Genomic DNA, 56,334 nt, shown 5'->3' with positions numbered 1-56,334 from the left:
ACGGCTCGATCTCGATCTTCAACAACGGCAACACCAGCAGCCCGCAGGAGTCCCGGGGCGCCGTCTACCGCGTCGACGAGTCGGCCATGACGGCCACCCTGACGCAGAACCTCCGCGCCAACCCCGCCGCGTTCTCGCCGTTCATCGGCAACAACCGGCAGGTTCCCAACGGCAACCAGCTCGTGAACTACGGCACCACGGGGCGGATGGTCGAGTTCGCGGGCGGCGAGCAGGTCTTCACCGGCCAGTTCTCCTCCGGCTCGACGTCCTACCGCGCCGACCGCACCACCAACTGGGTCGGCACGCCCGCCGCCGCGCCCGAGGTCGTCGTCGGCGAGCTCGGCGAGGACGGCACCCGGACCCTGAACGTCAGCTGGAACGGCGCCACCGAGGTCGACAGCTGGCGTGTCCTCGCCGGCACCAGCGAGGAGACGCTGACCACGGTGGGCACCACGCCGAAGACCGGCTTCGAGACAGCGGCCGCGGTCACCGCGCCCGCCGACGCGGACGTCTTCCGCGTCGTCGCCCTCGACGCCGCCGGTCAGGCGCTGGACAGCCGAACGCTGTCGGTGTCCTGAGCGCCCCTCGGTGTCCTGAGCGTCCTCGGTGTTCCGAGCGTCCTCGGTGTTCCGAGCGTCCTCGGTGACCTGGACGTCATCAGTGCTCTGAGGCCACGCCTCCGGCCGGCACCCGCCGGCCGGAGGCCGCCGGCAGCGGCCTGACGGTCGCTGCCACGAAGGGGTCATCCCCGGGGGAGGTGACCCCTTCGCGCTGTCGTGCCCCGGACGGTCAGGGCAACGGCGGCCAGGCGTTGCGGAGGAGTTCGGCGAAGTGCTCGGGGAACCACTCGCCGGCCGGGGGCGCGTCCGGCAGGGCGCCGCTCGGGCGGAAGCCGCCACCCGTGCCGCCGTAGTCGGGGTCGCACATCGGCTCCCGCGCGGGGCCGGTGGGGAGCTCCAGCCCGGTGCCGTCGGACTCGCCGGGCGGCTTGGCCCACACGTAGGCGTCGATGCCGGCGGCCGGTGCGGCGGTGGGGCGCTCGCCGAGGCCGGAGCCGGCCTGGTTGCACCAGTTCTGCGCACGGTACCTGCGGTCGACGCGGCTGGTGTCCACGTAGGTGTCGGCCGTGGTCGTCAGGCCGGGGCCGGTCGGACGGTCCGGGCCTCCCCAGCCGTTGCGGGAGGTGTCGACCAGCACGCCGACGCCCGCGTCGAAGCCCACGTCGACGAGGGCCTCGCGGAGCGCCGTCACGTATGGCAGTTCCTCGACGTACCGGTTCCAGTCCACCCAGCGGGTCTGCCGGACGGGCGTGCCCACCACGACGTCGTCGATGTCGAAGTAGGGCTCCGTCAGGGCCGCGTAGTCGGCGACGTTCGAGACGAAGCCGTGCACGGCGTCGGTCGTGCTGCCGGCGGACGTGGCGGCCTGGTGGAAGACCTCCACCGCGGCGTGGAAGTTGTCGTCCCAGCCGAGCCAGGCGTAGTGGCTGACGTCGAGGTACGGGTAGACGTTCGGCAGCGCGCCCAGCCGGGACAGGGCGTAGCCGACGCCGTTGACGTGGACGCCGCTGGCGGCGGCCTGGTCACACGCGTAGGTCCCCGGCCGGGGCGACGCGTGCGTCACGAGCCGGGACAGGGAGTGCGGCTCGACGATGGCGACGACGCGCAGCTCGGCGTAGGCCGGGTCGGCGAGGGTCTCGGCGATCGGGTCGACGAACTCCTGGCGGTAACGGGGCAGGTCGTTCGGACCGAGCTCGCCCGTGGAGGTGATGCGGTCGCAGGCGCGCAGGGGCAGGTCGTAGAGGACGAGCTGGACGAGGTCGGCGCCCTGGGCGAGTGCCTCGTCGAGGTGGGCGCGCAGGCCCATTCGGCCGTTGGAGCCCTCGATGGCGGCGATCCGGTCCAGCCAGACGGCCGTGGGCTGGTCGGCGACGGCGTCGCCGCCGGGCTCGGCGGCTGCCTTCGCGGACCACTCGGGGTTCACGTAGACGCTGGCGCCGAGGTAGGGGTTGTCCACGCGCTGGGCCGCGGCGCGTTCCAGCGGGGTGGCGGTGGCGGCGACGGACGGGGTGGCGGTGGCGGCGGGCCCGTTGAGGACCCCGGTCAGGAGCGTGGCGGCGCAGAGCAGGAGGGCCGCCGTGGCGGCGCCTCCCCACCGACGTCTGCGGAAACGGGCGGGGACGGGCGTGTGGAGCGTCATCGTGGCTGGGCCTCCCGGGATGGCACGACGCGGACCAGTGAGGGAGCGCTCCCACGATCTCCTGCCCCGAGTGTCGGAGCAGCCGCAGCACGCGTCAAGACATCCGACGAACCGTCAGCGTCGTGAGGCCGCGGCTCGCCTCGCGGGCCTCGCGGCGGGCGGGAGGCGACGGGCGCCCACGGGCGGGAGGGGGCACACCCCAGCCAGGTGCGCCGTTCAACGACGCTGACCGCGTCGCGACCGCCGCGTCAGCCCTCACCCGCATCGCTCTGGCCGCGTCACCTCTCGCCGCGCCGTCCCGGCCGCGTCAGTCCTCACGGCATCGCTCTGGCGGCGTCAGCCCTTGCCGCATCCGCTCTGGCGGCGTCAGCCCTTGCCCCGCCCGCTGAGCGCGTCGCGGGCGCGGTCCACCAGTCCCGCGCCGGGGGCGAGCAGCTTGTTCAGCGGCGGCTTGTCGGGGGCCGAGGGGTGGGGCCGGGTGGGCGCCATCATCTTGGCGCGCCGGGTCTTGTCCCCCAGGTCCATCAGCTCGTCCTGGCTACAGACCCGGCGCAGGGCGGGGAAGAGGTTGTCCTCCTCGTCGCGGACGTGTTCGCGGACCTCCGCGATCAGGGCACCCATCAGCCGGTCGAAGTGCTGGTCGGTCGCCTCGCAGCCCTCCAGGTCCTTCATGATCCGCTCGACGGCGGCGTGGTCCTCGATCTCCTTGTCCGCCACCCGGGCCCCGTCCGGAACGCGCTCGCGCACGGCGGGGTAGAGGTACTCCTCCTCCGCGATGGAGTGCCTGACCAGCTCGATCGTCACCTCGTCCGCCAGTTCCTTGCGCCGCCGCTCACCGGAGGGCAGGCTCTCGATCTCCTGGAACATGCTCTCGACCTCGTCGTGGTCGGTCGTGAGCTCCTGAATGACGTCTCCACCGTGTCCCATGGACGGCTCTCCTCTTCTGCTGCGGCCTGCCTCTGCGCGGTTTCCGGTGCGACGGTCTCCGGTACGACGGTCTCCGGTGTGCCTTCTGTGGTGTCTGTGCGATGTCTCCGCGGTGGCCTCGCGGCTCGTGTGCGTCGTGCCGGCTCCCGTGCCTCGACGTGGCACACGGGTCTCCCGCGTCCCTCGTCGAGTGCGCTGTCGAGTAACCGTTCGGCGCCCGCCGAAACCGGGGCCCGGGCGGGGCGGCAGGCGAGGCGGATCTGTCTCTTCGATCACTTCCGTCCCTGTTTCCGTGTCCGGCCACCGTGGGCCGCGCTACGCTCGGCGGTCGCGCCCGCAACGCCTCCGGAGGGACGAAGCCCGTGTGCGCCGACCTGTCGCCCGTCATAGCCGCCACCGCCCGGTGGCTGCTGCGCGCCTATCCGGCCACGGGCGGACCGATGAGCGAGGCGCTCGCGGAGGTCCAGGCCCGGCAGGCGGTGACCGTGGCCGCCTGGCTGCGTTACCCGACGAACGTGGACGCCGAGCTGCTCGCGATGGCGGGCCCCGGCGGCTCCGGGCGGCTCGACTGGGCCGTCGGCGCCGACACCGTCACGCCGGGGGACGAGAGCTACGCCTGGCGCACGTGGACGGACGAGACGGTGGCGAGCTGGGCCGCCTGCCTGCTGACCTCGCCTGAGCTGGCCGAACGCGCCGTCGCGGCGGTGACCCGCGGCGAGCACGCGGGGGCGTGCCCGGTCGCCTTCCGCCGCCTGACGCGGCCCTCCGCCGACGACCGGCGGTCCGCCGCGCTGCTGCGCCACCCCGACCTCACGACGCCGGTGGCCGAGCTGCACCGCGCGGAGCTGCTCACCCGTCTCGACGAGCAGGCCCCGGTCGTGGCCGTCCCCGGGGACCTCCCCGACCAGCAGACGATCCCGCCCGCCCCCCACCTGGCCCACGACCAGAGCGACGCCACTTCCCAGACCAGCCCGCACGCCGGGCCTCATCCTGACCCGCACTAAAGGCTGCACGGCGGTCGGTGGCCGGGCGACCCGCTCCCGCGTTCCGCCGGTTCCGCCCGGGCGGTGGGGGACCGGGAAGGGCCAGCCCACCGTGCCAGCGTGTGGGGTACGGTGGGCTCACCGGGAGCACTTCGCATGCCGGCGGTCTTGCCCGCATCGTTCTCGGTCGAACGGCGACACTGGGCGGCCTCAGCCCGGAAATGGTTCACGCCATGTTCGTGACCACGGACCCGATGACGACAGCGCACGACGCGCGCCACCCTCGCGTGCCGCCGACACCACGCGCCGGCTGTACAGAGCCGGGTGCAGCGCGACGGCTGCCGCCGCGGTCACCCTGACGTCGCGCCGGGCCGCCTCGTCGGCCCCGCCGGCCTCGTTGGCCCGGCTGGTCACCACCACACCTCGCCGCGACGACGGTGGCGTCGGTCACCGGCGTCGGATCCCGCGGCACCGTCCGCGCGGCCGGGACCACGTGGCGTAGGGCGTCGCCCCCGCCCCTTCCCCCTTCCCTTTCCCCCTGGAGTCCCCATGCCGTCCGCCCTCTCCCCGCCTGCCCTCCCCGCCGCCGGCCTCGTCGAGGTCCGCGTCGTCGCCGCGTCCCCGGAAGCGGCCCGCCAGGTCGCCGAGGCACTCCGCGACCGCTTCGCCGCCACCGAACAGCGCAGCTATCCCGCCGGGCGCGAGGGCGGTGGCACGAGGCTCCACCTCACCGTCGACGTCGCCCAGGCGCCCGGTCCGCTTCAGCCGTTCCCGTCACGGGAGGTCACGAGCCATCCGCACGCAGACGAGATCCAGGTCCCCGCCGACGAGGACCCGACCGTGCCGAGCGCCGCGCCGAGCGCCGTGACGTTCGCCCTGGGTAGCGTGCAGGTGTCTCGAGGGCCCGCCTGAGCCTCCGCCCGGCAGGCCCGTCCCATCGCCGGCCGCTCCCGGTCGGTCGGAGGCATGGCCGCGCTTCGCGTCGTCTGTCTCAGGAACCGTGAAGTGGTTCAACGTCGAGAAGGCTTCGGATTCATCGCCCCGGACGACGGCAGCACTGACATCCTCGTTCACCACTCGGTGATCGAAAGCAACGGTTATCGCTCTCCGGAGGAGAACCAGCGGGTGGAGTTCACCGCCAGCCGGGGCCCCAAGGGAATGCAGGCCGACCAGGTCCGCGGCATCTGACCGACGTCGCCGCGCGCGATGCGGGCCACCTCACCGGTCCACACCGACCGCGCGGGGTCTCGTCGGCGTCCGCCCGGGCCCTGCCAGGCCCGGGTGGGCCGCCGTAGTGGCCGCGGTCGAGGGCGTCAGGCCACGGTCACCGGTGGCCTGGCTCCCGCGGACTGATCATCGGTACGTGGAGATCCCCGATCCCGCCCTCACCGACCCGGATCTGCACGCGGTGGTGTTCTGTGCGTCGTGCACGGTCACCTGTGCGGTGTGCTGAGCTGCACCGTGCTGAGGGGAATCGAACCCCCGCGCTGCTCACCACGCACCAGGAGAGGGCCGGAATGACCGCCGGCCCACGGTCTGTGCACGCCTCCGGGTAACGGCTACCTGCTCCACGTCGTGTGCCCCGCTCAGTCCAGCAGGTCCGCCTCCCAGTTCGCCCGCTGGATCCGTACGTCGATCTCGCGGATCTCGCGCGCCAGCACGTCGGCCCGCGCCCGGAGTTCACCGACCGGCAGCGCGGACAGCATCTTCAGCTCCGACCGCAGCTGACGGACCGCTCCGCGCTGGTCCCTGCCGGCGGCCGAGTCGGCCGCCGAGGTGATCAACGCGTGCCGCAGGCGCAACACGTCCCGGCGCGCGAGCGCGTCGGTGAGGGTCAGGCCCTCGTCGATCACCGTCACGGCGTTGGTCCGGTTGATGCGCCGGATCAGTGCCTCGAGTTCGTCCAGGGTCTCCTCCGCCTCGGCGAGCAGACTCCCCGCGTCCTCGGCGGGCTCCTCCCCCTCCTGGTACCGCGCGCTGCTGACCACACGGGCACGCAGCTGCTCAACCCGGCGCGCCGCGTCCGCGCGCAGGGCCAGCGCCTCGGCAAGCTTCACGACTCCCCACCTCCGTCCTGCGGGATCCCGCACGAGTATGGCGACCCAACGCTCCGCCGCGCACCGGGTTTCCCCCGCCTCCGACGGCAACAGTCGTGCGCGGGGGACGGAAACGGAAACGGAAACGGGCCGGGCTCGCCGGAGCCCGGCCCGTTCGGTCAGAGACGCTCAGACGTTGAAGCGGAACTCCACCACGTCCCCGTCCCGCATCACGTACTCCTTGCCCTCCATGCGGGCCTTGCCACGGGCGCGGGCCTCGATGACGGATCCCGCCGCGACGAGGTCGTCGAAGGAGATGACCTCGGCCTTGATGAAGCCCTTCTGGAAGTCGGTGTGGATCACCCCGGCCGCCTCGGGCGCGGTGGCGCCCTTCCTGATCGTCCAGGCGCGGGCCTCCTTGGGCCCGGCCGTCAGGTACGTCTGGAGGCCGAGGGTGTCGAAGCCGACGCGGGCGAGGGTGGCCAGGCCCGGCTCGTCCTGTCCGACCGTCTGGAGGAGTTCCATGGCCTCGTCCTCGTCCAGCTCGCCGAGGTCGGCCTCCAGCTTGGCGTTGAGGAAGATCGCCTCGGCCGGGGCGACGAGGGCGCGCTGCTCGGCCTTGAAGGCGTCGTCCGTCAGCTCCTCCTCGTCCACGTTGAAGACGTAGAGGAAGGGCTTGACGGTCAGCAGGAAGAGCTCGCGCAGCGGCTCGGCGCGCTCGGTGCCCTGGGCGATGCCGGCGGCGTAGAGGGTCTGGCCCTCCTCCAGGATGGCCTTGGCCTCCTCCACGGCGGCGAGGGCGGGCTGCTTGTCCTTCTTGACCCGCGCCTCCTTCGACAGGCGCGGCAGCACCTTCTCGATGGTCTGGAGGTCGGCCAGGATGAGCTCGGTGTTGATGGTCTCGATGTCGCTCTTCGGGGAGACCCGGCCGTCGACGTGGGTGACGTTCTCGTCCTCGAAGGCGCGGATGACCTGGCAGATCGCGTCGGACTCGCGGATGTGGGACAGGAACTTGTTGCCCAGGCCCTCACCTTCGCTGGCGCCGCGGACCAGGCCGGCGATGTCGACGAAGTCGACGTGGGCGGGAACGATCCGCTCGGAGTCGAACAGCTCGGCGAGACGGCCCAGCCGGGGGTCGGGGACCCCGACGACGCCGATGTTGGGCTCGATCGTGGCGAAGGGGTAGTTGGCCGCCAGCACGTCGTTCTTGGTGAGGGCGTTGAAGAGGGTCGACTTGCCGACGTTGGGCAGACCGACGATTCCGATCGTGAGCGACACCTGTGAGGACTTCCAGACGGGGGCGGGTACGGGAGAGCGGGTACGGAGAAGCGGGTACGGGACCGGTGCTCCAGTCTACGGGCGGGTCGCGGAGGGCGGAGCGCGGCGGGGACGGGGGGCGCTGGGCGCTTCGCGAGCCGTCGATCGTATTGACGGTTAAGCGTGTCATGTCTTGTTTGCGCTAACCCGGGCGTACCCTAACCGCGTGGAACACGGTACGCACACGATGCAGCACCTACGGCAACCATTCGGGGTGAGCGGGCGGCACGTGCCCCGCCCCGCCGGGCGTGCGGCGACGCCCCGGGCGGCGCCCCCGGCACGGGCCGGATCGCGGCCGCGTCGCCGCCCCGAGCGGCTGCGGGGCATCCGGCTCACGGGCATGGGGTGCGGCGCGTTGGCCACCCTGGCGATGGTGGGCGCGGCCTGGCTCTGCGAGCTCCTCGGCGGGGTCCCTACGCTCTACGGCGTCCTGTTCGTGGCGGCGTCCGTCGCCGCGGCGGTCTGGGTGCGGCCGGCCGACCTCATCTGCGCCCCGATCGCCGCGCCGCTGGCGTTCGCCGCCGGCCTCGTGACCACGGGCGGGCTGACGGACTCCGTGACCGAGCTGGCGCTGCGGGCGCCGTGGCTCTTCGCCGGCACGGCGGCGGCGGCACTGGTCGCCCTGGTCCGCAGGATCCTGCTGATGGTCGGCGCGCTCCTCCGACGGCGGGCGCGACGGGCGCGGGCGCGGTTCTAGGTGTGTTGTTCGGGGCCAGGGCTGTCCGAGGACTAGGACTGGACCTTGGCCGCGGCCTCGGCGCGCAGGTCGCGGCGCAGCTCCTTGGGGAGCGAGAAGCGGATGTGCTCCTCCACCGGCTGCACGATCTCGACGTCGCCGTATCCCCGGGCGGAGAGCCAGTCGAGCACCTCCTCGACGAGGACCTCGGGCACCGAGGCTCCGGAGGACAGGCCGACCGTGGTGACGCCCTCCAGCCACGCCTCGTCGATCTCCGAGGCGTTGTCCACCAGGTGGGCGTCCTCGGCGCCGGCGCCGAGCGCGACCTCGACCATGCGGGCCGAGTTCGAGGAGTTCTTCGAGCCGACGACCAGCACGAGCTCGGCGTCGGCCGCGACCTGCTTGATGGCGGTCTGGCGGTTCTGCGTGGCGTAGCAGATGTCGTCGCTGGGCGGGCTGAGGAGCTGGGGGAAGCGGCGCTTCAGGGCGTCGACCGTCTCCATCGTCTCGTCCACCGACAGCGTGGTCTGGGAGAGCCAGACGACCTTCTCCGGGTCTCGCACCTCGACCGTGTCCACGTCTCCCGGGCCGTCGACGACCGTGACGTGCTCGGGGGCCTCGCCGCTGGTGCCGATGACCTCCTCGTGCCCCTCGTGTCCGATGAGGAGGATGTCGTAGTCCTCGCCGGCGAAGCGGACGGCCTCCTTGTGCACCTTGGTGACCAGCGGGCAGGTGGCGTCGATGGTGGCCAGCCGGCCGCGCTCGGCCTCCCGGTGGACCTCGGGGGCGACGCCGTGGGCGGAGAAGATCACGATCTCGCCCTCGGGGACCTCGGAGGTCTCCTCGACGAAGACGGCCCCCTTGCGCTCCAGGGTCCTCACGACGTGCTTGTTGTGGACGATCTCGTGGCGCACGTAGATCGGCGGGCCGTACTGCCGCAGGGCCTGCTCCACGGCTATGACGGCTCGGTCGACGCCCGCGCAGTACCCACGGGGCGCGGCGAGCAGGACACGGCGTCGGGCGGCGTCGGGAACGGGCGATGCGGTGCTGTGGCCGGTCATGTGGCCATCGTACGGGGCGGTCGGGTCGCGGGTCGCGGGCGCTCGACGGCGTGACCGTGCGCCCCGGGAGTGTCAGCGGGGGGCGCTAGCGTGGCGGCATGACGGTGCGGACGACAGCGGAGACCCCCATGCCGGTGGGCGAGGTGTCCCGGCTCATCGGAGGCTGGATCGAACGGCTGGGCGCGGTCTGGGTCGAGGGCCAGATCACGCAGCTCTCGCGCCGTCCCGGCTTCGGCGTGGTCTTCATGACGCTCCGCGATCCCTCGCGCGAGGTCTCGCTGCGGGTCACGTGCTACCGCTCGGTCTTCGACCCGGTCGCGGACCTGATAAGCGAGGGCACCCGCGTGGTGGTGTACGCCAGGCCCGAGTGGTACGGCAAGCGCGGCGAGCTGTCGCTGCGGGCCGCGGAGATCCGCGCCGTGGGCGTGGGTGAGCTGCTGGTGCGGCTGGAGCGGCTGAAGCGGGCGCTGGCCGCCGAGGGGCTGTTCGCCGAGGACCGCAAGCGCCGGCCGCCGTTCCTGCCGCACTGCGTCGGGCTGGTGACGGGCCGCGCCTCCGCGGCGGAGCGGGACGTGCTGCAGAACGCCCGGCTGCGCTGGCCCGCCGTCCGCTTCGCGGTGCGGAACGTCGCGGTCCAGGGGGTGCACGCCGTTCCCCAGGTGATCGAGGCCGTGCGGGAGTTGGACGCGGACCCGGCGGTCGACGTGATCATCGTGGCGCGGGGCGGCGGCAGCGTGGAGGACCTGCTGCCGTTCTCCGACGAGGAGTTGGTGCGCGCCGTGGCCGCCTGCTCCACGGCGGTGGTCTCGGCGATCGGGCACGAGCCGGACGCGCCGCTGCTGGACCTGGTGGCCGACGTGCGGGCCTCCACCCCCACGGACGCGGCCAAGCGGATCGTGCCCGACGTGGGCGAGGAGCTGACGCGGGTGCGGCAGCTGCGGGAGCGGGCCCGGTGGGTGATGCGGTCGCTGACGGAGCGGGAGGAGCGAGGGCTCGCGGCCACGCGCAGCCGGCCGGCGCTGGCCGAGCCCCACCGGATGGTCACCGACCGCGAGGCCGAGCTCGCGGCGCTCGTGGGGCGCGGGCGGCGGTCGCTGGCCCATCTGCTGGACCGGGCGGGAAGCGAGCTGGAGCACACCAGGGCCCGGGTGGTGGCGCTCTCCCCGGCCGCCACGCTGCGGCGCGGGTACGCGGTGCTCCAGCGGGCCGACGGCGCGGCGGTGAGGGCGGTGGACGAGGTGACGGAGGGCCAGCCGCTGCGGGCCCGGGTCGCGGACGGCGCGTTCGGCGTCACCGTCACCGGGTGGGAGGAGGACGGCGGGTCGGCCGGAGCGTCCGGGACGCCCGGAGTGTCCGGGGCGGCCAGGACGGCCAGGACGGCCAGGGAGGCGTCGGAGAGATGAGCGAGCACGTGCAGCGAGCGAACATAGGGTGGCGAGCATGACGGAAGCGGACACGGACACGGCCCTCAGCTACGAGACGGCGCGGGACGAGCTCATCGAGGTGGTGCGGCGGCTGGAGGCCGGCGGGGTCACGTTGGAGGAGTCGCTGGCGCTGTGGGAGCGCGGCGAGGAGCTGGCGCGGATCTGCGGGCGCTGGCTGGAGGGCGCCCGTGCCCGGCTCGACGCGGTGCTGGAGGAGGACGAGCGGCGGGCGGCGCGCGCCGCTGACGCCGGGGCGGCCGAAGGGCGCGGGGAGGCGGCGGAGGGCGCGCTGGCGGAGGAGGGCGAGGAGGAGCTCGCGGCGCGCCTGGGCGAGCCCAGCTGAGCCGTGGACCGGGCGCGTCCGCGGACCTGTGGTCCGCCGAGATGTGGTCCGCCGAGGTGTGGTCCCCCGTCGTGGGGGCGCTTCGGTCAGGCCGCCGGGCGGAGGGCGGCGGCCAGTTCGCCGAGGGTGGAGAACGGGGCGGTGCCGAAGACGACGGTGGTGGCGTCGCCCTCCCGCAGCACCAGCGCGTCGTACTTGCTGCCCTCGTAGCGCGTCCACTCCCGGCCCCCGACGCGCTGGGTGGCGTCGGTGGCCTCGGCCTCCTGGGTGATCCGGGAGAGGAAGGGCCCGGCTTCGCCGTCGGACTGGGCGAGCGCCGCGTACTCGTCGTCGGGGTCGACGAAGCCGAGGCGCCAGGTGGCACCGTGCTCGCCCTCGGGCTCGTAGTCCACGGAGGTGGCGCGCCAGCGGTCGTTCAGTCCTTCGGGGACGAGCAGCTCGTAGGGGGCGACGCGCGCGGCCGTGGTCGCGGCCACCTCGTACTCGACCTGCAGGGGGGCGGTGTCGAGCGACTCGTCGTGCGGCACCAGGAGCCAGAAGCCGAAGGCGCCGGCCGAGATCACGGCCATGGACAGCAGCATGTCGCGGGCGGTCTTGAGCTTCGGGCGCCGGGCGGCCGGCTGGCTCGCCGCCGCCGGCTCGCGCGGTCCGCCAGGCTCCCCCGGCTCTCCGGGCTCGGCGGGCTCGGCGGGCTTCGCCGCCCCCTCGCCCGGCTCGGCCGGCCCCACGGGCCCGGCCGCCTCAGGCGTCTCGCGGGTGTCCGCCTCGCGGGTGTCCGCCTCACGGGTGTCGCGGGTCGCGCGCGTCTGGTCTGCCCCACCCGTCTCGGGACCGCCCTCGGCGGGGGTCTCGGAGCGGGTCTCGGTGTCGCTGGCCACTCCCCCATGGTGGCCCATGCAGCGCGGCGTCCCGCACCCACCCCCGACTCGCTCGTTCGAGGCGGCATGTGCTCATCTGTACGAAGCGCGATAGAGTCGAGGGCACCGAGACCACGACGCACCGCACGACGCGCGGTCAGAGAGGTGTGTTCCGATGGCCGACCATCATCTGCCGCCGTCGCTCGACGTGGCGCCGCAGGCCCCCGACCGCAACCTCGCGCTGGAGCTCGTCCGGGTCACCGAGGCCGGCGCCATGGCCTCGGGCCGCTGGGTGGGCCGGGGCGACAAGAACGGCGCGGACGGCGCGGCCGTGCGAGCCATGCGCACCCTCGTCTCGACGGTCTCGATGAACGGCGTCGTCGTCATCGGCGAGGGCGAGAAGGACGAGGCGCCGATGCTCTTCAACGGCGAGCGGGTCGGTGACGGCACCGGCCCGGAGTGCGACGTGGCGGTCGACCCGGTGGACGGCACCACGCTGACCGCCAAGGGCATGGGCAGCGCGGTGTCGGTCCTGGCGGTGGCCGAACGCGGCGCGATGTTCGACCCGAGCGCCGTCTTCTACATGAACAAGCTCGCCACCGGCCCCGAGGCCGCCGAGTTCGTCGACATCGACGCCCCTCCCTCGGTGAACGTCCGCCGCGTCGCGAAGGCCAAGGGCGGCGCGCCCGAGGACGTGACCGTGGTGATCCTGGACCGGCCGCGCCACGCGGACATCGTCCGCGAGGTGCGCGAGTCGGGCGCGCGGATCAAGTTCATCCAGGATGGGGACGTGGCCGGCGCCATCATGAGCGTGCGTGAGGGCACCGGCGTCGACCTGCTCCTGGGCATCGGGGGAACCCCCGAGGGCATCATCGCCGCCTGCGCCATCGCCTGTCTCGGGGGCACGATCCAGGGGAAGCTGTGGCCCCGCGACGAGGACGAACGCCGGGCCGCGCTCGACGCGGGCCACGACCTCGACAGGGTGCTGCACACCAGCGACCTCGTCCGTGGGGACAACGTGTTCTTCGTCGCCACCGGGATCACCGACGGCGAGCTGCTGCGCGGCGTGCGCTACCGAGCGGAAACGGCGATCACCCAGTCCCTGGTGATGCGTTCCCGCTCGGGAACGATCCGGCAGATCGACTCCACCCACCGCCTGTCCAAGCTGCGCGCCTACAGCGCGATCGACTTCGACCGCGGCCGCTGAAGGCCGTCCCCGAGGACGGTCAGGACGGCGAGCGGGCCGCGAGGACGGACGTGGGCGCGTCAGGCGACGCGACCGCCGGGCGTGGTGGCCGTGGGCGTGGCGGCCTGCCGGCGTCGTCGGCGCGACAACATCACGCGCCGCTCCGCCGCCGTGAGGCCGCCCCACACCCCGTAGGGCTCGGGCTGCACGAGGGCGTGCTCGCGACACTCCAGCAGGACGGGGCAGCGCGCGCAGACCGACTTCGCGGCCTGCTCGCGGGAGAGTCGGGCAGCCGTCGGCTCCTGGGACGGGGCGAAGAAGAGCCCTGCCTCATCCCGCCGGCAGGCGGCTTCCGAGTGCCAGGGGCCAGCCAGGCTTCTCGAGGTGTGCTGGGTGGGGGCGGCTGTGGACCACTGGGACTCCTGTGGCGGTGACGATTGCAGCACGGGTCAACTCCTGAGGACGGCTACCGGGATTGCTCCTGGCGGGCTGGCCCTCACTCGCCTGCTGCGCCGCAGTTCACCCTTCCCACCCTGCGGCCAAACGAGTGACGGTCCCCCGAGCCCTACCCGCTGTACGCGCGCTTATGCACCGAGCGACAAGTGGAACGGCCGAATTCGGTCGCGAGACCGACGTGACAGGCGTGACGCGTGCGACGAGGCAGACCCGGCCGGCCTCGTTCGCCCACCGAGCCGGTCAGATCCGGTCGTCCTCGCTCGGCCGCGATCAGTCGCTGAGGTTCTCGATGCGCTTGCCGGCCACCGGCCTGGCCTCCACCCCGCCCCAGATCGCGACACCCTGAATGACCACCACGGGCGCGTCGGGGTCCCCGGACTCCGACTCCCGCACGTCGAACCCGCCCATGATGCCCGTGCCCGCACCGCGCAGGCTGACGTTCTCCGGCACCTTGATCTCGATGCCGCCGCAGATCGCCGTCGCGTTGATCACCACGTGCTGCTGCTCGAATATCGCCTCGGTGAGGTCGACGTCGACGCCGCCGAAGACGGCCACCACGTTCATCTTCGCGCCGACCCGCAGCCGCCCCTGCCGGCTCGCGCCGCTGAACACGGCCACGACGTCCTTGCCGCCGTGCACGGTGACCCCGTGCCGGCCCGGCTCCCGTCCCCGCGCGGGCCGCGACCCCGCGGCGGGCCCGTGCGCCGGCCCGCGCGAGGCCGCGCGCCGCTGACCGGCCGGAAGATCGCTGATGAGGGGCTCCAACTCGGCGAGCGTCTTGGCCTGGAAGGCCGTCTCGACGCGTTCGGCGTGCTCCTCGGCGTCGAGCCGCCCCTCGGCCAGCGCCTCGCGCAGGATGTCCGCGACACGGTCGCGGTCCGCGTCCGAGGCGCGAACGGCCGGCGGCGCGGCCGGCTCCTGGACGGACGGCGCGACCGGGGCGGGCCGTGCGGCCTTGGTGAGCGAGATGTCGGACTTCTCCACCGACGCGGCGGCAGGGTTGTTCTCGGCAGTCACCCGAACAGCCTACCGATTCGCGATGTATCGCGACTAGTGGGTGAGCGGTCCCGACTGGGGAACGGGAGACGGCAGGGAGACCTCGAACCACACGAGCTTCCCGGTGCCCAGCCGCGTGGCGCCCCAGCGGCGGGCCAGCCGCTGCACCAGGTACAACCCGCGCCCGCCCTCGTCGGACGGGCCGGCCTGACGCAGCCGCGGCAGCAGCGGCACGTCGTCCCCGACCTCGCACCGCAGCACGTCGGTGCGGAGCAGGCGGACCGTCACCGGCCGCTCCGCGTACCGGACCGCGTTGGTGACGACCTCGGAGACCAGCAGCTCGACGGAGTCCTCCAGCTCGCCGAGTTCCCAGCGGGCCAGGCTCTCCCGCACCAGGCGGCGCGCCTCGCGCACCGACTCGGCGCGCGGCTCCAGCTGACGCAGCGCCACCAGGTCGGGGGCGATGCCGTCGAAGCGCGCGGCCAGCAGGGCGATGTCGTCGTCCCGGTCACCCTTGCCGACGATCTCCAGGATCTCGTCGCACAGCGGCTCCAGCGGCGGCGCCGCGTTCTGACGGGTCATCCGGGCGATCTCCGTCAGCTTCCGCCGCAGCTGCTCCACCCCCGTCCACACGTCGCGGGAGCGGGACTCCACCAGCCCGTCGGTGTACAGCACCAGGGTGGCGCCCACCGGCGCCTCGATCTCGGCGGCGCGGAAGTCGACCCCGCCGACGCCGATCGGGACGTTCTCCGGCAGGTCCACCCGCTCCGTGGTGGCGTCCATGCGCAGCAGCACGGGCGGTGGGTGGCCCGCGTTGGCGGCGGTGATGCGGTGAGCCACCGGGTCGTAGATGGCGTACAGGCAGGTGGCCATGCGGTCGGTCCCCAGCCGCTGCGCCTGCTCGTCGAGGTGGTGGAGCACCTCCTGCGGCGGCAGGTCGAGCCCGGCCAGCGTCTGCACGGTGGTGCGCAGCTGGCCCATGATCGCGGCGGAGGTCGTGGAGTGCCCCATGACGTCGCCGACAACGAGGGCGACGCGGCTGCCCGGCAGCGGGATCGCGTCGTACCAGTCCCCGCCGACCCGCGCCGACTGCGCTGCCGGCAGATACCGGCTGGCCAGCCGCACACCCGTGGGCTGCGGCAGCTCGTCGGGCAGCATCGTGCGCTGGAGCTCGTCCGCGATCGACGCCTCCCGCCCGTACAGCGCGGCCTTGTCCACGCCGAGGGCCGAATGCGTCGCCAGCTGCTGCGCGACCTGCAGGTCCTCCGGCTCGAACCCCATCCGGTCCGGGCGGCGCAGGAAGACCGCCACACCGATCACGCGGCGGCGGCCGCGCAGCGGGGCGAGGATCGCGCGCTGCCCCTCCGGCAGGCTCATCGCCCCGGTGAGCTCGCGCAGCGCCGCCTTCGGCACCTGGGACTCGGTGAAGACCGGCCGCACGCCTCGCAGCACCTCGGCGAGCGGCCCGTTGCCCCGGACCTCGACGAGCGGGGTGGCGCCGGTCAGCAGCGGCAGCTCGACGCCGGCGCCGGTGGGCAGGCGGGTGCGCGGGGCGCCCGGCACGCCCGGCAGCCCGTCGAGGCCGGGGAGGCCGCCGGGCAGGCGCTCGCCGACGGAGAGCTTGTCGGGGATGCGGTCGGTGCGGCGCAGCTTCAGCACCCAGGGGGTGACGGGCTGCTCGTCGCCGACGGGCAGGGGATGGCGCAGGTAGACGAGGATGGCGTCGGAGAAGGTGGGGACGGATGCGCGGCACAGGCCGAGGACGATCTCGTCCATGTCCATGCCGCGCGCGATGCGCCGCGTGGCCGAGCCCACGAACCGCAGGCGCTCGGTCTCCCGCATGCCGCCGGCCAGCGCGTCGTCGGGCTTGAGGTCCGTGCTCACCTGGGCCCCCTCATCGGTGACGGTGGCGTTCGGGGAGGCGTGGGCGGCCGCCGTGCCGTGGGGCGTCGCGGCCGCCACCTCCGACGTGACCTCGGAATCGCAACGGACCGGGGCGTGCTCCGCGGCGTCGGGACCGGTGCGGGCGTGCGGAAGCGCCGACCTCTCGGCCGGGGAGGGTGCGTCCGCTGTGCGTGCCACGGGCTGTGGTCGGGTCGGGTCCGTCACGGGGGGATGTCCATCCATCCAAGGGGGAACTGACGTGCGGGAGGGGCAGGTTGTGCTGTTGTGTGAGGCGGTCCGTGGGGGTCGATCCTACGGTTGGCTCCCCGGTACGTATCAAGAGGCAGGGCGAGGCTGGGGCGTACGCCGCGCTCCGCCCTGCCGGTCCCAGTCGGCCGGCAGCTCGGGGATCGACCACTCCGGCTCGGGCCGCCACCCGGTCCACTCCTCACAGAAGGGCCGACCCCATCTGCTGATGAGCCGAACCGCGGCCCGTCCCGCCGCGTGGACGCGGGCCGCCTGCTCGGCGTCGAGCAGACCCGCCTGCTGTGCCTGGGCGAACTCGTCCTCGTCCCGCCACTCCCACCTGCGGTCAGGGTAGACCACGATGTCGAGAAAGTGATCTTCCGAATCGACCCCGCCCGCCCATCGGCGGCGGGGCTCTTCAAGGTTGACGTACCAGTTCTTGAAGCGCCAGTGCCGGTCCCAGAAAAGCCACACCGACCATGGTTCGTCAGGACACGCCAGTTTCAGCACCCCGGCGCCGCTCCAGGACGTCCGAACGGCGGCGCGAGGCTTGGTGTAGCGGGTCACCAGCGGCTCCGAATGGATGGGGGTGCCATCGAGCAGTTCGGGCTTGACGCACTCGGTGCCGGGCGCGAGCCAGACGACGAGCCGCTCCGGTGTGTCCTCGACAACGGTGACGGGCCGGCAGATGTGGAACGCGCCCGCCGCCCGGCCGCCGGCGGCCGGCGGGCCGGCGGCCGGGTCGCCGACGACCGGCACACCGACCCCCGTGGGGTGGTGGGCCCGGTAGCGCCACAGGACGTGGTCACCGGGCCGCCAGCGGTGTGCCGGTCCGGCCCCGTTTGTTCCCGTTGTCATCTATGCATGGTATTCCGGGAAGCACCCGGCTGACGACGTGTCACCTCTCACCGTGGCGCCCGGCCGTCACGGGTGGGTCATGCGCAGCACGTCCAGCGCCTCGTCCAGCTGCTCCACCGTCAGCTCGCCGCGCTCGACGTAGCCGCCCTGGAGCACCGCCTCGCGGATCGTGATGCGCTCGGCGAGCGCCCGCTTGGCGATCCTGGCGGCCTCCTCGTACCCGATGTAGCGGTTGAGGGGCGTCACGACGGAGGGCGAGGACTCGGCGTACTCGCGGGCACGCTCCTCGTTGGCGGTGATGCCGTCGACGGTGCGGTCGGCGAGCAGGCGGGAGGCGTTCGCCAGCAGGCGGATGGACTCCAGCAGGTTCCTGGCCATGACCGGCAGCATCACGTTGAGCTCGAAGTTGCCCGAGGCGCCGGCGGTGGTGACGGTGGCGTCGTTGCCGATGACCTGGGCGGCGATCATCAGGACCGCCTCGGGGACGACGGGGTTGACCTTGCCGGGCATGATCGACGAGCCGGGCTGGAGGTCGGGCAGCGCGATCTCGGCGAGACCGGTGCGGGGGCCGGAGCCCATCCAGCGCAGGTCGTTGCAGATCTTGGTGAGCGAGACGGCGATGGTCCGCAGCTGTCCCGAGGTCTCCACCAGGCCGTCGCGGGCGCCCTGGGCCTCGAAGTGGTCGCGGGCCTCGGTCAACGGCAGGCCGGTGACGCGGGCGACCTCCGCGATCACGGCGGCGGAGAAGCCGGGCGGGGTGTTGATGCCGGTGCCGACGGCGGTGCCGCCGAGGGGCAGCTCGGCGAGCCGGGGCAACGAGGCGCGCAGCCGCTCGACGCCGTACCGGATCTGGGCGGCGTAGCCGTCGAACTCCTGGCCCAGGGTGACGGGCGTGGCGTCCATCAGGTGCGTGCGGCCGGACTTCACGACGCCCGCGAAGGCGGTGCCCTTGCGCTCCAGGGACGCGGCGAGGTGCTCCAGCGCCGGGATGAGCGTCTCGGTGACGGCGGCGGTGGCGGCGATGTGGATGGAGGAGGGGAAGACGTCGTTGGAGGACTGGCTCGCGTTGACGTGGTCGTTGGGGTGGACGGGGCTGCCGAGGCGCTCGGTGGCGAGGGTGGCCAGCACCTCGTTCATGTTCATGTTCGAGGAGGTGCCGGAGCCCGTCTGGAAGACGTCGACGGGGAAGTGCTCGTCCCACCGTCCCTCGGCGACCTCCTCGGCCGCGCTGGTGATGGCGGCCGCCATGTCCTTGTCCACGACGCCGAGCTCGGCGTTGACGGTGGCCGCGGCGGCCTTGACGCGGGCGAGCGCGGCGATGTGGGCCCGCTCCAGCCGCTGCCCGGAGAGGGGGAAGTTCTCGACCGCGCGCTGGGTCTGAGCCCGCCACTTGGCGTGGGCGGGGACCCGCACCTCCCCCATCGAGTCGTGCTCGATCCGGTACTCGTCGTGTTCAGGTGTGTGTTCGTGCGTCATCCCGCTCATGGGGACGACACTAACGCCCCCGCGCTCGGCGGGGGCGCGAGGCCGGGGGCCCGTGCGGACCCGGGGGTGAGGGGCCGCGGGAGGGGGCTTCGGCACGCCCGCCGGGCGGCGCCGGCGGCGGGCCCGGCGCGCCCGGCGGGGCCCGGGCCGGGCGGCACGCCGGATGGTTGACAAGCGTGCCGCCCGGTCACGGACCCGTGACCGCCGCCGGGCCCGTGACCGCACCCGTCGCCGCCGGGGGCGTCACTCCGTGCGCAGGCCGTCCGGGCGCATCAGGTGCCAGAGGAACGGCAGGCTCGCCATGGTGACCACGGCGATCACCCCGACGCCGACGCCGGCCATGGGCAGGAACGCGAGCCAGTCGGTGACGGACAGGTTGACCATCTCCATCAGCACCGCGCCGAGCGCCGTGCCGACGGCGGCCGCCAGCGCCAGGCCCAGCACGACCGGCAGCGCCGTCTGCCACAGGACCGAGGCGGCGAGGGTGGTGCGGCGGGTGCCGAAGGCCACCAGGACCGACAGCAGGCGTTTGCGCTCCCGCAGCTGCTCGACCATGGTGACGATCATGCTCGCGCCGATCAGCATCATCACCCCGGTGGCGCCTATGAGCAGGCCGGTCTGGATGTCGGCGAACTCGTCCGAGACCGAGTCCGAGGTGACCTGCCAGACCCCCGCGCGGTCGCCGTAGGGCCAGGCCACGTTCCTCACGTGTTCGAGGGCGTCCGGCTCGGACGGGTCGAACCGCAGCAGCAGGCGGGTGACGGGATCGCCGAGGTCGTCGCTGGAGAGCACGCTGGGGGTGGTGAAGATGCCGGAGGCCATGGAGTACCCGGTGGTGGTGTTCTCACGCGGGGCCACCTCCCGGGCGTTGGCCGGCAGGGTCCACCGCTTCTCCTCGCCGGCGGCCTCTCCCGTGGTGTCGCTGCCGAGGTTGATCTCGTCGCCGGGGCGGATCGGGTCCAGGCTCGGCTCGGGAACGACGAAGGTGTCGCCGTCCGCGCAGCTCCCGATGCTGGCCAGCTGCCGCAGCGTGTCACATTCCGCGATCACCACCTCGAACGAGACCTCGCTGTTCGTCCCCGCGGTGGTGGCCCACCCCGCCTCCATCGGCAGCATGGTGGTGACGCCCGGCTGGGCGGCCACCTCGGTGCCGAGCGTGCTCCGCTCCTCGTCGCTCAGCTCGTACGCGCTGAGCTCCGCCTGGAAGACGTCGGGGTCCCGGCCCGTCTCCGTCGTCTCCTCCGCGCGCACCCCGGCGAAGAGCATGTACAGCGCGGTGGCGCCAGCCACCGCCACGACGATGCCGCTGACCGGCCGGGCGGCGGAGCCCGCGCTGAGCTGCACGCGCCGCACGGCCAGCTGCCAGGAGACCGGGCCGCGGCGCAGGCCACCGATCAGCCGCTCGACGAGCCAGGGCAGCAGCAGCGTGACCCCGGCCAGCAGCAGGATCATGCCGGCGACGGCCTGGGCGACCGAGAGGTCGCTGTTGCTGTCGAAGGAGCTGGCCAGCGGCAGCAGCAGCGCCAGCCCGAGCAGGCCGGGCACGAGCCGCCACAGCAGCCTGCGGCGGCGTGGCACCGCCTGGCGGACGACGCCGAGCGGCTCGATGGCCACGCGGCGCAGGGCCGTGAGGGTCACGACGACGGAGGTGACCGGCACCCCGAGCACGACCAGGGCGGTCAGCGAGGCGTTCGGGACGAAGTCCCCGGGGAAGGCGCTGAAGCCGAAGACGGTGACGCTGCCCAGGTACTGACGCAGCGGCAGCAGCGCGAGGAGCCCGAGGAGCACGCCCCCCAGGGCGCCGACGAGCGTCTCACCGGCCGCGATGCGACGGGTGCTCGCCGCGTCGGCGCCGACCAGCCGCAACGCGGCCAGCCGCCGGTCACGACGCTCGCCGCCGAACCGGACGGCCGTCGCGATGAAGACGGCGACGGGCATCAGCAGCACGACGCAGATCACGGCGAGCAAGAGCAGCAGCGCCGCCGCCATCGGCGTGTCCGAGGCACGCCCGCCGAAGCTGTCGACGCGGATCGCGGCCTCCCCCGAGGCGCCGGCCTCGTCCGTGTCCGACACGACCAGCGTGTCGGAACCGGCGTAGAAGTAGAGCTCGCCGGAGCCGGTGAGCCCCTCCTCGCCGATGGTGCCGACGATCTCGTAGTCCAGGCGCTCCGCGAGCAACGCGCCGTCCTCGGACTCCAGCAGGCGGCCCAGCGCGGGGGAGACGACCATCTCGCCGGGGCCGGGGAACGCCTCCACGCCCGGCGGCGGCTCGGCGGTGGTCTCGGCCCCGGCGTCCGGCTGGAGCATCGCACCGATGATGTTCTTCTCGTGGAAGTCCGTGTACCGCCAGGTGTAGAGCAGCGTGTCGGACCGTGGCTCCGCGTCGTAACACGAGCCCCCCGCGCCCATCGAGGAGATGTCGCTCAGGCAGCCCGGCTCACGCGCGAGCTGACGGGCGTCCTGGGCGCTCAGCAGGTTCGGCACGGCCGCGGCCGTCAGCAGGACGACGACGCCGAGGCCGACACCGAGCGTGGTGAGGACAGTGCGGGCCCATCCCGACGGGCCACCGGAGACGGCGAAGCGGACCCCGAGGGCGAGGTCACGGGCCCAGGTGCGCGGTGACCTTTCGCCGCGGCTCACGCGACCCCCTGCATGTCCCGGGCGCGGCCGTCGCGGACGACGACCTCACGGTCGGAGTACGCCGCGACGCGGGACTCGTGGGTCACCAGGACGACCGCGGCGCCGGACTCGCGTGCGGCGTCGGTCAGCAGCTCCATCACACGCTCGCCGTTGAGCGAGTCCAGCGCGCCCGTGGGCTCGTCGGCGAAGAGGACGCGGGGCGAGTTCACCAGGGCGCGGGCGACGGCCACGCGCTGCCCCTGGCCGCCGGAGATCTGGCCGGGCCGGTGGTGGCGCACGTCGTCCACCTCCAGGCGGGCCAACCACGCGTGGGCGCGGGCCTCGGCCTCCTTCCTGCCCGTGCCGACGAGGCGCAGCGGGAGCGCGACGTTCTCCACGCAGCTCAGCTCGGGGACGAGCTGGCCGAACTGGAAGACGAAGCCGAAGTCGGCGCGGCGCAGCGCGCTGCGCTCGGCGTCGGACATCGACGACACCTCGCGGCCGTCGTAGGTGATGGTGCCGGCGTCGGGCGGGACGATCCCGGCCAGGCAGTGCAGCAGGGTGGACTTGCCCGAGCCGGAGGGCCCCATCACGGCGACGACCTCGCCGGAGCGGATCGCGAAGTCCGCGCCCGCCAGCGCGGGGGTGGCGCCGTACGTCTTGTGCAGGTCGGTGGCGGTCAGCAGCGCGCGCTCCTCGCTCATCGGACGACCTCCCTGGCGAGGCGGTCCAGGCGCGAGGTGGTGAGCTCCAGCCAGCGCAGGTCGGCCTCCAGGTGGAAGAGGGCGTGGTCGCAGACGAGCTGGTCGGCCAGGTCTCCCGAGCGCTTGCGCTGGGTCAGCTCGCGCATCAGCCGCAGGTGCTCGGCACGCTGTCCGTCCAGCAGCGAGGAGGCGTCCCGGCCGGTCAGGAGGGCGAGGACGACCTTGGTGTACAGGGTGGACTGGAGGTACGGCTCGGGCTTCTCCGGCGTGGTGAGCCACGTCTCGACGTCGCTCACGCCGGCGTCGGTGATGGCGTACCGCTTGCGCTCGGGTCCGACGCCCGGCTCGACGCCCTCGACCTCGACCAGGCCGTGCTTCAGCAGGCGGGACATCGTGGCGTAGACCTGTCCGTAGTGCAGGGCGCGGTCCTGCCCGAAGTGCACGTCGAACGTGCGCTTGAGGTCGTATCCGTGGCGCGGCCCCGACTCCAGAAGGCCGAGGAGCGTGTGACTGACTGACATGCCGAGGACTATACACACGATGTATAGACCGGGTCTATACACGCCGGGGACAGCGCCGTGGACAACGGAACGGCCTTCGTGGAGAACGCCTCGGCATCGTGGGCGCAACGGTTCGAAAGCGTGTCGCCACCCTGTCCGAGGTATCGCTTACGGTGAACGAGGCAGCGCGGCGCCGCGGGCGCCGCGTCGGCACACACACCAGAGGTGGACGAGGCGGAGATGGGCGAGCCACGCACGACGGACGCGTTTCGTGGGTGATCACACGGATGACCAGGCGGTGAGCGGCGAGGTGGCCGAGCCCGCGGCCGCCCGGGTCGGCACCGCGGCCCGGGAGGACGCGGAGCCCGAGGCGTCGGACCAGGCCGGGGACGGCGGCCCGGGGGCCGCCGAGGGCCGGCTGGCGGACCGGCGGCGCCGGGCGCTGGCGTTCGCCCTCGCCGTCGCGCGCAAGCCGTACTGGGACCCGCCGCACGCCTCGTACACCATCCGCCGCTGGCCGGACCTGACGGCCTGTCTGGTCGCCACCTTCTTCTTCTGGCTCTCCCTCACCCCCTCCCTCGTCCCCCGCCCCTGGTACTACCAGGGCGCCATCGGCGGCATCACCGCCGCCATCGGCTACGGCCTGGGCGCGCTGCTCAGCTGGCTGTACCGGCTGAGCACCCCGAAGCGCTGGCAGCCGAGCCCCCGCGTGCGCGCCCGCGCCTGGCTGGCGTACCTGCTGGTGCTGCCGTGGGCGATCGGCGTCATGCTCGGCCAGAGCGCGGACCTCCAGCGCGAGCTGCGCCGCCTCCAGGAGCTGCCGCCGACCCTCACCTGGCACTCGATCCTCATCGCGCTGATCTCCCTGGTCGTCCTCTCGACGCTGCTGGTCATCGCGCGCGCCGTCCGCCTGCTGACGCGGGCGGTGACGCGGCTTCTGGCCCGCGTGATGCCCTGGCCGTTCGCGGTGGCGCTCGGTCTCGCGCTCACCAGCGTCATCGTCGTCGTCGGCACCAGGGACGTGGTCTGGGACCGCGGCGTCCTCGGCGTCGCGGAGGCGTGGGCGAAGGCGAAGGACTCCAGCACCGACCCGGGCGTGATGCGGCCGTACTCACCGCTCGTCTCCGGCAGCCCCGACTCGCTCATCAGCTGGGAGGACCTGGGGAACAAGGGCCGCACCTTCACCGGGACGGCGCCCTCCGACGACGAGATCACCGGCTTCACGGGCGAGTCCGCGCTCTCCCCCATCCGGGCCTACGTGGGCCGCGCCGCGTACGAGGACTACGAGGACGGCGCGCAGCTCGCCGTCCGGGAGCTGGAGCGGACGGGCGCCTTCGACCGCGAGGTGCTGGCCGTCACGGGCACCACCGGCACCGGCTGGGTCAACCCGACGACGGTCGAGGCCCTGGAGTTCATGCACGGCGGCGACACCGCCATCGTCACCATGCAGTACTCGTACATGCCGAGCTGGGCCTCGTTCATGGTGGACAGGAACGAGGCGGGCATCGCCACCCGCGCCCTGTTCAACGCGGTGTACGCGCGCTGGGAGCAGGAGCCGGCCGACGAGCGCCCCGAGCTGCTGGTCTTCGGCGAGAGCCTGTCGGTGGCGGCCGTGGAGGCCGCGTTCGACGGCGTCGACGACATGGTCGAGCGGACCGACGGCGCCCTGCTGATCGGCCCACCGGACTACAGCCCGATCCACGCCGAGCTCACCGAGCGGCGCGACCCGGACAGCCCGGTCTGGCGTCCCGTCTACGAGAACGGGCGGCACGTGCGCTTCGCGCAGTACCCGGAGCAGGACCTGGCGCTGCCCCGGGGCGCGGTCTGGGAGGAGCCGCGCGTGGTGTACCTCCAGAACGCCTCGGACCCGGTGGTGTGGTGGTCATGGGACCTGCTGTTCGAGCGCCCCGAGTGGCTGGACGAGCCGCTGGGGCCCGACGTGACCTCGTCGATCGACTGGTTCCCCTTCGTCACCTTCTGGCAGACGACGGTCGACATGGCCGTCTCCTACGGCGCGCCGGCGCCGCACGGCCACCGGTACGGCTCGAACCCGGTCGCCGCCTGGGCCGAGATCGCGCCGCCCGCCGGCTGGACGGCGACGGACACCGAGCGGCTCAGCTTCCTGCTGGAGGTCCGTCACCCACCCCGCCACGGCTGGGCGGGCTGAGCGGCGGACCGCGCCCCGCACGCGGCCCGGCCACGGGCCGAGCCGCCGTCGTCCGTCGGGCCGCCTGCGCCGCTCAGTCCTCCGTGCTCGCCGCTCAGTTCTCCGTGTGCTGCGTGCCGCCCGCCGAGGGCGTGGACGGCGGCGGCTTCCGGGACGGCGCGGGGGTCGGCGCGATCTCCGCCACCGTGGCCCCCGACGCCGGGTCCACACCGGCCCGCCGCTGCGCCTCGTCGTGGTAGGCCCGCAGGTAGGCGATGACGGTGTTGGTCACCGCGATCAGCGGCACGGCGACGACCGCGCCCGGGATGCCGGCCAGCAGCGAGCCGCCCGCCACCCCCAGCACGACGGCCAGGGGATGCACCCGCACCATCCGCCCCAGGATGAACGGCTGGAGGATGTGTCCCTCTATCTGCTGCACCAGCAGCACCACGCCCAGGATGATCAGCGCCTCGACCACCCCGTGGGTCACGAGCGTGACCACGACGGCCAGCGCGCCGGAGGCGATGGCGCCGACCAGGGGGACGAAGGAGGAGACGAAGACGATGACGGCCAGCGGGATCGCCAGCGGCACGTCCACCAGGACGAGGCCGAGCCCGATGCCCACCGCGTCGATGAGGGCCACTATCACCGTGCCGCGCACGTAGCCCGTGAGCGTGATCCAGGCCCGCGGCCCGGCTCCGGCGACCGCGGGGCGGGCGTTGGACGGGATCAGCTTCAGGAACCACTGCCACACGCCGGGACCGTCGTAGAGCAGGAACAGCACGACGAAGAGCGTGATGCCGGCGCCGGTGACGAACTCCAACACGTAGTTGGTGGCTTCCAGGCCGGCCGAGGTGAGGGTGTCCTGGTTCTCGCTGATCCAGTCGTTGATGTCGGCGACCCAGGCGTCGAGGTTCTCCTCGGAGATGTCGAACGGCAGGTCCAGCAGCCAGTTGCGCAGCCGTCCGATGCCGTCCTGCACCTCGTTCGCCAGGTCCTCGCTGTTGTCGATGACCTGCCAGACGACGAACCAGCCGATCAGGCCGATGACGGCCAGACCGCCGAGCGCGGTGAGCGCGGTGGCCGCGCCCCGGCCGAAACCGATGCGCTTGAGCCAGCCGACGAACGGCTGGAGCAGGGCGGTCACCAGCAGGCCCGCGGTGAACGACATCACCAGCAGGCTGATCGAGCTGACCACCTGCACCAGCACCCACACGCAGGCGGCCAGCACCAACAGCCGCCAGCCGGCCTCCGAGGCGACCCGCACACCCCACGGGATCATCGTCGCCGGCGCCGGCTTGCCGCCCTCCGCGTACGGGAGCACCACCACGTGCCGTGGCGGCGGCGGCTCCTGCGGTGGGGGTGACGGCTCGGTGACCGGTTCGGCGGGCGGGGCCTCGGGAGCCCGCAGCGTGGGGGCGCCGGCGATGACGGCGCGGCGCGCCCGTGCCACCAGACGCTCCTCCCCCGCCTCGGCACCGCCCTTGCCTTGCGCCTCGCCCCCACCGCGCGCCTCGGCCTCGCCGCGCTCGCTGGCCTCCCGCTCCAGGCGCTGCTGCTCTCGCTCGGCCGCCCTGCGGATGTGGGTCAGCCGACCCAGCGCGGCGCTGAGCCGGTCCAGTCGTGACATCCCGTTGTCCTCCGCCCCCTGCTTGTCCGCGGTACGCGGCCTGACGTTACCGCGCGCGTGCCTCCGGCCGGCACCCTCGACGGGGGCTCGGAGGGAAAAGGTAGGAAAACGCGACGCCCCCGTGCCCTTGGGGGCGCGGGGGCGTCGGCGCGAAGCGTGCGCGGACGAGCGGCGGCTCGATGCCTCGAACGGCTCAGTACCAGTTGTTGACCTGCCAGAACTCCCAGGCACCACACGGGCTGCCGTACCGGTCGTCCATGTACATCAGGCCCCACTCGATCTGGGTGGCGGGGTTGGTCCGCCAGTCGGCACCGGCCGAGGCCATCTTGTCGCCCGGGAGGGCCTGCATGAGGCCGTAGGCGCCCGAGGTCGGGTTCGTGGCCGTGTAGTCCCAGCCGCTCTCGTGGTCCACGATGGCGGAGAAGCACTCGTACTGGTCGGCCGGCACCATCGACTGCGCGATGGCCTGGACCTCGGCGGCCGTGTACGAGGACTGCACCGGCGCGTTGGCGGCCTCCTCTGCCGCGGCAGCGGCCGCCGCGGCCTCCGCCTCGGCCTGTGCCTGGCGCTCGGCCTCCTCCTCGGCGTCCTTCTTCGCCGAGGCGTCGGCGGCGGCCTGGAGGCGGGCGGCCTCCTGGGCGGCGATGCGCGCCTCGGAGTCGGCGACGGTGGACTGGGCCTCAGCCTGCTGCGTCAGTGACGCGGTCTGCAGTTGGGCGTCCTCAGCGGTGGGTATCTCGACCAGCAGCGACGCGTCAGCGGCGACTACTTCAAGGCCGTCCTTGGCGTCGCTCTTCTGCTCGTCCCCCGAGGCGACACCGACGGCCGAGCCGACGGCAGTCACCGCGGTGGCGGACGCCACGGCGAATCCCCGGACCGAGATCCGGCTCACACGGTTTCCTTCCGACATCGCCCGCTCAGGTGACCTCGCGGGCGCGATCGTGCCCCCTGACACTGGCCTCCCCACGTCGTCGCTTACGGGAGGCGCTGGCCCGGCGGGAACCTCGCGCGCGACGTGTCTGACGCGACGGCGCGGGACCCGTGTGGTGCTCGGGCGGCATGTGGCGGTGGCTGTTTAGTTGTGCGGTTGTTATCGCTTTGCCACATGCGGGGCCTGACAGACGCACACACTGCCGGACCCGGGCGCCCCGAGACAACTCGGCATCATGTGGGAAAGGTCACAGGCCGTTTGGGCTTGCGGGTTCACGGAAACGCGCTTGTGGTTCGCCTGCCAGGCATTTCCCCGCGGTGACATGGCACCACGCCACCCCACCGCGGGGTTATTTACATACGAATATCCGTTTCGCCGCGACACGCCCGGCGCGTTTCGGGACAGGCCGCTTTGCGACGCGGCTACTCCTCCAACATCTCCGTGACGAGAGCCGCGATCGGAGACCGCTCCGAGCGGGTGAGGGTGACGTGGGCGAAGAGCGGGTGGCCCTTGAGACGCTCCACCACGGCCACCACGCCGTCGTAACGCCCCACCCGCAGGTTGTCCCGCTGCGCCACGTCGTGGGTGAGCACCACGCGGGAGTCCTGGCCGACGCGGGAGAGCACCGTCAGCAGCACGTTCCGTTCCAGCGACTGGGCCTCGTCGACGATGACGAAGGCGTCGTGGAGCGAGCGGCCCCGGATGTGCGTCAGCGGCAGCACCTCCAGCATGCCGCGGGCCACGACCTCCTCGATCACCTCGCGGCTGGTCACCGCCGAGAGCGTGTCGAAGACGGCCTGCGCCCAGGGGTTCATCTTCTCGGCCTCGGTGCCCGGCAGATACCCCAGGTCCTGGCCGCCGACGGCGTAGATGGGCCGGAAGACCATCACCTTCTGGTGCTGCCGGCGCTCCAGCACCGACTCCAGGCCCGCGCACAGCGCCAGCGCCGACTTGCCGGTGCCGGCCCGGCCGCCGAGGGACACGATCCCCACCTCGGGGTCGAGGAGCAGGTCCAACGCGATGCGCTGCTCGGCGCTGCGGCCCTTGATGCCGAACGCCTCCCGGTCGCCCCGCACCAGGCGGACCCGCCCGCCGGGCGCGACGCGGCCGAGCGCCCTGCCCCGCTCGGAGGAGACGACCAGGCCGGTGTGGACGGGCAGCTCCGCCGCCTTCGCGTCGTACACGCTCTCCGTGGCGAACAGCTCGTCGACCGACTCCCCCGGCAACGCGATCTCCGTCATCCCCGTCCAGCCGTCGGCCTCGGTGATGGCGAGCTCCGCACGGTACTCCTCGGCGGCGAGGCCGACGGAGGACGCCTTGATGCGCAGCGGCAGGTCCTTGGAGACGACCGTGACGTCGTGCCCCTCGGCCTGGAGGTTGCGCGCGACGGCGAGGATGCGGGAGTCGTTGTCGGCGAGGCGGCCCCGCTCGTTGAGCATCGCGGGCGGCAGGATCGCCGGATCCGAGTGGTTCAGCTCGACGCGCAGGGTGCCGCCGAGTTCACCGAGGGGCAGGGGGAGGTCGAGGCGGCCGTGCCGCACCCGGTACTCGTCCAGCCGGCGCAACACCTGGCGGGCGAAGTACCCCAGCTCGGGGTGGTGCCGCTTCGCCTCGAGCTCGGAGATGACGACGACCGGCAGCACCACCTCGTGTTCCTCGAATCGGGTGAGGGCGGAGGGGTCGGCGAGCAGGACGCTCGTGTCAAGGACGTACATGCGGCGGTCGGTGGAACGCTTCGTGCTGGTGGCCACGTGTGGACGAACCCCCTCGGATGAGGCGTGATCACGGCGCCACCACGGCGTGGACGCGGGCCACAGAGCGTGGGCGCCGGGGGTCTGATGCCGGCACGGCCCACTCCACGGGGGGCCGGAGCCGGCCCCGATCCTTGTCCGTGGTACGCAAACGGGCCTCCCGGCAGGCCGCGCTGATGCGCGGCACGCGGTGAATATGCCCGCAGTCTGCACATCTCATGCGACGAACGGATGCCGGGTGGCCGCCGAACGGGTGGCGAGCGGGTGTCCGTCCCGGGCCGGGACGGGCGGCGAGGGGACCGCTGACCGGTCGCGAACGGACGGCGAACGGCGGGGCGAGCGGGCGGCGGACGGCGGGCGGGTGGTGGGCGAACGGGCGGCGAGCGGGGGACCAGTGGAGGGGTGAACGGCCGGCCGAACGGGTGAGGCGTCGGCGCTCAGAGGCCGTAACGCCGCTGCCTGGCGGCGTAGTCGCGCATCGCGCGCAGGAAGTCCACCTTCCGGAAGGCCGGCCAGTACGCCTCGCAGAAGTAGTACTCCGAGTGGGCGCTCTGCCAGAGCATGAAGCCCGACAGCCGCTGCTCCCCGCTGGTGCGGATCACCAGGTCCGGGTCGGGCTGTCCCCTCGTGTACAGGTGCTCGGAGATGTCCTCGACGCCCAGCGACTCCGCGACCTGCTCCAGCGTCTGTCCCTCGGCGGCCCGCTTCGCCAGCAGGGAGCGCACCGCGTCGGTGATCTCCTGGCGGCCGCCGTAGCCGATGGCGACGTTGACGAGTATCCGGTCGTCCCGGCCGCCGCCCGCGTCGCGGGCCTTGCCGGCCCGTTCCTCGGCCTGGCGCAGCACCTCCCGCGTCCGCTCGGGCAGCACGTCGAGGGCACCCACGTGGTTCACCCGCCACCGGCCGTCGGCCGCGAGGTCGCGCACGGCGTCCTCCACGATCGACAGGAGGGGGTTCAGCTCCTCCGGCGCGCGGTTGAGGTTGTCGGTGGACAGGAGCCAGAGGGTGACGACCTCGACGTCGGTCTCGGCGCACCAGCCGAGCAGCTCGCGGATCTTCGCCGCGCCCGCCTCGTACCCCTGCTTCGTCGAGCTGCTGGCGGCCTTCGCCCACCGGCGGTTCCCGTCGAGGACGACTCCGATGTGCTTGGGGACCCGAGCGGTGTCGAGACGGCCCTCCACACGCCGCGCGTACAGCCGGACCGCCAGGCGGCGCAGCGTGTTCCGCATCACGCTCGTCGTCGCTTTCCCCGCGCTCCTCGCGCTCATCGTGTGTCGCCCCTCCTGACGCCCCGGACCCCGAGACCCTCGCCGGCGCTCGGGTCTCAGCACTCTACTGTGCGCTGTACGGTGCGCTGCCGAGCACCCACGAACAGAAAGCGGGCCGGTCCGTGGGGGGGGTGACGGACCGGCCCGAGGGGGGGTTTCCACCGTAACGCATGTCGGCCGATGCTGCGTGCATCCGGCAGGAGATTCGCGGCGGAATTCGCGACCCGGGCATGGCCGCGCCGGAGGGGACACCGGGCGACCGGGGCGGCCGGCGTGTTTCCTCTCGCGCGACCACATCCGTCACACCCGTCACCGGAGGTGGATGGGTGACGCGGTGACCGGGCGACGCGGCGCCGTGACGGCGGTCGGGCGCGGTCAGGCGGTCAGGCGGTCAGGCGGTCAGGCGGTCAGGCCGCCGAGGATCAGCCCGGCCAGCGCCCCCAGCGCCATGAACGGGCCGAAGGGCACCGCGGTCCGTCGACCGGCGCGGCCGGCCACGACCAACACCACGCCGTAGCCGGCCGCGAGCAGGAAACCGACGAAGGTGCCGAAGAACAGCACGTCCCAGCCGTACCAGCCGAGGGCCACGCCGACCGGCACGGCGAGCTTCACGTCGCCGAAGCCCATCCCGTTCGGACTGATGAGGAACAACACGAGGTAGACGAGGCCGAGCGCGAGCCCACCCAGCACCGCGCGCGGCCAGTTCCCCGCCGCGGCAGACAGCGGGGCCGCCGCGGCGAGTCCCACGACGGTGAGCGCGCCGAGTGGCAGGGTCAGCACGTCCGGCAGCCGCTGCACCGCGCGGTCCACGGCCGCCAGCAGCACCACGGCCGGCGCGGCCAGCAGCCAGACCACCAGCTCGGGTCGGGCCCCGACGGCGGCGGCCAACGCCGCGCAGCACGCGGCGGTCAGTGCCGCGAAACGTGCCGGGTGGCCGCCGAAGCGGCGCTCACCCGGTACGCACTCGGGACAGCGCGCCGGCCCGAGCCAGCCGGCCAGCGGACCGGCGAGGCCGTGTCCCCGCGGGCAGTCGGCGCGCCACGGTTCGCCAGGCTCGACGGCGAGCCGGTGGGCGGGCCTGGCCAGCAGCACCAGGCCGACCAGGGCGCCGTAGAGAGTGGCGGCGGTCACGAGCAGCGGGAGCGGCACGGAGCGAGCGTACGGGTGAAGGACGACGGAAGGAAAAGCCGAGGCGGGAGGTGGGAGGAAGCGGAAGAGAGAGAAGAGAGAGGAGTCAGAAGAAGACCCGGGCCGGTCTGCCGAGTGGGGGGAGGGCAGACCGGCCCTACAGGGGTCGGACCGGAGCCGGGGGGGTTGGCTCCTGTCGTCCGCCCAGCCAGCCGTCGCCGGGGTGGGAGTGACGACGCTGGCAGCATGGATGCTCCATGGGTGTCGGCCTCGACCGACGGGGCAACCCTACCGCACGGTTCCGAAGGCCGTGACCCCTCTCCGAGCGCCGCCCCCTACGCCCTTTCGCCCCTTTTGCTCGCCGACTCCCCCTATGGCGAAGCCGCCGTCATCCCGTGAACGCCGTCGGGCCGGAAGAGAGCGTTCCCGAGGCCAGGAGGGGTGGGGGCAGGCTTGCTCACCCCTGACCCGGATCCGCCCAGATTCCGTGCACCGCTTCTCCCCACCCCTCCCGCTCGTCCCCGCAACTCCTGCCCGCCACCCGCCCGGCCTGGGCGGCCCTGACGTCGCGCTTGTCCCACCCTTGCCCCGCCCTTGTGCCGAGTGTGCCCAGCACCTGGATCAGCTTTTGGGTCGGCGGCTGCCCAGTCGTCGCAGCACCTGGCCGCAGCGGTGGGCGTAGGCGCGCTGCGCCAGGCGTGTCACCGGTCCGCCGGCCCGCACGTACCAGGCGGCGCCGCGGCTGAACGCCGTGACCGTCAGCCAGACCGAGTCGTCCTCCGCGTTCCGCTCCACCAGGAACGCCTCCTCGCCGCACGCCGGATGTCCCGGCAGGGTGCCGTAGGCGAAGCCCGCCCGGTCCGCCTCGCGCACCACCCAGACCACGCGACACGGCGCACGCAGCCGCAACGATCCGACGCCGAGGCCGACCACGACGCCCACGCCGGGCTCGGCCTCGGGCCCGTCCGCCTCGATCGACACGCCCATGGCGCGGTGCATCCGCCAGCCGAGGACGTCCCGACCGGCGCGACGCAGCACCTCGGGACCGCTACCGAGGCGGGTGCGGACCCGCACGAGGTGGAAACCGGGCGGCGGCAGCTCGTCGGCCCCGGCCGCGACGTCGGCGGTGGGCAGGGTGGCGCCCACCTCGCGGTAGGTGAAGCCCGGAGAGCCGTCGGTCTGCGCGGCCACCACTCCTCGGTCCGTCCGTCTGCCGTTCTGTCCGTCTGTCCGTCTGTCCGTCTGCCGGTGGGGGCGCGTGTGCGCCGCCCCCGGAACGGGTGGCCGTTCGTTCTACTCCGTCGTGGGCCAGGAGATCTCGACGCGCCGGTTCTTCTGGCGGCCTTCCTCCGTGTCGTTGTCGTAGAGGGGGAAGTCCTCGCTGTAGCCACGGACGTTGAAGACGATGCCCTCGGGGTTCTGGATCAGGTCCAGCAGCACACGGTAGGTGTTCTGCGCACGCTCCTCGGAGAGCACCTCGCCGCTCTCGTATGAGCCCTGGTCGTCCGTGAACCCGAAGACGTTCACCTCCGTCGGGTGGTACTCGTCGATCGCTGCGGCCACGTCCGCGAGCGCGCCCTGCGACTCCTCGCTGATCTCGCCGCTCCCCTCGGCGAACAACACGTCCGTCTGGAGGGTGAACTTGTGCTGGCTGGGTGAGATCTCCTCACGCTGGCCACCGCCGGTGTCCGCCTCCCCGTCGGGTGTCTGGCCGTCGTCGGGGTCCCCGGTGTCTCCGCTGCCACCGGTGCCGCCACCGCCGGCGCCTCCGGCCCCACCGAGCTGCTCGACGACGGAGGTGATGTCCACGACGCGCGGCTCGGCGAGGGTGGCGCCCTCACTCAGCATGAGACCCGAGGCGTTGGGGTCGATATCGGGAGGCTCCGGCTCGACGTAGCCCGGTGGCTGGTCGCCGTCCTGCGCGAGGGCCGGCGTCCCCAGGCCGAGGACCGCGGCCATGGCGGCGGCCCCACTGGTCCCGGCGATCGCCGCGACGCGGCGGGAGCGGCGTGCTCGGTTCGTCATCGGGACCGTCCTCACTGAATCTCGATGGTGGCGGGCGGCATCGCGCCGATCTGGAAGTCCACCTCGTTGGTGGTGGGCTCGGGCTCGGGGAACTGGGCGAACCAGGTCACGGTCTCCCCCGCGTCGATGTCGAGCCCGAAGCCCGTGCACAGGCAGCGGCCCTCGGTGTCGCGGAGGATCAGGTACCTCTTGTTCTCCTCGCGCGCGATGAGCGTCGCGCCGGCCATGGAGAAGCCGTTCTCGGCGAGCTCGTGCTCCTCACCCGCCCAGGTGTTCGTGCCCCATCCGTCACCACCACCGTTGTGCACGGTGCCCTCGATGGTCAGGAAGCCGCCGGTCTGCCGCTCGGCCCGCGTGATGGCGAGGGTGATGTCCTGTTCACCGGTCACCTCGGCCAGCACCTCGGGCTCGGCGCCCTCGTCCGGGTCGGGCTGCTCGCCCCCGGCCGGGTCCTCCTCTCCGCCGGAACCCTCGGTCTCCGTCTCCTGGGACGTCTCGCCACCTGCTCCGTCATCGCTGTCACCACCGCCACTGCTGCAACTGGCCACGGCGATCACCAGACCGAGGCCCAGGGCGGCAACGATCAGAATCAGGCGCGACTTGCTCTCACGGAGGTCCATCGGGTCGGCATCCTTTGCGCTTTAGCTCGTCGGGGGTCGGTCAGTCGTCCAGGTAGACACGGAACAGGTCGCGGGCGTCCGGCAGGTCGTCCTCGTCGCCGGGGTCGAAGGAGATGTCGTCGTCGCTGTCCTCGCCGCACTCCAGCTCGATCTGGTCCTCCTCCTCGGAGGCCATCTCGCACAGGCCGTGGATGAGGGCCGTGGCGCGGGCCTGCGCCGTCTCGTCCTCGGTGCCGGGGATCAGGGAGTCGCCGACGGTGTTCTGCGTCCTGACGATCACGGTGAACCCGGTGCGCTCCGGGTTGAGACCGCAGTCCACGACGTCCGCGTCGTTCAGCGCGGCGAGCCGCTCGGCCTCCTCGCAGGCGTCACCGACCTGGAGATCGGTTCCTCCGAGGCTGTCGTCGGGGTCGCCGTCCTCGTCCTCGTCGCCGTTCTCGTCGCTGTCCTCGTCCCCGCCCCCGTCGCCGATCGCGTCGACGAAGCCGTCACGGAGTTCCTCGCTGGCCTCCTGGGCCGCGGCGATCGCCGCCGCGTCGGCGGCCGACTGGGCGTCGCTGGCCACGACGGCGGCCTGGGCGAAGACGAAGAAGAGGAAGGCGACTCCCAGCAGTCCGGTCACCATCCACACGTAGAGAGGGAAGATCGCGCCCCTGCTGGGATCGGTCAGTCGTCTCCCAGGATGTCCCCGACGGCGTCCCGGATCGCGTCGCTCACCGCGGTGTGGAGGTCGAGGCCTATCACCGCGACCACGATCGTGGCGATCAGCACCAACAGCCCGGCGTACTCCACGAAGCCCGCGCCGCGGTCGTCGTAACGTCCACGCGCGCGCTCGCTGATGGCGCGCGTCCACGTCCGCACCAGTCTGTTCATGGCGTCCCTCTCCCCCGGCTGACCGCACATCAGCCGGTGTGTCCGTACCCCTACCCTCGTCGCGCTCACGGTACTGACTCGCGAAGCGGTGGAGAGTGGGGTGGGGCGAGCAACGACGCTCGGGCTGCACCCGTTTGGTATGGGGATGCACCATGCCCGACCCCCTCCAGCGGGCCAATCCGTACACCTATCGACACTGACTGTGCCACAGCCGGGGGCGACTTGGGCAGTGCCGTCCGGGGATCGTGTCAGCATCGATAGCTTTGCCGGCAACACCAAACGGGCCGTTACGGGAAGGGGAACCCGGGCGCCGGGTCAGGAGGCGGAGGACCAGGCGCGGGCGCAGAGGACGAGCCGGTACCCGTCGGGATCCTCGACGGTGACGCCCCAGCGGTTCCAGTAGGGGTTGGGGGAGGGGACACGCCGGCCGCCGTGTTCCTCCAGGCGGGTCACGAGCTCCTCGGGGACGGGTTCGTCGAGGTAGACGACGAGCAGGTCCTCCTCGGTGGGCCGGGGCCGGGGGAGGTCGGGGCCACCGTGGACGAGTTCGAGGTGCCAGGAGGCGTCGGGATGGCCCAGCATGAGCAGCTCGTGCTCGCCGGGCGCGTCACCGCCCGCCGCGCGGAAGAGCACGCTCAGGCCGAGGCCCCGGACCCAGAACCGTTCCGCCACGGCCAGGTCGAGCGAGGGGCGCGCGATGCGGATGTGGCTGTGGCCGGTGAACGGCACGGGTGTCTCCTTCGCGACGACCACGCGGACGACGGGAGACGCCGACGTGGGCTGGTCAGGCCGGCCCTGAGCCTAGACGGCGGGGTCGGGTCGCCACATCGGTCATCGGTCCTGGTTCCCCTGGCGCTGGTGGCGCGGGGGCTTTCCGCCGATCAGCACCGTCGCGTCGTGGTCGGGGGACTGGGCGAGGTGGGGAGTGAGGCCGGCGGTGGCGAGGGCGTGGGTCGCGGCCGGGGCCTGGGGTTCGCTGATCTCGGAGAGGAGGGCGCCGCCGGGAGCGAGCCAGGATAGCGCCTCGGCGACGACGCGGCGCAGCAGGCTGAGGCCGTCGGGGCCGCCGTCGAGGGCGGTGGGGGGTTCGTGGAGGCGGGCCTCGGGAGGGAGGAGCGGGATCTCGGCGGTGGGGACGTAGGGGACGTTGGCGAGGAGGACGTCGACGCGGCCCCGCAGCGCGGCGGGGAGGGGGCCGAAGAGGTCGCCCTGGTGGGTGTGGGCGCGCGGGCCGAGCGAGGAAAGGTTTTTGCGGGCACAGGCGACCGCGGCCGGGGAGAGGTCGGTGGCGTGGAGTGCGGCGACGTCGGCGCGGTGGGCCAGGGCGGCTCCAAGCGCGCCGGTGCCGCAGCAGAGGTCGACGACGACGGCTCCGGGCGGGGCGAGTGCGGCCGCCCGTTCGACGAGGAACTCCGTGCGGCGGCGCGGGACGAACACGCCGGGGGTGACGTGGATCCGCAGGCCGCAGAAGGCGGCCCACCCGAGGACGTGTTCGAGGGGGTGCCCGGCCACGCGGCGGTGGACCATCGACGCGCGCTCCTCGGGTGTCCTCGCGGTGGCCGTGATGAGGTCGGCCTCCTCCTCCGCGAACACGCAGCCGGCGGTGCGGAGCCGGGCGACGAGGTCGGTCGTCACGGGGGCGGGGGCCGAGGGAGTCGAGGGAGTCACGGGGGTCGCGGGGGTCACGACAGTCCAGGGTGTCATGGGTGTCATGGCGGGTCAGCGGGAGTCGTCGAGGATGCTGGTGAGGTCGGTGCCGGAGCCCAGGAGCATGCCGGTGACGATGACGATCATCGTGGCGGGCACCATGAAGACGAGCGTCGCCAGCGTGGCCTTGGGTATCGCGCGGGCCGCGCGGCGGCGGGCGTTCTGCGCGTCGGTGCGGCGCATGTCGCGGGCGATCTGCATGAGCGTGTCGGCGATGGGGGCGCCGAGCTCCTCACCCTGTTGCAGCGCGGCCACGAACTGGTTGACCGGCTCGGAGTCGTTGCGCCGGCGGAGGTCGTCGAACGCCTGGCGGCGCGGTACCCCCATGTCCATCTGCCGCAGGGTGATGCGGATCTCGTCGGCCCACGGGCCCTCGTACCGCGCGGAGACGCGCTCCAGCGCCTGCCGGAAGCTGAGGCCGGCGGAGACCACGACCGCCATCACGTCGAGGAAGTCCGGCAGCGTGCGGTCGATGACGTCGCGGCGCTCGCGGATGCCCTGCCAGATGGTCAGGTCGGCGGCGAGCACGCCGAAGGCGATGGACACGAGCGCGAGGAGCGGCACCCCGGCGGCGACGAAGACCGCCGTGGTGACCAGGCCGAAGACCCCGTAGACGAAGCGGCGGGCGGCGTACCGGTCGATGGTCAGGCCCTGGGGGTTCCCCGCCTGGTCGATGCGGCGGCGCTTGCGGTCCACCGCCTTCTGCCCCATCAGCCGCAGCACCAGCGGCGCGAAGCGCATCCCGAGGCGGTCGACGGTGGAGCCGGCCGCCGTGGTCCGGGTGGCGCCGTGTTCGAGTGCCAGCGCGAGGTCGGGCGGGAGCGGGGTGCCGGCACGCATCGTGCGGACGCCGACGATGACGCCGATGACGGCGAGGCCCATGGCGAGGGCGAGGAGCAGACCGGTCACGTGCGACGCACCTCCTGTCAGACGTCGATACGGCCGAAGCGGCGGACGATGACGAAGCCCACGACATACAGCGCGAGCGCGACGAGCATCGCGATCTGTCCGCCGGGGCTGTCGGTGACGCGGCCCAGCGAGCCGGGCTGCGCCGCGTTGATCAGCAGCAGCGCGCCCACGCCGAGCAGCGGCACGGTGACGGCCGTGGCGTTGATCTCGGCGAGCATGGTGCGCACCTCGCGCCGGGTCTCCTTGCGCTGCTCCAGCGTCTCGGTGAGGTTCCGCAGCGAGGAGACGATGGTGCCGCCCGCCCTGTTGGCCAGGATCAACGTGGTGACCAGCACGTTCAGTTCGCGGGAGGGGAGCCGCTGACCGAGCTCGTCGAGTGCCTCGTCCAGCGAGCGGCCGACGGCGAGCTGGTTGGACACGGTGGCGAGCTCGGCGCCGGCCGGGTCGTCCATCTCCTCGGCCGCCATGGACAGCGCGGTCCGCAGCGCCAGGCCGGCGGCGGTGCCGTTGGCGATGAGGCGGGCCAGCTCGGGCAGCTGGCTGATGAAGCGCTCGGTGCGGCGGGCGCGCTGCCAGTTGAGGAAGGCGCTGCCGCACCAGACGGCGATCAGCGCGCAGAGCGGGCCGAAGAACGGGGCGAGCACGGCGGAGGCGATCAGCCACAGCGCGGCGGCGGCGCCGACCACGTACGCCACGTACTCGCCGACGGTGAGGTCCAGCCCCGTGGCCGCGAGCCGCAGCCGCAGGCGGTGGCCGAACGTCGTCTCGCGCAGCTTCCGGTCGAGGGCGACGAAGCGACGGGCGCGTGTGGTCTGCGCGCCGGCGGCGGCACCGGAGCCGAGGGCCGCCCGCCGCACCGGCTCTCCGGCGCCCGGCGCGGGTCCGGCGAGCCGCTGGAGCAGGGCGCGCCGCTCGGCGCGGCCGGAGGAGTACAGCTGGACACCGGCGACGGCGACGAGGAGCGCGAGGACGGCGAGGCCGAGGGTGAGCTGGACGAGGCCGTCGTTGATCTCGATGTCGTCCATAGGTCAGCTCGCCTCCCGCGTGCTGAGGTGGGTGTCGTCGAGGTGCACGCCGAAGGCCGGCGGAATCTGCTCGCCCGCCAGGTACAGCCGGTCGGCGACGGCCCGCGGCAGGGGGAAGTGCCGGAAGCGGCCGTGGACCGTGCCTCGGGTGGTCATGGGCTCCGCCTGGAACGCGGCGACCGTGGCGATGCGGAACGGCTCCCGGCCGCGCGAGGAGAGGATCGCGACCTCGGAGAGGCGGCGGGAGCCGTCGGGGTGGCGGACGAGCTGGACGAGGACGTCGACGGCGCTGTTGATCTGGTCGCGGAGCGCCTCGAACGGGACCTGGAGCTCCGACATGGAGGCGAGGGTCTGGAGGCGGAGCAGGGCGTCTTCCGCCGTGTTGGCGTGGACGGTGGCGAGGGAGCCGTCGTGGCCGGTGGACATGGCCTGGAGCATGTCGAGGGTCTCGCCGCCGCGCACCTCGCCGACGATGATGCGGTCCGGGCGCATGCGCAGCGAGTTCCGAACGAGGTCGCGGATGGTGACCTCGCCCTTGCCCTCGATGCTGGGGGGCCGGGACTCCAGCCGGATGACGTGGTCCTGCTGGAGCTGGAGCTCGGCGGCGTCCTCGACGGTGACGATGCGCTCGCCCTCGGGGATGAGGCCGGAGAGCGCGTTGAGCAGGGTGGTCTTCCCGGCGCCCGTGCCGCCGGAGACGATGACGTTGAACTTGGCGCGGACCAGGCCGGACAGCAGCGTGACGATCTGCTCGTCGAGGGTGGCGAACTCGACGAGCTCGGCGAGGGTGTACGCCCGGGGGAAGCGGCGGATGGTGAGCGTGGCCCCGGAGAGGGAGAGCGGGGGGATGATGACGTTGACCCGCTCGCCGGTGGGCAGACGGGCGTCGACCATGGGATTCGACTCGTCGACGCGGCGGTTCACGGCGGAGACGATGCGCTCGATCGTCTGGAGCAGCTGGTCCTCCGAGGCGAACCGCAGCGGCAGGCGCTCGACGCGCCCCGAGCGCTCGACGTAGATCTGCTCGGGGCCGTTGACCATGATCTCGGTGATGGAGGCGTCCTCCAGCAGCGGTTCGAGAATGCCGAGGCCGAGGGCCTCGTCCACGACGCGGCGGATGAGCAGGGCGCGGGCCTGGGTGGACAGGACCGGGCCCTCGCGGCTGAGGATGTGTCCGAGGACGCGCTCCAGCCGGTCCCGGCGCTCGGACGGTCCGAGGGAGGACATCTCGGCGAGGTCGATCTCCTCCAACAGCTTGGCGCGGTACGTCGCGACGAGGCGGCTGTCGCCGGTGCCGACGCCGGCGGGCTCGTCGGGCGCGTGGACCCGGGCCCTGAGACTCATCCCTGCCTGCCTTCCTTCGTGACGTGACGCCTGCGCTGCGACGTGCCCTCACTCACCCTGACCACACTAACTCTCCGTTACGTTGCCTCGCCCGCTCGTCACGGGTTCCTTCCTCGCGGCTGCCTCACCGCCACCTCGCCGCCACCGCGCCGACGCCGCGCCGACGCCTCGTTCGTCCCGTCAGTCGCAGGGCATGGTCACGGTGCGGCTGGCGTCGCCGAGCTCGGGGAGGAACGGCAGGACGGAGGGGATGGAGACGTGGGCGGTCGCCGTGGCCTCCTCGCCGCAGCCGTCGATGTCGAACTCGACGGCGAGCCCCTCGCTGACGGCCGCCCGGCCGTGTGCCTCGGCCTGGTCGGCGATCTCCTCCTGCGCCGCGGTGCGGGCCGCCGCCCGCGCACCCGACCCGGCCTGGAGCGCGGCGTACCCGACGGCGCCCAGCTGCAACGCCGCGAGCGCGACGATCAGCAGCAGCGGGATCCATCCGGCGAACTCGACCGCGGCGACGCCACGGTCACCGCCCCTGGCAGCCCGCACCCCGGCCCGCCATCCGGCCCGATCCCCGGCCCGCCATCCGGCCCGCCGCGCGAGTCGCACCCCCCGCGTCGTCACGGCCCCTCCTCGGTGGTGGCGGCCGTGCCGGGAATGGTGACCGGGAGGTTGAAGGCGCCGGGGAAGAGGACGGGGACACTCAGCTCGACGGTGGCCCTGCGGAGGTCCCCGTCCAGCGGGCAGGAGACCGACGCGTCCCAGCCGCCGGGCACGAACTCCAGGGCCGCCGTCTCGCAGGCCGCCTCCGCCGCACCGGCCGAGGCCCCGGCGGCGGCGCGCGCTCCCCGGTCGGCGGCGCTGCCGGCGAGGTAGAAGCCGTATCCGATGACGATGCACTGCCAGATCGCGGCGAAGACGACGAGGATCAACGGGAAGAGGCCGGCGAACTCCACCATGACCGCCCCTCGGTCGCGCCGCGGCCCTCGCCACCGCGCGCCGAGGGCCCGGCGTCTCCCGTCACCCGACACCGCCGTCCGGCCCGCCGACGCCGCCCCGTCTCCCGACGTTCGCGCGCACGACACCCGAGCGCCCCCGGACGTCCGCGCACACGACGACGCCTCGGCCGTGGTCATGCCCGCCGCCCCCGCCGTTTCCCGCCCGCCGCGACGGTCTCCGGCGCCGCGAGTCCGAGCTCGGCGGCGAGCGACCACAGCGCGCGCCGCACCGTTCCCTTCGGATCGAGGTCCTGGATGCGGCCGGCGTCCATCGCCTCCTGCAACTCGCGGAAGTTCGCCGGGACCACGCTCCGCGCCACCTGCGTGCCGGTGATCCGCGAGATGAGGTGCGGCTGGATGTGGCTGGCGCGCCCGAGCCGGTTGACGACGGTGAGGGTGTCCTGCGCCTTGCGGATCCGCAGCCGGTCCCACATCCGCACCATGCGGTTGACCGCCCGCACCGAGATGACGTCGGGGGTGGTCACCAGCAGCGCGACGTCCGCCATCTCCACCGCGGCCGCGTTCGCGCTGTTCATGTGGGAGCCGCAGTCGACGACGACCACGTCGTACCGGGACCTGACCACCGTCAGCAGCTGCCGCGCGGTGGCGTCGGTGACGTCCTCGCCCCGCTCGCCCTCGGCGGGCGCGAGGAGCATCGACAGGCCCGTGTCGTGCGTGAAGACCGCCTCGGCCAGCACCTGCGGCGAGATGTCCGCGATGCCCGCCAGCTCGGCGACCGACCTCCGGAACTGCACGTCGAAGTACGAGCCGACGTCGCCGCAGAGCAGGTCGAGGTCGACGAGGACCGCGCCACGCTCCCGCGTGGGCCCGGCACTCTGGGCGGCCAGCGCCAGCTGGCTCGCGACGAGGGTGGCGCCCACCCCGCCCTTGGCGCCGGAGACGGTGACGATCCGCCCGCCGGGTCCGCTGGCGACGTGCTCCTCCGCGCCGAGGTGCCGGCGCATCCCCGCGGCCCACTGGGCGGCGGCCGCGACCCGCGCCGCCAACTCCTCGTAGGCCAACGGCAGACCGGCCAGCCCCCGGGCTCCGGCGTCCATCGCCGCCGAGTACAGCCCGGCCGTCGGGTCGGCCGACACCAGCACGACGCCCACGGCGGGAAAGCGCAGCGCGACCTCCCGGATCAGCTCCAGCGCGGGCAGCGGGCCGATGCCCTCGTGGACCACGACGACCTCGGGCAGGCCCGCGACGGTGTCGTGGCTGAGGGCGGCGAGCGTGTCCAGGAGCGTGGAGGAGTCGGGGACGGAACGCATCGGCTCGCTGTCGGGGAGCTGGCTGAGCAGCGTGACCAGCGAGCGTGCGGCGTCGGAGTCGCCCACCGCCGGGAGAATGCGCGTCGTCATCTCTTCATCCACCTGCTGCTCATGTGCTGCTCGTGCCGGGACGGCCGGGTCTGACCGTGCCTGGGGTATCCCTACCCGGGCTGCCCAGTTGCGACCGGTTCATTCGGTGCCCCCCGGGAGGATCGCGCTCGGGTCCAGGTGCGGGTCGCCGAGGGTGTCGCCGATGATGGTGTAGGTGCGCTCCTCGTCGGGGATCTCCTGCTCGTCGCCCGGGGCGACCAGGGCCAGCCGCACCTCCACGGCGAACGCCTCGGCGAAGGTGACGCGTTGGGCGTCGGCGTTGTCCAGCGCGAAGGTGATGGGCACCGCCTCCGTGGTGGTCTCCTCGTCCTCCACCTCGGTGAGGTCGCCGACCTCGATCACCTCGGCGTTGTTCACCATCAGCTGGACCATCTCGAAGGTGTCGTCGGTGTCCCCGCCACTCGCGCCGCCCTCCACCTCGAAGGCGGCGTACATGTTGATGTGGGCCCCCGGGTAGATCTTGCCGGCCACGCCGGTGGAGGCGTCGATCATGACGGCGATCTCCTGCTGGCCGGTGTCGAGTTCGGGCCGCTCGGTGATCATGTCGGTCTGGAGGAGGGAGCCCTCACGCAGCGGCCCCACCGCGACCTGGCCCTCGATCTGGTCGAGGTCGGTCACGGCCGAGTCCGTTATGTACCGCTCGGGCATGGTGACCTCGCGCACCATGTCCGCCGTCAGCTCCTCGTAGGGATCGACGTCCTCGCTCAGCTCGTACGCCGTGGCCTCGGGGCCCACCTTGGACTCGACGTCGTTGATCACGGCGAGCACGCCGACGAAGGCGGCGAGAGCGAGCAGGACCGAGACGACCAGCAGCACCAGGCCGCGTCGCTGACGAGCGTTCATGTGGCGCTTCTACCTTCTCGAACTTCTCTGGATTCTCGGGTTTCTCGGGTTTCTCGGGTTTCTCGGACTTTTCTCGAACTTCTCGGACCGCTCGAACTCCTCCGAGACGTCCCGACGCCTCCCGGAGCTTCTCGCGGCGGCTTCGGCGCTCCCGGTGTCCACGGCGCTCCCGGTCTGTCGCCTCATCCGCCCGCCGCCCGCCCGCTGCCACCGGGCGCCAGGGCCCGCCGGCCCGCCGTCGCGCCCACCCCTATGGCCCGGGTGCGGCGACGCTCCGTCCGCACCGCCGTCGCCACCGGCGCGGAGCAGAACGCGCACCGGTCGCCGATCAGCGTCAGCCCGCACCAGTGACACGCCTCCTGCCGCACGGAACTGACCATCTGGTACAGCAACGACACGTCCGGAATGGCGGCGGCGAACTCCACGATCTTGTTCGTGGCCCACCACGCCGCCGAGGAGGCCGGCATCGGCACCGGGTGGACCGCCTGCACCTGCCACTGGCGGGCCAGCCGCCCCGCGACCCACTCGCTGCCCAGGCTGCCGGTCGCGTAGGTGAGGGCGGTGGAGAACTGCGGCCCGGCCAGCACCCCGTCCCCGTCGGCCTGGACGAGCTGCGGCGTGGGGCCGGCGAGCACGGCGCACGGCCCGGCCGGGAGGCGGCCGCCGCCCGGCCCGTTCGCGGGCAGCGGCAGCGCCACGGGGAGCCGGTCGAGGCGGGAGCCGGAGGCCAGCAACGCGCCCGCGTAGATGTAGTGGGCCAGCAGCCGGGCGGCGGCGCCCAGCACGCCGGGGCTGAAGCCGCAGACGCTCAGCTGCCGCAGCTGCCGCACGAGCACGGCGGTGCCCAACGGCGGCAGGGCGCTGGGCAGCAGCGCTATCCGGTCGGACTCCAGCATGGCGCGCACGGCGTGGAGCCGCTGCACCTGGGGGCGGGGGGTGGTCGCGGGGTATATCGCCACGACGTGGCCGTGCTGGTCGAGCAGGGCGCCGACCTCCGCCAGGGCGGCGGCGAAGTCCTGCTGGTCGGGCGGGGTGAACACGTGCGCGCCCGGGGTGTGCTGGTCGGTCGGCGGCAGCACCAGGTCGGCGCTGGTCACCGCGATCGCGATCGGCATGCCACTCCCCCCTTGGGCTCGGCTGTGGTCGCGTGCCGCCGCGCGTGGTCGCGACGGTGATCGCGCTGGCTCTCTGAGTCGCTAGGCGAGTCTGCCAGTTGGGCAGCTTATCGACATAGACCCCACCCGGGACACCGACGCGGGTGGGCGAGGCGCGGAAGGCGCCTTCCCGCGCCGCCGCCCCGCTGACGGGGCGTCGGCCCCACGGCGTCGGTCACGCGGCGTCCCCGGTTCCCCGCCCGGGGCCGTCTCGGCGAGGGGTCGGCGTCAGAAGAACGTGCGGACGTAGTCGATCACGGTGCCGTCCCCCGCGACGAGCGGGATCAGCGGCCACTTCTCGAAGATCGTGCACGGGTGGGACATGCCCAGCGCCACCCAGTCCCCGACCTGCGGCATCGCCGGCCCCTCCGCCGGCCCGACGAGGAAGGCGTGCTGGTCCGCCAGCCGGACCACCTCGAGCCCTCGCGCCCCGCGCACCCGCCCGTCCGGCTGACGGACCGCCTGCGCCTCGGGCAGCCCGAGGTCGTAGGCCACGTCGCGCTTGCCGGCGTTGAGCAGGGCGAGCCCCGGCTCCGGCCGCGAGACGACCTGGGTCCACAGCCGGAAGGCGGGCAGCAGCGAGCCCTCCTTCGGGACGCGGTTGAACGGGGTGGCGTCGCGGTACCTGCCGTCGTCGTGGCTGACGTACGCCCCCGAACGGATGAGCTTGCACACCGGGCGGGAGAGGTCGGGCAGGGCGTCGAACGCCTCCGCCACCAGGTCGAACCACGCGCTGCCGCCCGCGCTGACGATGATCTCCTCCACCGTGGCGAACCGGCCCGCCCGGTCGAAGGCGACGGCGAGCGCCGTCAGCTGCCCGAGCCAGTGCCGCACCGTGTCGGGGCCGGCCTCCGGCACCTCCCCCTCGTAGCCGGCGACGCCGACGAGGTGGAGGGTGTCCACGCAGGCCACGGCGTCGGCGACGGCCGCCGCCTCGGCCGGCCCCCGCACCCCGCTGCGCCCACCGGGCACGCCGAGCTCCACCACGACCTCCAGCGGCCGGACCGCTCCGGCGGCCCGCAGCGCGGCGTCCATCAGCGCCACTCCGCGCACCGAGTCCGCGTAGCACACGCAGCGGAAGCCCGGGTCCGCGTCCTGCTGGGCGGCGATCCAGGCGAGCGCGGCGCGGTCGACGACCTCGTTGGCGAGGAAGACGCGCCCCACGCCGAAGGCGCGGGCCACTCTGACCTGGTGCGGCACGGCGAGGGTGATGCCCCAGGCGCCGTGCTCCAGCTGTCGGTGGAAGAGCTGCGGCGCCATGGTGGTCTTGCCGTGCGGGGCGAGGGCCAGGCCGTGGCGGTTGGCGTAGCGCTCCAGGGACCGCAGGTTGTGCTCGACCGCCTCGGCGGAGAGGGTGAGGACCGGCGTGGAGAAGCCGCCGGTGTACAGGTCACGGCGCTGTGCCGCCAGCTCTCCCACGCTGACGCCGGTGGCGTCCGGGGGCAGGCCCTTGAAGCGGTGGTCGACGATCTCGTCCGCGAGCCTGTCGAGCGCCAGCGTGTCCATCACGCCGTTCATGGTGAGCTGCATGGCATCTCCGTGTCACCGAGAGGGATGCGGCGGTTCGACCCCATCGCCCGCCGCTCCAGCACGACCCTACCTAGCACCGGGTAAGCAACGGGTCAACGGAGCGCGACCGGACGGTCATGCGCCGGCGCATACTTGTTCCCCACACCCCCGGGTGGGCGAAAACACAGAGCGCGATCTTGTAACACAGCCGTAAGGTGGCGAGCATGCACAGCCAGGTGATTCAGTCCACCAAGCTCGCCAACGTCTGCTACGAGATCCGGGGCCCGGTTCTCGAGGAGGCGCAGCGGCTGGAGGCAGCGGGTCACCGGATCCTGAAGCTCAACACCGGGAATCCGGCGGCGTTCGGCTTCGAGTGCCCCCCGGAGATCCTGGAGGACGTGCTGCGCAACGTCGCGGACGCCCACGGCTACGGCGACGCGAAGGGCCTGCTGTCGGCCAGGCGCGCGGTCATGCAGCACTACCAGACCAAGGGCATCATGCTCTCCGTCGAGGACATCTACCTCGGCAACGGCGTCTCCGAGCTGATCCAGATGGCGATGCAGGCCCTCCTCGACGACGGCGACGAGGTCCTCGTCCCCGCCCCCGACTACCCGCTGTGGACCGCCTCGGTCTCGCTGGCCGGCGGGCGCGCGGTGCACTACCGCTGCGACGAGCAGGCGGACTGGATGCCGGACGTCACCGACATCGAGCGCAGGATCACCGACCGGACGAAGGCCCTGGTCGTGATCAACCCGAACAACCCCACGGGCGCGGTCTACAGCGAGGAGGTGCTGCGGCAGCTGGCCGACATCGCCCGCCGCCACCGCCTGGTGCTGTGCTCCGACGAGATCTACGACCGGATCCTCTACGACGGCACCACCCACACCTCGACCGCCGCCCTCGCCCCGGACCTGCTGACGCTGACGTTCAACGGCCTGTCCAAGAACTACCGGGTGGCCGGGTTCCGCTGCGGCTGGCTCGCGGTCTGCGGCCCGAAGGACCACGCCGCGAGCTACATCGAGGGGCTCACGATCCTGGCGAACATGCGGCTGTGCGCGAACATGCCGGCCCAGCACGCGGTGGCGGCGGCCCTCTTCGGCCGTCAGTCCGTCGAGCAGCTCGTGCTGCCGGGCGGTCGCATCCGCGAACAGCGTGACGTGGCGTACGAGATGCTGACGAGCATCCCGGGCGTCACGTGCGTGAAGCCGAAGGGCGCGCTGTACGCGTTCCCGCGGCTCGACCCGAAGGTCCACAAGATCAAGGACGATCGCCTGATGGTCCTCGACCTGCTGCGGGCCGAGAAGATCATGGTCGTCCACGGCACGGGGTTCAACTGGCCGGAGCCCGACCACTTCCGCATCGTGACGCTCCCGGCGGTGGACCAGCTCAGCGCGGCCATCGAGCGGATCGGCGCCTTCCTCGACGGCTACGCCCAGTACTGACCGCGGCACGGGTCCGCGCCGGGCCGGGGCCGCGACCCGAGGGCCCCGCACGCCGTTGTGCGGGGCCGGTTCGCGGGGCGCCCCGGGACGGTCCAGGGGCGGGGGTTCAGCCGAGGCGGGTGAGGAGGGCGTTGTACTCCTGCCACAGGGCCTTGGGGGTGTGGTCGCCGAAGGTGGCGAGGTGGTCGGGGACGAGGGCGGCCTCCTCGCGCCAGACCGCGGGTTCGACGGCCAGGAGCTGCGCGAGGTCCGCGGCGGGCAGGAAGAGGCCCTCGGTGTCGAGGGAGTCGAACGTCGGGAGGACGCCGATGGGAGAGGTGGTCCCCTCGGCCGTGCCGTCCAGGCGGTCGACGATCCACTTCAGGACCCGGATGTTCTCACCGAACCCGGGCCAGAGGAAGTCTCCCGACGCGGACTTCCTGAACCAGTTGACGTGGTAGATGCGCGGCAGCAGCTCCTGCTTTCCGGCCCGCGCGCCCACCTCCAGCCAGTGGGCGAAGTAGTCGCCCATGTTGTAGCCGCAGAACGGCAGCATCGCGAACGGGTCCCGGCGCAGTTCGCCGACGGTGCCCTCGGCGGCGGCGGTCTTCTCCGAGGAGACGCAGGCGCCGAGGAAGACGCCGTGCTGCCAGGAGAAGGACTCCACGACCAGCGGCACGGCGGTGGCGCGGCGACCGCCGAAGAGGATCGCGGAGATGGGGACGCCGGCCGGGTCGTCCCACTCGGGCGCGATGGTGGGGCACTGCGAGGCCGGCACCGTGAAGCGGGCGTTGGGGTGGGCGGCCGGGGTGCCGGTCTCAGGGGTCCACGCCTCGCCGCGCCAGTCGGTGAGGTGGGCCGGCGGCTCGTCGGTCATGCCCTCCCACCAGACGTCCCCGTCGTCGGTCAGGGCGACGTTGGTGAAGACGGCGTTGCCCCACAGGGTGCGCATGGCGTTGGCGTTGGTGCGCTCGCCGGTGCCGGGGGCGACGCCGAAGAAGCCGGCCTCCGGGTTGATCGCGTACAGCCGGCCGTCCTCGCCGAAGCGCATCCACGCGATGTCGTCGCCGATGGTCTCCACCCGCCAGCCGGGGAGCGTCGGCTCCAGCATCGCGAGGTTGGTCTTGCCGCAGGCGGAGGGGAAGGCGGCGGCGACGTAGCGCGGCTCGCGGCCGTCCGGGGGCGTCAGCTTGAGGATCAGCATGTGCTCGGCGAGCCAGCCCTCCTCGCGCGCCATGACGGAGGCGATGCGCAGCGCGTAGCACTTCTTGCCCAGCAGCGCGTTGCCGCCGTAGCCCGAGCCGTAGGACCAGATCTCGCGGGTCTCGGGGAAGTGTGAGATGTACTTCGTGGCGTTGCACGGCCAGGGCACGTCGCGCTCGCCCGGGGCGAGCGGGGCGCCCACGGAGTGGACCGCGCGGACGAACGCGCCGTCCTCCCCCAGCGCGTCGAGCACCGGGGTGCCCATCCGGGTCATGGTGCGCATCGCGACGGCGACGTAGGCGGAGTCGGTGATCTCCACCCCCAGCGCGGAGAGGGGGGAGCCGAGCGGGCCCATGCAGAACGGGACGACGTACAGGGTGCGGCCGCGCATGGCACCGCGGAACAGGCCGCCCTCGCCGTCGGTGCCCGTGAGGATCTCCCGCATGCGGTCGGGGGCCAGCCAGTTGTTGGTGGGGCCGGCGTCCTCCTCGCGCTCGGAGCAGATGAAGGTGCGGTCCTCGACGCGCGCCACGTCGCTCGGGTCGGAGGCGGCGTGGAAGGAGCCGGGCCGCTTGGCGGGGTTGAGCGGCGTGAAGGTGCCCTTCGCGACGAGCTCGGCGCACAGGCGGTCGTACTCCTCCTGCGAGCCGTCGCACCAGACGATCTCCGCCGGCTGGGTCAGTTCGGCGATCCGCCTGACCCAGGCGAGGAGCTCGCGGTGGCGGGTGGGCGCGGTGGTGGCGTCGACGGGACCGGCGTGTGTGAGCGTCACGATCGCTCCTGGGGTGTGGGTGCTGCGGATGAGGGTGGCGTTCCCGCGGGTCGTGCACGGGACCCGGGGGGCAGACTCGCTCATTGGTGATTGAGTTCGCTCATCTGATACTGCCCCCTCCTCACTCCTGTGTCCAGTGGTGCTCAGATGAGCGAACCGAGGGCGGAGGGCAGGAAGCCGGGTGCCGGGAGCCGGGTGCCGCGAGGGCGGGCCGGTACGATCCGGACATGAACGCGCCTCTCATCGCCGCCGCCGCGGTCAAGCCCCGACTCCGCGGCTGGCTCCACGCCGGGATGTTCCCGGCCGCGCTGATAGCCGGCGTCTTCCTGACGGCGCTCGCCGACAGCACGCAGGGGCGCGTGGCCTGCGCCGTCTACACGCTCACCGCCTGCCTGCTCTTCGGCGTCAGCGCGCTGTACCACCGCGGCACCTGGGGGCCGCGGGCCACCGCCGTGCTGCGGCGCCTGGACCACGCCAACATCTTCCTGATCATCGCCGGCACCTACACACCGTTCACGATCCTGCTGCTGGACGGCGCCCGCGAGCAGGTGCTGCTGTGGGGCATCTGGGCGGGCGCGATCGTCGGCATCGCCTTCCGCGTCTTCTGGGTCGGCGCTCCCCGCTGGCTCTACACGCCCTGCTACATCGCGCTGGGCTGGGCCGCGGTCTTCTTCCTGCCGGACTTCCTACGGGCGGGCGGCCTCGTGGTGCTGCTGCTCGTCGTCGCCGGCGGCGTGCTCTACAGCCTGGGCGGGGTGATCTACGGGCTGAAGCGACCGAACCCGTGGCCGCGCTGGTTCGGCTTCCACGAGGTGTTCCACTCCTTCACCCTGGTCGCCTTCGTCGTCCACTACGTCGGGATCTCGATCGTGGCGTACCAGCACGCCTGAGCCCCGCGCCCCGCACGCCCTCAGCGCAGCTGCTCCGCGAGGACGGCCGGGTCGGTCGTCGGCGCCTCGCACACGAAGCGGCGGCAGACGTACGCCGCCGGCCGGCCCTCGCGCAGCGGGCGGTCGGCGAGGACGGGCGGCCGCTCCGCCCCGGGCTCGCCGACGGCTACCACCGCGCCGGGCGCCGTCGACAGCAGCGCCGCGCGGTGCAGCGCCACCGTGGCCGGGTCCTCGCGTGGCCCGACGACGGCGACCTCCCGCGGCCCGTCGAGCGCGGCCTCGCCGACGGCCAGGCCCCAGCCGATGAAGCGCGGCGCCCGCGAGGCCAGCGGCGTGACGATGCCCAGCGCCCGCTCGGCCGCCTCGCGGTGACGTGCGCTGCCGGTGTACGCGGCGTAGGACAGCATCGCGCCGGCCGTGGCGGTCCAGCCGGCGGGGGTGGCGCCGTCCGTCGGATCCTGCGGGCGGCGGATCAGCCGCTCGGCGTCGTCGGCCGTGTCGTACAGCGCGCCGTCCGGGCGGGCGAAGCGGCGGAGGACGGTGTCCAGCAGCTCTCCCGCGTGGTCCAGCCATCGCGTCCGGCCCGTCACCGCGTAGAGGGTGAGAAGGCCCTCGGCCACGTCGGCGTAGTCCTCCAGCACGCCGGCACTGGGGCCGGCCCGGCCGTCCCGGGAGGTCCTGACCAGGCGCGTCTCCCCCTCCCGCGCGGTGAGGTGGACGGCGAGCAGCAGCTCGGCGGCGTCGGCCGCGGCCTCGACCAGCTCGGGTCGCTCCAGGCAGGCCCCGGTCTCGGCGAGCGCGGCGATCGCCAGGCCGTTCCACGCGGCGATCACCTTGTCGTCCCTGGCGGGGCGGGGGCGCAGCTCGCGGGCGGCCAGCAGCCGTTCACGGATCGCGGGCGGCACCTCCTCGCCGTCGAGGCGGAGCACGGATGCGCCCCGTTCGAAGGTGCCGGACTCCGTCACCCCGAGCAGGCGGGCGGCCAGCCGCCCCTCGTCCTGGCCGAGAACCTCCCTCAGCTGGGCCGGCGTCCAGGCGTAGTACACGCCCTCGGCGTGCTCGCCGGTGGCGGGGTCGGTGCTCTCAGCGTCGAGCGCGGAGGCGAAGCCGCCCTCCGGGGTGCGCAGCTCGCGCACCATGAAGTCGGCCGTCTCCAGCGCGACGCGGCGGGCCAGCGCGGAGTCGGTGGCCCGCCACAGGTGGGTGTAGACGCGGGCGAGGAGGGCGTTGTCGTACAGCATCTTCTCGAAGTGCGGGACGCCCCAGTGCGCGTCGACCGCGTACCGCGCGAAGCCGCCGCCGAGCTGGTCGTAGATCCCGCCGCGCGCCATGGCCTCGCAGGTGTGCTCCGCCCGCGCCAGGGCGCGCACCGAACCCGTGCGGGCGTGGTGCCGGAGCAGGAACTCCAGCACCATCGCGGGCGGGAACTTCGGTGCCGTGCCGAAGCCGCCGTGGGTCGCGTCGTACTCCAGCTCCAACGCGGCCACGGCGGCGGCCAGGTCCTCCGCGCCGGGCGGGGCCGGCGCCTCGTAGGGCACCTCCCGCCCCGCCAACTCCCCGGCGATGCGGGCGGCGACCCCGGCCACCTCACCGCGCCGCTCGGACCACGCGTCGTGCACGCCACGCAGCAGCTCGGGGAAGGACGGCATGCCGTGCCGGGGCTCGGGAGGGTAGTACGTGCCGAAGTAGAACGGCTCCGCGTCGGGCGTCATGAACACGGTCATGGGCCATCCCCCCTGGCCCGTCGCCGCCTGCACCGCCTCCATGTACACGGCGTCCACGTCGGGCCGCTCCTCGCGGTCCACCTTCACGGACACGAAGTGTTCGTTCAGGTACGCGGCGGTGTCGGGGTCGGCGAAACTCTCCCTGGCCATGACGTGACACCAGTGGCAGGCGGCGTATCCCACGCTGAGCAGCACGGGGACGTCCCGTCGGCGCGCCTCGGCGAAGGCGTCGGCGCACCAGGGCCACCACTCCACCGGGTTGTCCGCGTGCTGGAGGAGGTACGGGGAGGTCTCCGTGGACAGTCGGTTGGCCATACCCCCATCCTCGCTCCCCATCGGGCGGGCGTCACGTCCGCGCGAGGATTCGGGCCACGCCCGCCCCGCCGCCCGCCGCTACGCCTGGTACGGCTTGGCCTCCAGGACCTTCACGCGGGTCTTCGAGCCGTTGGGCAGCTCGTACTCCGCCTCCTGGCCGACCTTCTTACCGATGACGCCGCTGCCCAGGGGGGACTGCGGCGAGTACGTCTCGACAGCCGTGGTGGCGAACTCGCGGGAGGCGAGGAGGAACGTCAGCGTGTCGTCGTCGTCGCCGTCGAAGGCGATCGTGACGACCATCCCCGGCGCCACGACGCCGGTGTCGGCGGGAGCCTCCCCCACGCGCGCGGTCTGGAGCAGCTGGGTCAGCTGGCGCACCCGCGCCTCCATCTTCCCCTGCTCCTCCTTGGCCGCGTGGTACCCGGCGTTCTCCTTCAGGTCGCCCTCTTCACGCGCCTGCTCGATCTTCTTCGCGATCTCGACGCGGGCAGGACCCGACAGATGATCCAGCTCCGCCCTGAGCTGGTCATACGCTTCCTGGGTCAGCCAGGTGACAGTGTCGCCGGTCTGGGTCACAGGTGCTCCTCGGGTGGGTGTCGAGAGGGTCATCAACAAGGGTGGGCGCGAACGGGCGCGCCAAAGAAGGACGCCCGACCCGGACAGTGTCGCTCCCGGACGGGCGGATCTTCGATCGAAATCTCGACTCTAACAATGCCGATCGATGTTCGGAAGGATTACCCTCCGCTCCCAGTGGCAAACACCGGGGTCCCCGGCGGGCCGCTCAGGAGGCCTCCGAGCAGCTCAGCAGCTCCACGGCGGTGGCCCGCTCGGTGGTGCGGAGCGTGAACGCGCGGTGGATGTCGTCGCCCTCGTCCGTGAGGCGCAGCTCCGTGCGCCCCACCTCCAGCCCGTCCTCGGCCTGCGCCCGCACGGTGCACACGCCGTCGGTGTCCGCGGGCTTGCGGACGGCGAGGCTGAGGCGCACCTCGGTGTCGGAGACCACGTCGAAGGTGGTGAGCTCGCCGGAGACCCGCTGCTCCGACACGTAGGAGATCCCGGCCCAGGCGACGAAGGCCAGCAGGGCGACGCCGAGGACGATCCCGGTGATCGTCAGGCGCCGGTCGGTGCGGGCGCGCTCCGCGCGGGAGCGGCCGTAGCGCCCCTCGGGCGGCACCGTGCGGTCGTTGGCCATGGTCCTTCGGTCCTCGGTCGGCTGCGGACGGAAAAAGGGGAATAGGGGGTCGAGGTCATCGGTCACTATAGAAGGCATCCGACGGGCGCCGACGACCAGCATCGACGACCGGCACAACACGAGGGATCCAAGTCTTGACTGAGCAGCTTCGACTCATGGCCGTCCACGCCCACCCGGACGACGAGTCCAGCAAGGGCGCGGCGACGATGGCCAAGTACGTGTCCGACGGGGTCGACGTGCTGGTCGCCACCTGCACGGGTGGCGAGCGGGGTTCGATCCTCAACCCCAAGCTCCAGGGGGACCCGTACATCGAGGAGCACATTCACGAGGTGCGGGCGAAGGAGATGGCCGAGGCCCGGGAGATCCTGGGCGTCAAGCAGGAGTGGCTCGGCTTCGTCGACTCCGGGCTGCCGGAGGGCGACCCGCTGCCGCCGCTGCCCGAGGGCTGTTTCGCGTTGCAGGACGTGGAGGAGGCGGCCGAGGCTCTCGTACGGCTGGTGCGTTCCTTCCGTCCCCACGTGATCACGACCTACGACGAGAACGGCGGGTACCCGCACCCCGACCACATCATGACCCACAAGGTCTCCGTGGTGGCCTTCGAGGCGGCGGGGGACCCGGAGCGGTACCCGGACGCCGGCGAGCCCTGGCAGCCGCTGAAGCTCTACTACAACCAGGGCTTCAACCGCCCGCGCACCCTCGCGTTGCACAACGCGATGCTGGCGCGGGGCCTGGAGTCGCCGTACGCGGAGTGGCTGGAGCGGTGGGACGACTCCGACCGGCCGGAGCGGGAGCTGACCACGCGGGTGCCGTGCGCGGAGTTCTTCCCCGTGCGCGACAAGGCGCTGATCGCGCACGCCACGCAGATCGACCCCGACGGCGGCTGGTTCCGGGTGCCGATGGAGCTCCAGCAGGAGGTCTGGCCCACCGAGGACTACGAGCTGGCCCGCTCCCGCGTGGACACGTCCCTCCCCGAGTCAGACCTCTTCGCCGGCATCCGCCAGAATTGAGACCATGATGGAGGACATTCCCCTCGCTGACGAGCTCGACAAGTACACGGTGACGCCGGGCGTGCTCGGCTTCGTCGTGTTCGCGGTCCTGGGCGTCGGCGTGTGGATTCTGCTGAAGTCCATGAGCAAACACCTGGGGAAGATCGATTTCGAGGTCGAGGGCGGCAAGGACGGCCCGACCTCCGGCACGTCCCCGACACCGACACCCTCCGCCTCGGCCTCCACGTCCTCGGCGACCTCGTCGTCCGCCTGAGTCCGGGGCGCGCCGGCGTGTGCCGGCGACCTCACCAAGGCCCTGGCGCCCCACGGCGCCGGGGCCTGTCGAGCTTCCGCGGCCGGCCCGTCCCGCACGCGTCCGGTGGGAGCGTCGACGAGACCACGTCTACGAGACCACGCCGAAGTGGTCCCTGGCGCCGCGGCGCGGCACCATGCCCAGACGCCAGGCCGTCCAGCCCGACTCCGGGCCCTGTCCCCGCTGGAGCATCAGCGCGTAGCTCGCGACGCAGTCCGTCAGGTGCGGGTCGCGCAGCGGGTGCTCGGCCCGCAGCAGCTGGTCCAGCTCCTCCTGTGCCACGGCCTGCCCCACCTCGGAGCCGCCCGGTGAGGCCAGCGGCAGCAGCGTGCAGCGCAGGAACTGCGCCCAGTCCGCGCCGCGCGCGTCGCCGCGGCCCTCGCCGTAGCCCTCGGTGAAGATCCGCAGCGCCTCGTCGGCCAGCTCCAGCGCCTGGCCCAGGCGCTCGTTGCCCGCCTCGATCACGGCCAGCTCGACGCAGCACCATCCCTCGCCGTGGACGACGCCGGAGCGCTGGAAGTCGCGGCGTGCCTCGGTCAGCAGCTGCCGCGCGAAGCCGGTGTTGCGCAGCGAGCCGGTGCTCTCGGCGCTCTGGTCGCGGGTGACGCGGGCGGAGTGGTGGCGGGCGCAGGCCAGGCCGTAGGTGTCGCGCATGCGGCTGAACATGGTGCGGGCGCGCTCCAGCGTCCGCACCGCCTCGGCGCGGTCGCCGTCCTCCTCCTGGGCCTGCCCGAGGTAGTACAGGGTCCACGCCTCGCCTCGGGCGTCCTCGGTGTCGTGGTGGCGCGCCAGCGCGGCGCGCAGCTGCTCCAGCGCGGCGTCCGCGTCGCCGTCGTAGAGGCGGGCGCGGCCCAGCTCGGTGAGGGCCCAGGCGACGCCGCGCACGTCGCGGGAGCGCTCGTAGAGGTCGAGGGAGGAGCGCATCTCGTGCTCGGCGGCCGGGATGTTGCCCCCGCGCAGCAGGGTCTGCCCGAGCTGGAAACGGGTCCACGCCTCGCCGTGGACGCTGCCGCTGCCCTGGTGGAGCCTGAGCGCCTCGGCGAGCATGCGGCGGGCGGTGTGGATCCGGCCCTGCTCGCGTTCGACGGTCGCCAGGGCGTGCAGGGTCCAGGCGCGGTCGCCGGCGAGCTCCTCGCCCTGCTGGAGGTCGAGGGCCTCGCGCAGCCGGCCGGCGGCCTCGCGCAGCTGGCCCTGGTGCTGGAGGGTGATGCCGAGGTCACGCAGGGCGCGGGCGGTGCCCGCCTCGTGGTGCGCCTGCTGGTAGAGGGTGACGACGGAGGAGAGCGTGGAGCGGGCCTTGTCCAGCTCGCCGATCTGGCGGGCGGCGACGCCGGTGCGCCACTGGACGGAGCGGGTCAGCAGGCCCTCGTTGACGGCCTGGGTCAGCTCGTTGAGCTCGCCGAGGCGGTAGAGGTCGCCGCGCAGCAGGCAGTAGTCGCACAGGGCGCCGAGGAGGTGCTGGACGGCCTGGCGGTCCACGCGCTCGTCGGCGTAGCGGAGGGTGGCGGTGATGAAGCTGGTCTCGTCGTC

Annotated in this window: 52 protein-coding genes and 1 pseudogene (2 of these 53 only partly in view); 13 read left to right on the top strand and 40 right to left on the bottom strand. The window is 73.0% G+C overall.

What is annotated here, in order from left to right:
• Window positions 1-578 carry the end of an arylsulfotransferase family protein gene (locus tag ACTWP5_RS16945; protein WP_443221799.1) on the top strand. The gene continues 871 nt to the left of window position 1, outside the view, so the window shows 578 of its 1,449 coding nt (coding positions 872-1,449); its start codon lies off the left edge, out of view; its stop codon occupies window positions 576-578.
• 211 nt (window positions 579-789) lie between these two features.
• On the opposite strand, the gene ACTWP5_RS16940 is transcribed toward ACTWP5_RS16945, so the two are convergent.
• The gene (locus tag ACTWP5_RS16940) at window positions 790-2,199 is read right to left on the bottom strand and encodes a glycoside hydrolase family 6 protein (RefSeq protein WP_443221798.1); all 1,410 of its coding nucleotides are present in this window, start codon (window positions 2,197-2,199) and stop codon (window positions 790-792) included.
• 366 nt (window positions 2,200-2,565) lie between these two features.
• Complete coding sequence (locus ACTWP5_RS16935; RefSeq protein ID WP_443221797.1) at window positions 2,566-3,126, bottom strand: hemerythrin domain-containing protein; 561 nt, start codon at window positions 3,124-3,126, stop codon at window positions 2,566-2,568.
• A 362-nt stretch (window positions 3,127-3,488) separates the two neighbouring features.
• On the opposite strand from ACTWP5_RS16935, the pseudogene ACTWP5_RS16930 reads away from it, so the two are divergent.
• The 3 genes and pseudogenes from ACTWP5_RS16930 to ACTWP5_RS16920 form a co-directional block, all read left to right on the top strand.
• Window positions 3,489-4,010: pseudogene (locus ACTWP5_RS16930) on the top strand (hypothetical protein); the annotation flags it as partial.
• A 648-nt stretch (window positions 4,011-4,658) separates the two neighbouring features.
• Window positions 4,659-5,021, top strand: a complete 363-nt coding sequence (locus ACTWP5_RS16925; protein WP_443221796.1) for a hypothetical protein — start codon at window positions 4,659-4,661, stop codon at window positions 5,019-5,021.
• A 54-nt stretch (window positions 5,022-5,075) separates the two neighbouring features.
• Window positions 5,076-5,297 (top strand): cold-shock protein, encoded by a 222-nt coding sequence (locus ACTWP5_RS16920; RefSeq protein ID WP_443221795.1) that lies wholly within the window; start codon window positions 5,076-5,078, stop codon window positions 5,295-5,297.
• A 398-nt stretch (window positions 5,298-5,695) separates the two neighbouring features.
• Here the strand turns inward: ACTWP5_RS16920 and ACTWP5_RS16915 are convergent, their stop codons facing one another.
• Window positions 5,696-6,166, bottom strand: a complete 471-nt coding sequence (locus ACTWP5_RS16915) for a DIP1984 family protein (RefSeq protein ID WP_443221794.1) — start codon at window positions 6,164-6,166, stop codon at window positions 5,696-5,698.
• A gap of 168 nt (window positions 6,167-6,334) precedes the next feature.
• Entirely contained in the window at window positions 6,335-7,423 is a 1,089-nt protein-coding gene (gene ychF / locus ACTWP5_RS16910; RefSeq protein WP_443221793.1) for a redox-regulated ATPase YchF, read from the bottom strand.
• Window positions 7,424-7,628: 205 nt separating this feature from the next.
• Between ychF and ACTWP5_RS16905 the strand changes: the two genes are divergently transcribed.
• A complete protein-coding gene (locus ACTWP5_RS16905; protein ID WP_443221792.1) occupies window positions 7,629-8,159 on the top strand; it encodes a DUF6542 domain-containing protein in 531 nt (176 codons plus the stop codon).
• 32 nt (window positions 8,160-8,191) lie between these two features.
• Here the strand turns inward: ACTWP5_RS16905 and ACTWP5_RS16900 are convergent, their stop codons facing one another.
• Entirely contained in the window at window positions 8,192-9,199 is a 1,008-nt protein-coding gene (locus ACTWP5_RS16900) for a 4-hydroxy-3-methylbut-2-enyl diphosphate reductase (RefSeq protein WP_443221791.1), read from the bottom strand.
• 98 nt (window positions 9,200-9,297) lie between these two features.
• Here ACTWP5_RS16900 and xseA point away from each other — a divergent pair, with 98 nt between their 5' ends.
• Window positions 9,298-10,602 (top strand): exodeoxyribonuclease VII large subunit, encoded by a 1,305-nt coding sequence (gene xseA, locus ACTWP5_RS16895; protein WP_443221790.1) that lies wholly within the window; start codon window positions 9,298-9,300, stop codon window positions 10,600-10,602.
• A 37-nt stretch (window positions 10,603-10,639) separates the two neighbouring features.
• Window positions 10,640-10,966 carry an exodeoxyribonuclease VII small subunit gene (locus ACTWP5_RS16890; RefSeq protein ID WP_443221789.1) on the top strand — a complete coding sequence of 109 codons (327 nt, stop codon included), beginning with the start codon at window positions 10,640-10,642 and terminating at the stop codon, window positions 10,964-10,966.
• Window positions 10,967-11,052: 86 nt separating this feature from the next.
• Here the strand turns inward: ACTWP5_RS16890 and ACTWP5_RS16885 are convergent, their stop codons facing one another.
• Entirely contained in the window at window positions 11,053-11,844 is a 792-nt protein-coding gene (locus tag ACTWP5_RS16885; protein WP_443221788.1) for a DUF4245 domain-containing protein, read from the bottom strand.
• Between the two features lie 154 nt (window positions 11,845-11,998).
• On the opposite strand from ACTWP5_RS16885, the gene glpX reads away from it, so the two are divergent.
• Window positions 11,999-13,030 (top strand): class II fructose-bisphosphatase, encoded by a 1,032-nt coding sequence (gene glpX, locus ACTWP5_RS16880; protein WP_443221787.1) that lies wholly within the window; start codon window positions 11,999-12,001, stop codon window positions 13,028-13,030.
• A gap of 59 nt (window positions 13,031-13,089) precedes the next feature.
• On the opposite strand, the gene ACTWP5_RS16875 is transcribed toward glpX, so the two are convergent.
• The 8 genes from ACTWP5_RS16875 to ACTWP5_RS16840 form a co-directional block, all read right to left on the bottom strand.
• Window positions 13,090-13,452 (bottom strand): WhiB family transcriptional regulator, encoded by a 363-nt coding sequence (locus ACTWP5_RS16875; RefSeq protein ID WP_443221823.1) that lies wholly within the window; start codon window positions 13,450-13,452, stop codon window positions 13,090-13,092.
• Between the two features lie 283 nt (window positions 13,453-13,735).
• The gene (locus ACTWP5_RS16870; RefSeq protein WP_443221822.1) at window positions 13,736-14,434 is read right to left on the bottom strand and encodes a DUF1707 SHOCT-like domain-containing protein; all 699 of its coding nucleotides are present in this window, start codon (window positions 14,432-14,434) and stop codon (window positions 13,736-13,738) included.
• 81 nt (window positions 14,435-14,515) lie between these two features.
• Window positions 14,516-16,570 (bottom strand): ATP-binding SpoIIE family protein phosphatase, encoded by a 2,055-nt coding sequence (locus ACTWP5_RS16865; RefSeq protein ID WP_443221786.1) that lies wholly within the window; start codon window positions 16,568-16,570, stop codon window positions 14,516-14,518.
• 111 nt (window positions 16,571-16,681) lie between these two features.
• Window positions 16,682-17,449 (bottom strand): cytidylyl-2-hydroxypropylphosphonate hydrolase, encoded by a 768-nt coding sequence (gene fomD, locus ACTWP5_RS16860; RefSeq protein ID WP_443221785.1) that lies wholly within the window; start codon window positions 17,447-17,449, stop codon window positions 16,682-16,684.
• 66 nt (window positions 17,450-17,515) lie between these two features.
• A complete protein-coding gene (locus ACTWP5_RS16855) occupies window positions 17,516-18,934 on the bottom strand; it encodes a class II fumarate hydratase (protein ID WP_443221784.1) in 1,419 nt (472 codons plus the stop codon).
• A gap of 243 nt (window positions 18,935-19,177) precedes the next feature.
• A complete protein-coding gene (locus ACTWP5_RS16850) occupies window positions 19,178-21,574 on the bottom strand; it encodes an FtsX-like permease family protein (protein ID WP_443221783.1) in 2,397 nt (798 codons plus the stop codon).
• Window positions 21,571-22,257: an ABC transporter ATP-binding protein gene (locus ACTWP5_RS16845; protein ID WP_443221782.1), complete on the bottom strand. Its 687-nt coding sequence runs from the start codon at window positions 22,255-22,257 to the stop codon at window positions 21,571-21,573. Before ACTWP5_RS16845 ends, ACTWP5_RS16850 begins: the two co-directional genes overlap by 4 nt.
• A complete protein-coding gene (locus tag ACTWP5_RS16840; protein WP_443221781.1) occupies window positions 22,254-22,778 on the bottom strand; it encodes a PadR family transcriptional regulator in 525 nt (174 codons plus the stop codon). Before ACTWP5_RS16840 ends, ACTWP5_RS16845 begins: the two co-directional genes overlap by 4 nt.
• A 250-nt stretch (window positions 22,779-23,028) precedes the next feature.
• Here ACTWP5_RS16840 and ACTWP5_RS16835 point away from each other — a divergent pair, with 250 nt between their 5' ends.
• Window positions 23,029-24,924 (top strand): alpha/beta hydrolase, encoded by a 1,896-nt coding sequence (locus ACTWP5_RS16835; RefSeq protein ID WP_443221780.1) that lies wholly within the window; start codon window positions 23,029-23,031, stop codon window positions 24,922-24,924.
• Window positions 24,925-25,018: 94 nt separating this feature from the next.
• Here the strand turns inward: ACTWP5_RS16835 and ACTWP5_RS16830 are convergent, their stop codons facing one another.
• The 21 genes from ACTWP5_RS16830 to ACTWP5_RS16730 form a co-directional block, all read right to left on the bottom strand.
• On the bottom strand, window positions 25,019-26,533 hold the full coding sequence (locus tag ACTWP5_RS16830; protein ID WP_443221779.1) for an AI-2E family transporter: 1,515 nt from the start codon (window positions 26,531-26,533) through the stop codon (window positions 25,019-25,021).
• Between the two features lie 193 nt (window positions 26,534-26,726).
• On the bottom strand, window positions 26,727-27,425 hold the full coding sequence (locus ACTWP5_RS16825; protein ID WP_443221778.1) for a transglycosylase SLT domain-containing protein: 699 nt from the start codon (window positions 27,423-27,425) through the stop codon (window positions 26,727-26,729).
• Between the two features lie 461 nt (window positions 27,426-27,886).
• Window positions 27,887-29,179 carry a PhoH family protein gene (locus ACTWP5_RS16820; RefSeq protein WP_443221821.1) on the bottom strand — a complete coding sequence of 431 codons (1,293 nt, stop codon included), beginning with the start codon at window positions 29,177-29,179 and terminating at the stop codon, window positions 27,887-27,889.
• 473 nt (window positions 29,180-29,652) lie between these two features.
• Window positions 29,653-30,483, bottom strand: coding sequence for an isoprenyl transferase (locus tag ACTWP5_RS16815; protein ID WP_443221777.1), 831 nt, complete (start codon window positions 30,481-30,483; stop codon window positions 29,653-29,655).
• A gap of 399 nt (window positions 30,484-30,882) precedes the next feature.
• Window positions 30,883-31,632 carry a prepilin peptidase gene (locus tag ACTWP5_RS16810; RefSeq protein ID WP_443221776.1) on the bottom strand — a complete coding sequence of 250 codons (750 nt, stop codon included), beginning with the start codon at window positions 31,630-31,632 and terminating at the stop codon, window positions 30,883-30,885.
• A 600-nt stretch (window positions 31,633-32,232) separates the two neighbouring features.
• Window positions 32,233-32,802 carry a DUF1990 family protein gene (locus ACTWP5_RS16805; protein WP_443221775.1) on the bottom strand — a complete coding sequence of 190 codons (570 nt, stop codon included), beginning with the start codon at window positions 32,800-32,802 and terminating at the stop codon, window positions 32,233-32,235.
• 102 nt (window positions 32,803-32,904) lie between these two features.
• Entirely contained in the window at window positions 32,905-33,636 is a 732-nt protein-coding gene (locus tag ACTWP5_RS16800) for an OmpA family protein (RefSeq protein WP_443221774.1), read from the bottom strand.
• A gap of 11 nt (window positions 33,637-33,647) precedes the next feature.
• Window positions 33,648-34,256, bottom strand: coding sequence for a hypothetical protein (locus tag ACTWP5_RS16795; protein ID WP_443221773.1), 609 nt, complete (start codon window positions 34,254-34,256; stop codon window positions 33,648-33,650).
• A 40-nt stretch (window positions 34,257-34,296) separates the two neighbouring features.
• Complete coding sequence (locus ACTWP5_RS16790) at window positions 34,297-34,902, bottom strand: pilus assembly protein TadG-related protein (protein WP_443221820.1); 606 nt, start codon at window positions 34,900-34,902, stop codon at window positions 34,297-34,299.
• Window positions 34,903-34,922: 20 nt separating this feature from the next.
• Window positions 34,923-35,129: a hypothetical protein gene (locus ACTWP5_RS16785; protein WP_443221772.1), complete on the bottom strand. Its 207-nt coding sequence runs from the start codon at window positions 35,127-35,129 to the stop codon at window positions 34,923-34,925.
• Between the two features lie 315 nt (window positions 35,130-35,444).
• Window positions 35,445-35,858 (bottom strand): VOC family protein, encoded by a 414-nt coding sequence (locus tag ACTWP5_RS16780; RefSeq protein ID WP_443221771.1) that lies wholly within the window; start codon window positions 35,856-35,858, stop codon window positions 35,445-35,447.
• A gap of 102 nt (window positions 35,859-35,960) precedes the next feature.
• Window positions 35,961-36,833, bottom strand: a complete 873-nt coding sequence (locus ACTWP5_RS16775; protein WP_443221770.1) for a putative protein N(5)-glutamine methyltransferase — start codon at window positions 36,831-36,833, stop codon at window positions 35,961-35,963.
• A gap of 15 nt (window positions 36,834-36,848) precedes the next feature.
• Window positions 36,849-37,745: a DUF5936 domain-containing protein gene (locus ACTWP5_RS16770; RefSeq protein WP_443221769.1), complete on the bottom strand. Its 897-nt coding sequence runs from the start codon at window positions 37,743-37,745 to the stop codon at window positions 36,849-36,851.
• 17 nt (window positions 37,746-37,762) lie between these two features.
• Window positions 37,763-38,770 (bottom strand): type II secretion system F family protein, encoded by a 1,008-nt coding sequence (locus ACTWP5_RS16765; RefSeq protein ID WP_443221768.1) that lies wholly within the window; start codon window positions 38,768-38,770, stop codon window positions 37,763-37,765.
• A 3-nt stretch (window positions 38,771-38,773) separates the two neighbouring features.
• Window positions 38,774-40,114: a CpaF family protein gene (locus ACTWP5_RS16760; RefSeq protein ID WP_443221767.1), complete on the bottom strand. Its 1,341-nt coding sequence runs from the start codon at window positions 40,112-40,114 to the stop codon at window positions 38,774-38,776.
• Window positions 40,115-40,294: 180 nt separating this feature from the next.
• A complete protein-coding gene (locus ACTWP5_RS16755) occupies window positions 40,295-40,726 on the bottom strand; it encodes a TadE/TadG family type IV pilus assembly protein (protein WP_443221766.1) in 432 nt (143 codons plus the stop codon).
• Window positions 40,723-41,061: a pilus assembly protein gene (locus ACTWP5_RS16750; RefSeq protein ID WP_443221765.1), complete on the bottom strand. Its 339-nt coding sequence runs from the start codon at window positions 41,059-41,061 to the stop codon at window positions 40,723-40,725. The genes ACTWP5_RS16755 and ACTWP5_RS16750 overlap by 4 nt, the downstream gene beginning before the upstream one ends.
• A gap of 173 nt (window positions 41,062-41,234) precedes the next feature.
• Window positions 41,235-42,461 (bottom strand): AAA family ATPase, encoded by a 1,227-nt coding sequence (locus tag ACTWP5_RS16745; protein WP_443221764.1) that lies wholly within the window; start codon window positions 42,459-42,461, stop codon window positions 41,235-41,237.
• A 99-nt stretch (window positions 42,462-42,560) separates the two neighbouring features.
• Window positions 42,561-43,325: a Flp pilus assembly protein CpaB gene (cpaB, locus tag ACTWP5_RS16740; RefSeq protein WP_443221763.1), complete on the bottom strand. Its 765-nt coding sequence runs from the start codon at window positions 43,323-43,325 to the stop codon at window positions 42,561-42,563.
• Window positions 43,326-43,507: 182 nt separating this feature from the next.
• Entirely contained in the window at window positions 43,508-44,440 is a 933-nt protein-coding gene (locus ACTWP5_RS16735) for a hypothetical protein (RefSeq protein WP_443221762.1), read from the bottom strand.
• Between the two features lie 267 nt (window positions 44,441-44,707).
• Window positions 44,708-45,985 carry an alanine racemase gene (locus tag ACTWP5_RS16730; protein WP_443221819.1) on the bottom strand — a complete coding sequence of 426 codons (1,278 nt, stop codon included), beginning with the start codon at window positions 45,983-45,985 and terminating at the stop codon, window positions 44,708-44,710.
• Window positions 45,986-46,212: 227 nt separating this feature from the next.
• On the opposite strand from ACTWP5_RS16730, the gene ACTWP5_RS16725 reads away from it, so the two are divergent.
• On the top strand, window positions 46,213-47,430 hold the full coding sequence (locus tag ACTWP5_RS16725) for a pyridoxal phosphate-dependent aminotransferase (RefSeq protein ID WP_443221761.1): 1,218 nt from the start codon (window positions 46,213-46,215) through the stop codon (window positions 47,428-47,430).
• A 106-nt stretch (window positions 47,431-47,536) separates the two neighbouring features.
• Here the strand turns inward: ACTWP5_RS16725 and ACTWP5_RS16720 are convergent, their stop codons facing one another.
• Window positions 47,537-49,468 carry a phosphoenolpyruvate carboxykinase (GTP) gene (locus tag ACTWP5_RS16720; protein ID WP_443221760.1) on the bottom strand — a complete coding sequence of 644 codons (1,932 nt, stop codon included), beginning with the start codon at window positions 49,466-49,468 and terminating at the stop codon, window positions 47,537-47,539.
• A 143-nt stretch (window positions 49,469-49,611) separates the two neighbouring features.
• Between ACTWP5_RS16720 and trhA the strand changes: the two genes are divergently transcribed.
• Window positions 49,612-50,274, top strand: a complete 663-nt coding sequence (trhA, locus tag ACTWP5_RS16715; protein ID WP_443221759.1) for a PAQR family membrane homeostasis protein TrhA — start codon at window positions 49,612-49,614, stop codon at window positions 50,272-50,274.
• A 20-nt stretch (window positions 50,275-50,294) separates the two neighbouring features.
• Here trhA and ACTWP5_RS16710 read toward each other — a convergent pair whose 3' ends face one another.
• From ACTWP5_RS16710 to ACTWP5_RS16700, 3 genes are all read right to left on the bottom strand, one after another.
• Window positions 50,295-52,313 carry a thioredoxin domain-containing protein gene (locus ACTWP5_RS16710; protein ID WP_443221758.1) on the bottom strand — a complete coding sequence of 673 codons (2,019 nt, stop codon included), beginning with the start codon at window positions 52,311-52,313 and terminating at the stop codon, window positions 50,295-50,297.
• Between the two features lie 78 nt (window positions 52,314-52,391).
• A complete protein-coding gene (gene greA / locus ACTWP5_RS16705) occupies window positions 52,392-52,889 on the bottom strand; it encodes a transcription elongation factor GreA (RefSeq protein ID WP_443221757.1) in 498 nt (165 codons plus the stop codon).
• Window positions 52,890-53,094: 205 nt separating this feature from the next.
• Complete coding sequence (locus ACTWP5_RS16700; protein ID WP_443221756.1) at window positions 53,095-53,505, bottom strand: DUF4307 domain-containing protein; 411 nt, start codon at window positions 53,503-53,505, stop codon at window positions 53,095-53,097.
• Between the two features lie 134 nt (window positions 53,506-53,639).
• On the opposite strand from ACTWP5_RS16700, the gene mca reads away from it, so the two are divergent.
• Together mca and ACTWP5_RS16690 are read left to right on the top strand one after the other, a co-directional pair.
• A complete protein-coding gene (gene mca / locus ACTWP5_RS16695; RefSeq protein ID WP_443221755.1) occupies window positions 53,640-54,512 on the top strand; it encodes a mycothiol conjugate amidase Mca in 873 nt (290 codons plus the stop codon).
• 4 nt (window positions 54,513-54,516) lie between these two features.
• Window positions 54,517-54,765: a hypothetical protein gene (locus ACTWP5_RS16690; protein WP_443221754.1), complete on the top strand. Its 249-nt coding sequence runs from the start codon at window positions 54,517-54,519 to the stop codon at window positions 54,763-54,765.
• 129 nt (window positions 54,766-54,894) lie between these two features.
• On the opposite strand, the gene ACTWP5_RS16685 is transcribed toward ACTWP5_RS16690, so the two are convergent.
• On the bottom strand, window positions 54,895-56,334 hold the 3' portion of the coding sequence (locus tag ACTWP5_RS16685) for a tetratricopeptide repeat protein (RefSeq protein ID WP_443221753.1). Its footprint extends 1,824 nt past the window's final position; only the last 1,440 of its 3,264 coding nucleotides appear in the window; its start codon lies off the right edge, out of view; its stop codon occupies window positions 54,895-54,897.

It is taken from the genome of Streptomyces sp. 4N509B (assembly GCF_052245655.1).
Taxonomy (GTDB): Bacteria; Actinomycetota; Actinomycetes; order Streptomycetales; family Streptomycetaceae; genus Streptomyces.
Note: the sequence above shows the minus strand (reverse complement) of the source record. Positions and strands in the feature narration are given on the sequence as shown.

What these genes read in the sequence shown, in the direction of transcription:
- ACTWP5_RS16735 (WP_443221762.1), bottom strand. Translation starts at nt 44,440, where the DNA reads ATGCCGATCGCGATCGCGGTGACCAGCGCCGACCTGGTGCTGCCGCCG.
- ACTWP5_RS16730 (WP_443221819.1), bottom strand. Translation starts at nt 45,985, where the DNA reads ATGGACACGCTGGCGCTCGACAGGCTCGCGGACGAGATCGTCGACCAC.
- ACTWP5_RS16710 (WP_443221758.1), bottom strand. Translation starts at nt 52,313, where the DNA reads ATGGCCAACCGACTGTCCACGGAGACCTCCCCGTACCTCCTCCAGCAC.
- trhA (WP_443221759.1), top strand. Translation starts at nt 49,612, where the DNA reads ATGAACGCGCCTCTCATCGCCGCCGCCGCGGTCAAGCCCCGACTCCGC.
- ACTWP5_RS16830 (WP_443221779.1), bottom strand. Translation starts at nt 26,533, where the DNA reads ATGTCACGACTGGACCGGCTCAGCGCCGCGCTGGGTCGGCTGACCCAC.
- ACTWP5_RS16840 (WP_443221781.1), bottom strand. Translation starts at nt 22,778, where the DNA reads ATGTCAGTCAGTCACACGCTCCTCGGCCTTCTGGAGTCGGGGCCGCGC.
- ACTWP5_RS16940 (WP_443221798.1), bottom strand. Translation starts at nt 2,199, where the DNA reads ATGACGCTCCACACGCCCGTCCCCGCCCGTTTCCGCAGACGTCGGTGG.
- xseA (WP_443221790.1), top strand. Translation starts at nt 9,298, where the DNA reads ATGACGGTGCGGACGACAGCGGAGACCCCCATGCCGGTGGGCGAGGTG.
- ACTWP5_RS16700 (WP_443221756.1), bottom strand. Translation starts at nt 53,505, where the DNA reads ATGGCCAACGACCGCACGGTGCCGCCCGAGGGGCGCTACGGCCGCTCC.
- cpaB (WP_443221763.1), bottom strand. Translation starts at nt 43,325, where the DNA reads ATGAACGCTCGTCAGCGACGCGGCCTGGTGCTGCTGGTCGTCTCGGTC.
- ACTWP5_RS16795 (WP_443221773.1), bottom strand. Translation starts at nt 34,256, where the DNA reads ATGGACCTCCGTGAGAGCAAGTCGCGCCTGATTCTGATCGTTGCCGCC.
- ACTWP5_RS16890 (WP_443221789.1), top strand. Translation starts at nt 10,640, where the DNA reads ATGACGGAAGCGGACACGGACACGGCCCTCAGCTACGAGACGGCGCGG.
- ACTWP5_RS16800 (WP_443221774.1), bottom strand. Translation starts at nt 33,636, where the DNA reads ATGACGAACCGAGCACGCCGCTCCCGCCGCGTCGCGGCGATCGCCGGG.
- ACTWP5_RS16900 (WP_443221791.1), bottom strand. Translation starts at nt 9,199, where the DNA reads ATGACCGGCCACAGCACCGCATCGCCCGTTCCCGACGCCGCCCGACGC.
- glpX (WP_443221787.1), top strand. Translation starts at nt 11,999, where the DNA reads ATGGCCGACCATCATCTGCCGCCGTCGCTCGACGTGGCGCCGCAGGCC.
- ACTWP5_RS16760 (WP_443221767.1), bottom strand. Translation starts at nt 40,114, where the DNA reads ATGAGTCTCAGGGCCCGGGTCCACGCGCCCGACGAGCCCGCCGGCGTC.
- ACTWP5_RS16745 (WP_443221764.1), bottom strand. Translation starts at nt 42,461, where the DNA reads ATGACGACGCGCATTCTCCCGGCGGTGGGCGACTCCGACGCCGCACGC.
- ACTWP5_RS16920 (WP_443221795.1), top strand. Translation starts at nt 5,076, where the DNA reads ATGGCCGCGCTTCGCGTCGTCTGTCTCAGGAACCGTGAAGTGGTTCAA.
- ACTWP5_RS16750 (WP_443221765.1), bottom strand. Translation starts at nt 41,061, where the DNA reads ATGGTGGAGTTCGCCGGCCTCTTCCCGTTGATCCTCGTCGTCTTCGCC.
- ACTWP5_RS16925 (WP_443221796.1), top strand. Translation starts at nt 4,659, where the DNA reads ATGCCGTCCGCCCTCTCCCCGCCTGCCCTCCCCGCCGCCGGCCTCGTC.
- ACTWP5_RS16765 (WP_443221768.1), bottom strand. Translation starts at nt 38,770, where the DNA reads ATGGACGACATCGAGATCAACGACGGCCTCGTCCAGCTCACCCTCGGC.
- ACTWP5_RS16785 (WP_443221772.1), bottom strand. Translation starts at nt 35,129, where the DNA reads ATGAACAGACTGGTGCGGACGTGGACGCGCGCCATCAGCGAGCGCGCG.
- ACTWP5_RS16775 (WP_443221770.1), bottom strand. Translation starts at nt 36,833, where the DNA reads ATGACACCCTGGACTGTCGTGACCCCCGCGACCCCCGTGACTCCCTCG.
- ACTWP5_RS16720 (WP_443221760.1), bottom strand. Translation starts at nt 49,468, where the DNA reads ATGAGCGAGTCTGCCCCCCGGGTCCCGTGCACGACCCGCGGGAACGCC.
- ACTWP5_RS16815 (WP_443221777.1), bottom strand. Translation starts at nt 30,483, where the DNA reads ATGAGCGCGAGGAGCGCGGGGAAAGCGACGACGAGCGTGATGCGGAAC.
- ACTWP5_RS16725 (WP_443221761.1), top strand. Translation starts at nt 46,213, where the DNA reads ATGCACAGCCAGGTGATTCAGTCCACCAAGCTCGCCAACGTCTGCTAC.
- ACTWP5_RS16690 (WP_443221754.1), top strand. Translation starts at nt 54,517, where the DNA reads ATGATGGAGGACATTCCCCTCGCTGACGAGCTCGACAAGTACACGGTG.
- ACTWP5_RS16855 (WP_443221784.1), bottom strand. Translation starts at nt 18,934, where the DNA reads ATGAGCGGGATGACGCACGAACACACACCTGAACACGACGAGTACCGG.
- ACTWP5_RS16935 (WP_443221797.1), bottom strand. Translation starts at nt 3,126, where the DNA reads ATGGGACACGGTGGAGACGTCATTCAGGAGCTCACGACCGACCACGAC.
- fomD (WP_443221785.1), bottom strand. Translation starts at nt 17,449, where the DNA reads ATGACAACGGGAACAAACGGGGCCGGACCGGCACACCGCTGGCGGCCC.
- ACTWP5_RS16845 (WP_443221782.1), bottom strand. Translation starts at nt 22,257, where the DNA reads ATGAGCGAGGAGCGCGCGCTGCTGACCGCCACCGACCTGCACAAGACG.
- ACTWP5_RS16820 (WP_443221821.1), bottom strand. Translation starts at nt 29,179, where the DNA reads ATGTACGTCCTTGACACGAGCGTCCTGCTCGCCGACCCCTCCGCCCTC.